44 protein-coding genes, 2 tRNA genes and 1 riboswitch (1 of these 47 running past the window's edge) are annotated in these 57,671 nt (G+C 42.2%); of the genes, 13 read left to right on the top strand and 33 right to left on the bottom strand.

Annotated features, from left to right (window positions below; all coding sequences use genetic code 11):
- The 9 genes from bamA to rpsB form a co-directional block, all read right to left on the bottom strand.
- Window positions 1-780 carry the start of an outer membrane protein assembly factor BamA gene (gene bamA / locus SALWKB2_RS00230; RefSeq protein WP_025329702.1) on the bottom strand. 1,596 nt of this gene lie to the left of the window's left edge, so the window shows 780 of its 2,376 coding nt (coding positions 1-780); its start codon is at window positions 778-780; its stop codon lies beyond the left edge, outside the window.
- A 3-nt stretch (window positions 781-783) separates the two neighbouring features.
- Window positions 784-2,124: an RIP metalloprotease RseP gene (gene rseP, locus SALWKB2_RS00225; RefSeq protein WP_025329701.1), complete on the bottom strand. Its 1,341-nt coding sequence runs from the start codon at window positions 2,122-2,124 to the stop codon at window positions 784-786.
- A gap of 14 nt (window positions 2,125-2,138) precedes the next feature.
- Window positions 2,139-3,341 (bottom strand): 1-deoxy-D-xylulose-5-phosphate reductoisomerase, encoded by a 1,203-nt coding sequence (ispC, locus tag SALWKB2_RS00220; RefSeq protein ID WP_025329700.1) that lies wholly within the window; start codon window positions 3,339-3,341, stop codon window positions 2,139-2,141.
- Window positions 3,342-3,348: 7 nt separating this feature from the next.
- A complete protein-coding gene (locus SALWKB2_RS00215) occupies window positions 3,349-4,158 on the bottom strand; it encodes a phosphatidate cytidylyltransferase (RefSeq protein ID WP_025329699.1) in 810 nt (269 codons plus the stop codon).
- An 8-nt stretch (window positions 4,159-4,166) separates the two neighbouring features.
- Window positions 4,167-4,916, bottom strand: a complete 750-nt coding sequence (locus SALWKB2_RS00210; RefSeq protein ID WP_025329698.1) for an isoprenyl transferase — start codon at window positions 4,914-4,916, stop codon at window positions 4,167-4,169.
- Window positions 4,917-4,944: 28 nt separating this feature from the next.
- A complete protein-coding gene (gene frr / locus SALWKB2_RS00205; protein ID WP_025329697.1) occupies window positions 4,945-5,502 on the bottom strand; it encodes a ribosome recycling factor in 558 nt (185 codons plus the stop codon).
- A 127-nt stretch (window positions 5,503-5,629) separates the two neighbouring features.
- Window positions 5,630-6,349, bottom strand: coding sequence for a UMP kinase (pyrH, locus tag SALWKB2_RS00200; RefSeq protein ID WP_025329696.1), 720 nt, complete (start codon window positions 6,347-6,349; stop codon window positions 5,630-5,632).
- A gap of 166 nt (window positions 6,350-6,515) precedes the next feature.
- Window positions 6,516-7,388: a translation elongation factor Ts gene (gene tsf, locus SALWKB2_RS00195; protein ID WP_025329695.1), complete on the bottom strand. Its 873-nt coding sequence runs from the start codon at window positions 7,386-7,388 to the stop codon at window positions 6,516-6,518.
- A 113-nt stretch (window positions 7,389-7,501) separates the two neighbouring features.
- Window positions 7,502-8,251 carry a 30S ribosomal protein S2 gene (gene rpsB, locus SALWKB2_RS00190; protein ID WP_025329694.1) on the bottom strand — a complete coding sequence of 250 codons (750 nt, stop codon included), beginning with the start codon at window positions 8,249-8,251 and terminating at the stop codon, window positions 7,502-7,504.
- 193 nt (window positions 8,252-8,444) lie between these two features.
- Between rpsB and SALWKB2_RS00185 the strand changes: the two genes are divergently transcribed.
- On the top strand, window positions 8,445-9,074 hold the full coding sequence (locus tag SALWKB2_RS00185; protein ID WP_038648562.1) for a 5-formyltetrahydrofolate cyclo-ligase: 630 nt from the start codon (window positions 8,445-8,447) through the stop codon (window positions 9,072-9,074).
- Window positions 9,075-9,924: 850 nt separating this feature from the next.
- Here SALWKB2_RS00185 and nfsB read toward each other — a convergent pair.
- The 3 genes from nfsB to SALWKB2_RS00170 all read right to left on the bottom strand — a co-directional run bounded on the left by nfsB (window position 9,925) and on the right by SALWKB2_RS00170 (window position 12,179).
- Window positions 9,925-10,569 carry an oxygen-insensitive NAD(P)H nitroreductase gene (gene nfsB, locus SALWKB2_RS00180; protein ID WP_025329692.1) on the bottom strand — a complete coding sequence of 215 codons (645 nt, stop codon included), beginning with the start codon at window positions 10,567-10,569 and terminating at the stop codon, window positions 9,925-9,927.
- A 319-nt stretch (window positions 10,570-10,888) separates the two neighbouring features.
- Complete coding sequence (locus SALWKB2_RS00175) at window positions 10,889-11,815, bottom strand: nuclease-related domain-containing protein (RefSeq protein WP_025329691.1); 927 nt, start codon at window positions 11,813-11,815, stop codon at window positions 10,889-10,891.
- Window positions 11,816-12,094: 279 nt separating this feature from the next.
- A tRNA-Leu gene (locus SALWKB2_RS00170) sits at window positions 12,095-12,179 on the bottom strand.
- 201 nt (window positions 12,180-12,380) lie between these two features.
- Here SALWKB2_RS00170 and SALWKB2_RS00165 point away from each other — a divergent pair.
- From SALWKB2_RS00165 to SALWKB2_RS00145, 5 genes are all read left to right on the top strand, one after another.
- A complete protein-coding gene (locus tag SALWKB2_RS00165; RefSeq protein WP_025329690.1) occupies window positions 12,381-13,031 on the top strand; it encodes an SCO family protein in 651 nt (216 codons plus the stop codon).
- Between the two features lie 109 nt (window positions 13,032-13,140).
- A complete protein-coding gene (gene hisG / locus SALWKB2_RS00160) occupies window positions 13,141-13,794 on the top strand; it encodes an ATP phosphoribosyltransferase (protein ID WP_025329689.1) in 654 nt (217 codons plus the stop codon).
- Window positions 13,795-13,819: 25 nt separating this feature from the next.
- Window positions 13,820-15,307: an NYN domain-containing protein gene (locus SALWKB2_RS12670; RefSeq protein ID WP_025329688.1), complete on the top strand. Its 1,488-nt coding sequence runs from the start codon at window positions 13,820-13,822 to the stop codon at window positions 15,305-15,307.
- Between the two features lie 48 nt (window positions 15,308-15,355).
- Complete coding sequence (gene hisD, locus SALWKB2_RS00150; RefSeq protein WP_025329687.1) at window positions 15,356-16,645, top strand: histidinol dehydrogenase; 1,290 nt, start codon at window positions 15,356-15,358, stop codon at window positions 16,643-16,645.
- Window positions 16,646-17,020: 375 nt separating this feature from the next.
- On the top strand, window positions 17,021-17,407 hold the full coding sequence (locus tag SALWKB2_RS00145; RefSeq protein ID WP_025329686.1) for a VOC family protein: 387 nt from the start codon (window positions 17,021-17,023) through the stop codon (window positions 17,405-17,407).
- Between the two features lie 657 nt (window positions 17,408-18,064).
- Here the strand turns inward: SALWKB2_RS00145 and purB are convergent.
- The 5 genes from purB to queF form a co-directional block, all read right to left on the bottom strand.
- Complete coding sequence (gene purB / locus SALWKB2_RS00140) at window positions 18,065-19,435, bottom strand: adenylosuccinate lyase (RefSeq protein WP_025329685.1); 1,371 nt, start codon at window positions 19,433-19,435, stop codon at window positions 18,065-18,067.
- A 59-nt stretch (window positions 19,436-19,494) separates the two neighbouring features.
- Window positions 19,495-20,316 (bottom strand): glycosyltransferase family A protein, encoded by an 822-nt coding sequence (locus tag SALWKB2_RS00135; protein WP_038648558.1) that lies wholly within the window; start codon window positions 20,314-20,316, stop codon window positions 19,495-19,497.
- A gap of 59 nt (window positions 20,317-20,375) precedes the next feature.
- Window positions 20,376-21,480 (bottom strand): peptide chain release factor 2 gene (prfB, locus tag SALWKB2_RS00130; protein WP_096766013.1). Its coding sequence is split into 2 segments (ribosomal slippage): window positions 20,376-21,398 and window positions 21,400-21,480, totalling 1,104 coding nucleotides; the frame shifts between segments, so codons are not numbered across the junction.
- A gap of 130 nt (window positions 21,481-21,610) precedes the next feature.
- On the bottom strand, window positions 21,611-22,270 hold the full coding sequence (locus tag SALWKB2_RS00125) for a 7-cyano-7-deazaguanine/7-aminomethyl-7-deazaguanine transporter (RefSeq protein WP_025329683.1): 660 nt from the start codon (window positions 22,268-22,270) through the stop codon (window positions 21,611-21,613).
- A 100-nt stretch (window positions 22,271-22,370) separates the two neighbouring features.
- Window positions 22,371-22,841, bottom strand: a complete 471-nt coding sequence (gene queF / locus SALWKB2_RS00120) for a preQ(1) synthase (protein WP_025329682.1) — start codon at window positions 22,839-22,841, stop codon at window positions 22,371-22,373.
- A 6-nt stretch (window positions 22,842-22,847) separates the two neighbouring features.
- Window positions 22,848-22,892: riboswitch (PreQ1 riboswitch) on the bottom strand.
- A 270-nt stretch (window positions 22,893-23,162) separates the two neighbouring features.
- On the opposite strand from queF, the gene aroG reads away from it, so the two are divergent.
- A complete protein-coding gene (aroG, locus tag SALWKB2_RS00115; protein ID WP_025329681.1) occupies window positions 23,163-24,218 on the top strand; it encodes a 3-deoxy-7-phosphoheptulonate synthase AroG in 1,056 nt (351 codons plus the stop codon).
- A gap of 62 nt (window positions 24,219-24,280) precedes the next feature.
- Here aroG and ftsX read toward each other — a convergent pair whose 3' ends face one another.
- Window positions 24,281-25,198: a permease-like cell division protein FtsX gene (gene ftsX, locus SALWKB2_RS00110; RefSeq protein ID WP_025329680.1), complete on the bottom strand. Its 918-nt coding sequence runs from the start codon at window positions 25,196-25,198 to the stop codon at window positions 24,281-24,283.
- A complete protein-coding gene (gene ftsE / locus SALWKB2_RS00105; RefSeq protein ID WP_025329679.1) occupies window positions 25,189-25,842 on the bottom strand; it encodes a cell division ATP-binding protein FtsE in 654 nt (217 codons plus the stop codon). Before ftsE ends, ftsX begins: the two co-directional genes overlap by 10 nt.
- 143 nt (window positions 25,843-25,985) lie before the next feature.
- Here ftsE and grxC point away from each other — a divergent pair, with 143 nt between their 5' ends.
- Window positions 25,986-26,243 (top strand): glutaredoxin 3, encoded by a 258-nt coding sequence (gene grxC, locus SALWKB2_RS00100; RefSeq protein ID WP_025329678.1) that lies wholly within the window; start codon window positions 25,986-25,988, stop codon window positions 26,241-26,243.
- Between the two features lie 86 nt (window positions 26,244-26,329).
- Window positions 26,330-26,794: a protein-export chaperone SecB gene (secB, locus tag SALWKB2_RS00095; protein ID WP_025329677.1), complete on the top strand. Its 465-nt coding sequence runs from the start codon at window positions 26,330-26,332 to the stop codon at window positions 26,792-26,794.
- Window positions 26,795-26,889: 95 nt separating this feature from the next.
- Here secB and SALWKB2_RS00090 read toward each other — a convergent pair whose 3' ends face one another.
- Window positions 26,890-28,182 (bottom strand): MFS transporter, encoded by a 1,293-nt coding sequence (locus SALWKB2_RS00090; RefSeq protein WP_025329676.1) that lies wholly within the window; start codon window positions 28,180-28,182, stop codon window positions 26,890-26,892.
- A 211-nt stretch (window positions 28,183-28,393) separates the two neighbouring features.
- Between SALWKB2_RS00090 and SALWKB2_RS00085 the strand changes: the two genes are divergently transcribed.
- Window positions 28,394-29,413 (top strand): sulfate ABC transporter substrate-binding protein, encoded by a 1,020-nt coding sequence (locus SALWKB2_RS00085; RefSeq protein WP_037392416.1) that lies wholly within the window; start codon window positions 28,394-28,396, stop codon window positions 29,411-29,413.
- Window positions 29,414-29,507: 94 nt separating this feature from the next.
- Here SALWKB2_RS00085 and cysI read toward each other — a convergent pair whose 3' ends face one another.
- Window positions 29,508-31,277 (bottom strand): assimilatory sulfite reductase (NADPH) hemoprotein subunit, encoded by a 1,770-nt coding sequence (gene cysI / locus SALWKB2_RS00080; protein ID WP_025329674.1) that lies wholly within the window; start codon window positions 31,275-31,277, stop codon window positions 29,508-29,510.
- 166 nt (window positions 31,278-31,443) lie between these two features.
- On the opposite strand from cysI, the gene SALWKB2_RS00075 reads away from it, so the two are divergent.
- Window positions 31,444-31,653: a DUF1653 domain-containing protein gene (locus tag SALWKB2_RS00075; RefSeq protein WP_306216267.1), complete on the top strand. Its 210-nt coding sequence runs from the start codon at window positions 31,444-31,446 to the stop codon at window positions 31,651-31,653.
- A gap of 80 nt (window positions 31,654-31,733) precedes the next feature.
- Here the strand turns inward: SALWKB2_RS00075 and mnmE are convergent, their stop codons facing one another.
- Both mnmE and SALWKB2_RS00065 read right to left on the bottom strand, forming a co-directional pair.
- Window positions 31,734-33,110: a tRNA uridine-5-carboxymethylaminomethyl(34) synthesis GTPase MnmE gene (mnmE, locus tag SALWKB2_RS00070; RefSeq protein WP_025329672.1), complete on the bottom strand. Its 1,377-nt coding sequence runs from the start codon at window positions 33,108-33,110 to the stop codon at window positions 31,734-31,736.
- Window positions 33,111-33,182: 72 nt separating this feature from the next.
- Window positions 33,183-33,509: an FKBP-type peptidyl-prolyl cis-trans isomerase gene (locus SALWKB2_RS00065; protein WP_025329671.1), complete on the bottom strand. Its 327-nt coding sequence runs from the start codon at window positions 33,507-33,509 to the stop codon at window positions 33,183-33,185.
- A 103-nt stretch (window positions 33,510-33,612) separates the two neighbouring features.
- Between SALWKB2_RS00065 and SALWKB2_RS00060 the strand changes: the two genes are divergently transcribed.
- A complete protein-coding gene (locus SALWKB2_RS00060; protein ID WP_025329670.1) occupies window positions 33,613-34,551 on the top strand; it encodes a D-2-hydroxyacid dehydrogenase in 939 nt (312 codons plus the stop codon).
- Between the two features lie 3 nt (window positions 34,552-34,554).
- Here the strand turns inward: SALWKB2_RS00060 and SALWKB2_RS00055 are convergent, their stop codons facing one another.
- The 10 genes from SALWKB2_RS00055 to SALWKB2_RS00010 form a co-directional block, all read right to left on the bottom strand.
- Window positions 34,555-35,742, bottom strand: a complete 1,188-nt coding sequence (locus SALWKB2_RS00055; protein ID WP_025329669.1) for a DUF2827 domain-containing protein — start codon at window positions 35,740-35,742, stop codon at window positions 34,555-34,557.
- A 77-nt stretch (window positions 35,743-35,819) separates the two neighbouring features.
- Window positions 35,820-36,950 carry a DUF2827 domain-containing protein gene (locus SALWKB2_RS00050; RefSeq protein ID WP_025329668.1) on the bottom strand — a complete coding sequence of 377 codons (1,131 nt, stop codon included), beginning with the start codon at window positions 36,948-36,950 and terminating at the stop codon, window positions 35,820-35,822.
- Window positions 36,951-36,953: 3 nt separating this feature from the next.
- The gene (locus tag SALWKB2_RS00045; RefSeq protein ID WP_025329667.1) at window positions 36,954-38,099 is read right to left on the bottom strand and encodes a DUF2827 domain-containing protein; all 1,146 of its coding nucleotides are present in this window, start codon (window positions 38,097-38,099) and stop codon (window positions 36,954-36,956) included.
- A 96-nt stretch (window positions 38,100-38,195) separates the two neighbouring features.
- Complete coding sequence (locus SALWKB2_RS00040) at window positions 38,196-48,974, bottom strand: ESPR-type extended signal peptide-containing protein (protein WP_025329666.1); 10,779 nt, start codon at window positions 48,972-48,974, stop codon at window positions 38,196-38,198.
- A 951-nt stretch (window positions 48,975-49,925) separates the two neighbouring features.
- Window positions 49,926-49,999, bottom strand: a tRNA-Gly gene (locus tag SALWKB2_RS00035).
- A gap of 876 nt (window positions 50,000-50,875) precedes the next feature.
- Complete coding sequence (purD, locus tag SALWKB2_RS00030; protein ID WP_025329665.1) at window positions 50,876-52,156, bottom strand: phosphoribosylamine--glycine ligase; 1,281 nt, start codon at window positions 52,154-52,156, stop codon at window positions 50,876-50,878.
- A 73-nt stretch (window positions 52,157-52,229) separates the two neighbouring features.
- Window positions 52,230-52,838, bottom strand: a complete 609-nt coding sequence (locus SALWKB2_RS00025; RefSeq protein WP_025329664.1) for an IMPACT family protein — start codon at window positions 52,836-52,838, stop codon at window positions 52,230-52,232.
- On the bottom strand, window positions 52,835-53,887 hold the full coding sequence (locus SALWKB2_RS00020; protein WP_025329663.1) for a threonine aldolase family protein: 1,053 nt from the start codon (window positions 53,885-53,887) through the stop codon (window positions 52,835-52,837). The genes SALWKB2_RS00025 and SALWKB2_RS00020 overlap by 4 nt, the downstream gene beginning before the upstream one ends.
- A 177-nt stretch (window positions 53,888-54,064) precedes the next feature.
- Window positions 54,065-55,009 (bottom strand): electron transfer flavoprotein subunit alpha/FixB family protein, encoded by a 945-nt coding sequence (locus SALWKB2_RS00015; RefSeq protein ID WP_025329662.1) that lies wholly within the window; start codon window positions 55,007-55,009, stop codon window positions 54,065-54,067.
- Between the two features lie 11 nt (window positions 55,010-55,020).
- Window positions 55,021-55,770 carry an electron transfer flavoprotein subunit beta/FixA family protein gene (locus tag SALWKB2_RS00010; RefSeq protein WP_025329661.1) on the bottom strand — a complete coding sequence of 250 codons (750 nt, stop codon included), beginning with the start codon at window positions 55,768-55,770 and terminating at the stop codon, window positions 55,021-55,023.
- A gap of 909 nt (window positions 55,771-56,679) precedes the next feature.
- Between SALWKB2_RS00010 and tsaA the strand changes: the two genes are divergently transcribed.
- Entirely contained in the window at window positions 56,680-57,399 is a 720-nt protein-coding gene (gene tsaA / locus SALWKB2_RS00005) for a tRNA (N6-threonylcarbamoyladenosine(37)-N6)-methyltransferase TrmO (RefSeq protein ID WP_025329660.1), read from the top strand.
- Window positions 57,400-57,671 lie beyond the last annotated feature (272 nt).

Raw genomic sequence — 57,671 nt, 5'->3', positions numbered from 1 at the left:
TGTGATGTTAATCATCTGAGCAGTTTTATCTTCACTGCTGTTTACTTTAACATCAGCAATACGGAAATTCAGATACCCATGATCCTGATAATAATTATTGATTTTATCCAGATCCTGCTGTAACTGGGTATCTGAATAACGATCATCTCTGGTTAACCAGCTTGTCCAGCTTTTCTGGCTTAATGACATCTGTTTACGCAAAGTATGGGCAGAATAGTGTTTATTACCACTAAAATTAATTGATTTGATGGTTGTCGTTGCACCTTCATCTATTTTCAGCTCAAGTGCAACACGATTACGTTCCAGTCTGGTAACCTTGGGAGTAATTTTTACCGCATTTTTACCACGCTGGCGATAGGCATCCTGCAAACCTATTATTGCCTGCTCCAATGTAGCCGGATTAAATACGCGTGATTGCCCCAGACCAAAACCACTCAGGTTTTTCTTAATATCATTATTATTGATGGATTTACCGCCAGTAACATCAAAGCTGCTGATAATTGGCCGTTCCACTACAGTTAACAGGACCTGATTACCCATGGTTTCAACCCGTACATCATCAAAAAAACCTGTCGCATACAGTTTTTTGATAATCTCTTCACCCTCCGTATCGGTAAAAGTATCACCGATTTTAACCGGAAGGTAACTGAAAACAGTTGTGGGAGCTGTACGCTGTAAACCCTCTACCCGAATGTCTTTTATGGTAAACGGTTCTACTGCTAAAGCCAGTGAAGACAGGCCCAGAGCCATTAAACTGACAGTAATCTGTTTTAATTTCATCATTCATCCAAACAAACGGGTAATATCATTGAAGAAAGCCACCAGCATTAACATTAACATGGCAGCAATACCAAAACGCAACCCCATTTCCTGTATACGCAAACTCAGGGGTCTGCCACGAATCCACTCGATGGCATAATACAGTAAATGCCCCCCGTCTAATACGGGAACGGGTAATAAATTGAGTACGCCAAGACTTACGCTGACCAGAGCCAGAAATTCTGTATAACTTTGCCAGCCCATAGCAGCAGTTTTGCCAGCCACATCTGCAATAGTCAATGGACCGGAAAGATAATGCAGTGACGCCTGACCAGTAAGTAATTTGGCAAACATGGAAAGAGTAAGTGTAATGTAATCCCACGTGCGTTGCATAGCCAATCGTGCAGATTCAAAAAAACCAGGCTGATAATGCTGGCGAATCTGGGCATCCCATGTTTTATCACGCATGGCACCTACACCAACCTGACCAATTATTGCTCCCTTTTCAAGCACTGATTCCGGTCGCAGGCTAGTTTGCAGAATCTGTCCGCTTCGCTGATAACTAATGTCAAGTTTTGCACCGGCACTGGCCCGGATACTGTCTACCCAATCCTGCCAGCCAGTAAGTTTGCGTCCGTTAATGGTTAATAAGATATCACCTGTACGCAGACCAGCTTTAGCTGCGACACTATCCGGTATAACCATACCTATCTGATTAATAACTTTGAAAGGTGCAATACCCAGATATCCAGTTTTGGCAACATTAGCAGCAGCATCGGTACCGGCAATATTCAGTTGCCGCTGCTGCGGTTGTCCGGCTGCATTGATAACATCAACCTGAACTTTGCCGCTATCCAGATTAAGCATAATTTTAGCCTGAGCATCCGTCCAGTCTGTGACAGCCTGTCCGTTAACGCTATTGATACGGTCGCCTTGCTGAAAACCTGCATCAGCAGCTACTGTAGCTGGCTCAACCATACCCACCCAAGGGCGAATTTGAGTAATACCGCCTATACTGAAACTTGCTGCATACAGCAGTACTGCTAATATCAAGTTGGTCAACGGGCCGGCAACAACGATTGCAATACGTTTAAGAGGATGCTGCTTATCAAAAGCATAAGGTAAATCAGCTTCACTGACATCTCCTTCACGGGTATCAACCATTTTGACATAACCCCCGAGAGGGATGGGTGCCAGACACCATTCGATATTGCCGCGTTTTAAACAAAAAAATGGTTTACCAAAACCAATACTAAAACGCAGTACTTTAACACCACACCAGCGAGCCACAATCAGATGGCCTAATTCGTGCAAACTTACCAGCAGTAAAATTGCTACAATAAAAGCAAATATGGTTAATAACATGGTTTATCCTGTTCTCATCCGGCAGACCGGCCAGCTATCCATGCACTAGCTACACTACGCACCCGTGTATCAAGTTGCAATAGTTCTTCTATAGAAGACGCAGTTTGCCCGCTAAAATATTGCAGACAGTTATCAACAACTGACGCTATATCAACAAACTGAATGTTTCTGTCCAGAAAGGCAGCTACGGCAACTTCATTAGCTGCATTCAGCACACATGAACTGGCCGGATGATTGCTGTGTAATACATCATAAGCCAGCTTCAGGCATGGAAAACGCACGAAATCCGGTGCCAAAAAGTGTAAACCACTTAAACTGGTAAAATCCAGCTGTTCAACCCCTGAATCAATTCTGTCTGGTAAGCCCAGACAATGTGCAATCGGAATACGCATATCCGGTTTACCCATTTGAGCCAGTACAGAACCATCCCGATAACGAACCATACTGTGTATCACACTTTGCGGATGAATAATCACTTCCAGCTGTTCAGCAGCAGCATTAAATAACCAGTGAGCCTCTATTAACTCAAGGCCCTTATTCATCATACTAGCTGAATCAACAGAAATTTTGCGACCCATCTGCCAGTTTGGATGGCATATTGCAGCCTCAGGGGTAATAGCCGCAAAATCTGCCAGTGCAGTATGCAGAAAAGGACCACCTGATGCCGTTAAAACCAGCGATGCTACGCCAGCATGCTCCAAATTTCCCTGATAATTATCAGGTAATGCCTGAAAAATAGCATTATGCTCACTATCTACAGGTAACAGCCGTGCACCGTACTGCTGAACAGTCTGCATAAATAAGGCACCGGCGACTACCAGAGTTTCTTTATTTGCCAGATAAATAGTCTTACCGGCTTTTGCTGCTGCTAATGTAGGTCTTAAGCCAGCGGCACCCACAATAGCAGCCATTACAGCATTAGTTTCACTATCCTGTGCAACATCACACAGGGCCTGCTCTCCAAATAAAACCTCTGTGGTAACAGCAGCCGTCTGTAATTGTACTCGCAGAACATCCGCCTGCGCAGCGGTAGCAACCACAGCGTAAACTGGACGAAAACGGATACACAGTTCTGCCAGACGATCAATTTTCTGGTGGGCGGTTAACGCAAAAACAGAAAACCGTTCAGGATGGCGCCCAATAACATCAAGAGTACTCTGGCCAATGCTGCCAGTCGCTCCCAGAATAGTTATAGATACAGGATTATAACCACTCATCAAAAAATCACTTTACACTAAAACAGGCTATCAAAGCGGCATAAACACTCAGTACAGCAATCAGGGAATCTATCCGATCAAACACACCACCATGTCCGGGTAAAAGCTGGCTGCTGTCTTTTACACCACCGGCACGCTTTAACCAACTTTCCAGCAAATCACCGCAGATACTGACTGCAGTCAGAACAAAAGCCAGACACAGGGTTTGCCACCAAGGCAGAATAAAGGGTAACCAGCCTTGCTGTTGCAGGACAATTGTATAGATAGCAACGCAAATAACAGCACCAATAGCACCTTCCCAGCTTTTATTCGGACTGATAGTTGGAGCCAGTTTACGTTTACCTACAGCCCTTCCGACAAAATAGGCAGCAATATCGGCAATCCACACTAACGCCATGATCGATAAAAGAGCACCGGCAGCTTTAGTATCCGGCCGCAAGGAAATTAACGCCTGCCAGAAAGGTACCATTAATAGCCAGCCAATCATGACACCAGACAAGTTGGCTTTGATCTTCCATTTAAATTTTAACCAGACTGGTACGATAATCAGCCAGAACAGCAAAACCATTATCTGTGTCCAGAGTGGTAATGCCGTCTGCTGATAATAAAAATAAAGACATCCACCGCCTACTGCGCTGACCAGCAGATAGAGGGCATTCTGTATGTTAGTGAAATGGGCAATACGGGCATATTCCCATAAAGCCAGTAAGGCAATCAGACCGCTAAATGCAGCCCATAAACTGTTGTTAGCCCCGAACAACATACCTATCATTAAGGGCAGTAAAACCAAAGCAGTAAGAATACGTTGTTTGAGCATAAATAAATTTAGAGTCGCTGTTGGGTAAGTGGCAACTGCTCCGAGGTTCTGCCAAACCGTCTCTCCCGTTCCTGATAGGAACGTATAGCATTAGCCAGCTGAGATTCATCAAAATCCGGCCACAGAACTGGCGTAAAATATAACTCGGTATAAGCCAGTTGCCATAGAAGAAAATTACTGATACGGGTTTCGCCGCCTGTACGGATAAATAAATCCGGTTCGGGAGCATAACCAAGTGACAGATATGGCAGGATGCTGGTTTCAGTCAGTTTGGTATCTCCGGCCTGAATAGCCTGATTAACCGCCTGCAAAATATCCCAGCGACCACCATAATCAGCAGCTATAGTCAGAGTTAGCCCGGTATTGGCTGCTGTCAATGCTTCTGCTTCTTCAATCCCGTGTACGATTTCTGCTGCAAAACGGCTGCGATCACCAATGACACGCAGACGCAGATTATTTTTATGCAATTTTTGTACCCGTTTTTGCAATGACTGCAAAAACAGCCCCATCAGAAAATTAACTTCGTCCAGAGGACGACGCCAGTTTTCAGTAGAAAAAGCAAAGACTGTCAGATACTCCACACCCATACGTGCGCAGTTTGCTGTCATTTCTTCCAGCATTTCCAGCCCTTTTTTATGCCCCATAATCCGTGGCATCAGACGTTTTTTAGCCCAACGTCCATTACCGTCCATAATAACGGCAATATGCCTCGGGATTTCGGTATGTTCGGGCACACTCTGAGTACTACTAGTAACCAAAATACATCCTTTACTGCAATTATATAGTTCAGATTGCCATCAGATCGGCTTCTTTAGTTGCCAGCATCTTATCAATTTCAGCAATGTATTTATCAGTAAGCTTCTGAATACCTTCTTCACCGCGACGAACTTCGTCTTCACTGATTTCTTTGTCTTTATGCAGACGTTTGAGGTCATTATTGGCATCACGTCGTATATTACGCACGACTACCCGACCATCTTCAGCTTCACCACGGACTACTTTAATCAGATCTTTGCGTCGCTCTTCGGTAAGCATTGGCATGGGTACGCGAATCAGATCACCCATTGCAGCCGGATTCAGGCCAAGATTTGAGTTACGAATAGCCTTTTCGATAACAGCAGCCATTTTACTTTCATAGGGTTTCACCCCGATGGTGCGGGCATCCAGCAAGGTTACACTGGCAACCTGACTAACAGATACCATGCTTCCGTAATATTCTACCTCAACCTGATCTAGTAAACCGGTATGAGCGCGCCCTGTACGAACTTTAGACAGATTATCGCGCAATACATCCAGTGATTTCTGCATTTTGGTTTCAGCAGTGCGTTGAATTTCGTTAATCATGAATATTCCTGTCTGGCCTGACAGCATTTATTTCAATTTTCTCAAATTTTTGCTGTCAGAAAATGGCAAACGCGCATACTAACGCAGTTATACGCGTCACCACAAGTTTAGTTAAGCAGTCTGATGTTTATACATGGACTAATGTACCTTCATCTTCACCCCAGATAACCCGTTTAAGTGCTCCCGGTTTGAAGATGCCGAATACCACAATATTCAGTTTCTGTTCACGACATAAAGCAAATGCTGTGGCATCCATTACTTTCAGATTCTGGCTAATCGCCTCATCAAAAGTAATTTGCTGATAACGTTTGGCTTCAGGATTGGTTTTAGGATCAGCAGTATAAACCCCATCAACATTGGTTGCCTTTAACATAATATCACAATTCATTTCTACTCCACGCAAACTTGCTGCGGTATCTGTAGTAAAAAACGGATTACCGGTTCCTGCTGCAAAAATCACCACCTTACCTTCTTCCAGATACTGGATGGCTTTTGGGCGTGCATAAGTTTCTGCTACCTGCTGCATACTTAGTGCTGACTGCACTCTGGCTTTAACCTGCTGACTTTCAAATGCTTCTTTCAGAGCCAGTGCATTCATCACCGTTGCCATCATGCCCATGTAATCGGCAGTAGCACGTTCCATGCCTTTGGCTGATTGCGCCATTCCGCGAAAGATGTTACCGCCGCCAATAACAATAGCCACTTCTACACCCATATCGACCACTTCTTTAACCTGTGCAGTGATTTGCATAATAGTATCGCGATTGATACCAAAAGCATCCGGCCCCATCAGGGACTCTCCGGATAATTTCAATAATACACGTTTGTATTTTGCTGGTTTGGTCATGATCATTCTTTCTGTCAGTTTGCTATTAGATGTTTAACAGCGATCGATAAATTTTAAAAAATGGGAACTTTTATTTCAGCTATCTCAACCTGAGTAAACAGATAACTCAAAAAAAAGCACCCTGATTCAGTAGCCTGAATCCAGAGTGCCCGTGGCATAAACAGCCTTATACTTTAGAAGCAGCGGCTACTTCAGCAGCATAATCCACTTCTTTTTTCTCAATACCTTCACCAACATGAAATGCAACAAAACGACTTACTTCAGCATTTTGTTCTTTCAGGAATTTTTCCACAGTCTGGTCAGGATTAATAACGAACTGCTGACCCAGCAGAGTTACTTCAGCCAGAAATTTCTGTACCCGGCCTTCAACCATTTTTTCAATGATATTTGCCGGTTTGCCGGAAGCTGCAGCCTGCTCTTCATAAATGTGGCGTTCTTTTGCCACAATTTCCGGGTTCACTTCAGCAGCAGAAACGCATTGTGGTTTGGATGCAGCAATGTGCATGGCTACCTGACGGATAGCCTGTGTATCGCCACCTTTGTGTTCTACCAGTACACCGATTTTGGTACCGTGCATATAAGTTACCAGACTATTATCAGTTTCAATCCGTTCAAACCGTCGTACAGTGATATTTTCACCCAGCTTAGCAATGACAGCTTTACGAGCTTCTTCAACAGTAACGCCATCATCTGTTTTGGCTTCTGCCAATGCTTCCAGTGTAGCAGGGTTGTGCACGGCAACAGCTTTAGCCACAGCCTGAGCAAATGCCATAAAGCTGGCATCTTTGGCAACGAAATCTGTTTCACAGTTAATTTCAGCAACTGCACCTACTTTGCCATCCACGTATTCAGCAACTACACCTTCTGCTGCAGTACGGCCAGCCAATTTACCAGCTTTTGCACCGGATTTAATGCGCAGAATTTCTTCGGCTTTTTCCATATTACCTTCGGCTTCTACCAAAGCTTTTTTGCATTCCATCATACCCAAACCGGTAGCAGCACGCAAATCACCTACCATTTTTGCAGTAATTGCAGCCATGTTTTACTCCTTAAACTTAATTATGCTCAGCCAGACAGATATCAGGCTGAAAAATTGTTTTAAAAAAAGGGGCACTAACGTCCCCTTCTTTTACAAAGATATGAGATAACTAATTATTCAGCAGCAGTTGCAGCCTGTTTCTCTTCTGCGGCCTGAGCAGCCTGAACCACTTCCTGTAAAGACTGAGCTTTACCTTCCAGAATGGCATCAGCAATACCACGGCAGTACAAACGAATTGCCTTAGCTGAGTCGTCATTACCCGGAATTACATATTTAACATCATCAGGGCTGTTATTGGTATCAACCACAGCGATAACTGGAATACCCAGTTTAGCTGCCTCTACCAAAGTACCTTTCTGATAACCGGTATCGATAACGAAAATCGCATCAGGCAGGCCTTTCATATCTTTAATACCGCCCAAAGAACGTTCCAGCTTAGCAACTTCACGCTGCATTTCCAATACTTCTTTTTTACCGTAACCGGCTTCAGTAGCATTTTCCAGCGCAACAGTTTTTTCTTCCAGACGTTTAATAGACTGTTTTACGGTTTTGTAGTTAGTCAGCATACCGCCCAACCAGCGATGATCAACGTAAGGAGCACCGGCGCGGGTAGCTTCTTCCTTAACGATATCACGTGCCTGACGTTTAGTACCTACGAACAGTACAGTTCCTTTATTGGCAGCCAGACGACGCACTACATCCTGAGCCTCTACAAACATCGGCAGGGTTTTTTCCAGATTGATGATATGGATTTTGTTACGCGCACCAAAAATGTACTCAGCCATTTTCGGATTCCAGTAACGTGTCTGATGACCAAAGTGTACGCCTGCTTCCAGCATCTGGCGCATAGTAATTTGTGACATAATAATCTATCCTTAAAAGGGTTAAAGCCTGACACTGCCACGCATAGAACTCTGTAACAGAGCACCCTTTCGCGTACAGTGCGAGCGTTGTTTATTTTTACCGAGGTAAAACACTCAGATGATACAGAAAAAAAGCAGTTACGGCAAGTATGCAGCTTTAGGGTATCCTGCCTGAGTATTAACAGGCCAAATTATGCAGATACATACAGATAAAAGACAACAGCGTGGTTTATTGCGCCGGCAGCGTCAGCAGTTAAAGGATGATATACGTCAGCATGCTACTACCCGAATTAACCGCCTACTCTATCCTCTGATCCGACGTGAAAAACGGATAGCCGTATACTGGGCAGTAGGCAGTGAATTATCACTGTGGTCATTTATTATTACTGCTCAGAAACGCGGAGCAACAGTTTATTTGCCTTATATTGCAGCCAGACAACGACAATTATGGTTTACTCCCTGCCCTATCCTCTCTCGTAAGCAAGCCACAGCCCGTTTTATGGCTCAGTACGGTTTAAAACAAAAGCGCGGTTTAATTCCTCAATTTCATGGTCAGCGCATTCGGGCTCGCTATTTACATACTCTGATTGTACCGTTGCTGGGAATCGATCAAAGAGGTAATCGTCTGGGACAGGGCGGGGGTTATTACGATGCCACACTTTCAGCATTACAATTCTGGCAACCGAAATTAATAGGGGCTGGTTTTGCCTGCCAGCGGTTACAAGAAATTCAAACTGAAAAGCATGATATCAAAATACCTTATTTTGTCTGTGAACAAGGTATTGTGCACTTTAAGCTGGGTATAAATAAATTATCTGCTTGAATATTTATACAGAAAATGGTTTTAGTATTTAAGACACTTTTAAAAGTATAAATAAGCGATAAATTTAATCTCAAAAATCTTAAATAGATTGTAAAAATAAAATATTATGCAAAAGTAATATTTTTAAATGAAGATATTGCGGGATACATTTATTTATTAGAGCTTGGCTTATGATTTACTGATGATATGCTAATTAAACCATCTAAAGATAGAAAATTTTTACTCGAAAGAATAGAAAATACGGTTTAGCTGGAATAAACGGTTATTTATCTGAATATAAACCAGTCTTATTAAATTTTATTTTTCAAGATAATTTATTCTATGATTTTTTATTTTAAAGATGATTTTATTATGCTTAAACCAGACAGGATAACTGTATTAATTATTAATAATATCAACACAATTCAAAGTAAGAATTAGAAACTGTAAACTATCAGTATCACCTTGGTTAATACAATACACTTTATCTGCTGATGCAAAATATACCATTTAGATTCAAGCGAAAGTTTTGACTATTATTTCGCAGAAATTTAAAAGAAAAAGATAAAAATTAAATGATTATTTTCTTTAAGCTTCAGCGTTATTAAACAATATTATTCAGCAAGTTTTCTCTTCGTTGTTATCATTTAGTAATCAGGAATTTAGCTGTCTCGTTATTTCTGAATAGATCCCATTTTAAACTAAATCAAATCAATTATAAGGTTAGCTAAGTCTTATATTCGAAGGTGCTACCGACAAATATATAATTCAGCACATAAGTACAATTTTCTTAGAAGGCAAAACAATAAAATACGGATATCAGTATATTTATTGTTTTGCCCGATAATCGGTAATAGTCTGGAACTAATAATTACAAGCGAGTAAATATCTGCTCTTCAGGCAGGCGTGATTTTGGCCGGGTAGCATTACTGTCATTAGCGGCACGATAGCCAAGACTGACTACCAGTACGCTTTTCAACCCCTGCTGTTGCAGACCAAGAATTTCATCCATTTTCTGATCATCAAAGCCTTCAATTGCTGTTGAATCGATACCAATAGCAGCTGCTGCAAATAATAACTGCCCCAATACAATATATAACTGTCTGCTTTCCCACTCAAGCTGGCTATGTGGTGTCGCGCTATTTTTATTAACATAAAAATGGCGACCTTTATCCATCATTTCCTTGATTTCACCTTCTTCGAAACGACCATCCTTTTCTTCCTGAGCCAGTACATTCTGTAAATGCTGCTCATCCAGGGGGGTTTTAGCACAGAATATTAAGGTATGTGATGAATCAGCTACCCGCGGATGATTCATTTCTACAATTGCCGGCATGATTTTGGCACGAGCATCGTCATTATCCACTACAAAAAAATGCCAAGGCTGTGAATTTACTGATGAAGGGCTGTTTCTGATAACTTCAAATAGTTGCGCCAATTGCTCTGCCGGAATTTTTTTTGTTTTATCATAATGTTTGGTCGTATAACGCTGTTTGGATATATCAGTAATATTCATTGTCTGGATTCCTGTTGTTTCTCAATAATTATTAAATAATTCAATTGATTATTTTAATTCAAAAATAATAATCATATTGATTAAATAGGTAAGGATACTCATAAAATATATATAACCACTATATATAATATACCGGCTATATAAATCAATTAGCTTACATTACTATATATTTGAATATGGTACTTCTGAAAAATTTTACCAATAGTATTTTATGTAAAAAATTGTTCAGTAAAATAATAATGTTCATGGTATACATTACTTTTAAACCAGTATATTTAGTGTATCTAACTTCTCAATAACATACTGAAATCATCACTATTCATTGTTGTTTAATTTTTTGCTGACACTGATAACAATATATTTTACCGCCAAATATATTTTTATGATTCCGGCAATAATCAACTACGCCTGATGAAATATTTTTATGACACATGGAGCAAAAATAATAAGTTGCTGAACTCAAATTTTCATTTTGTGGATGAGCTATATGAGCTGATTTAGTTATCAATTGATCAGATGACTTATTCAAACCAAAATAACTTGGCCAGTCATAACGTGCAGGTTGATGCAACTGCACCAGCTGACGGGCAAATTTTTGCATACTGGCAATTGGTGCCGTACGGATAAAACTTAAGATACCCGCGGGTTTGCTTAACTGCTGTACTTTTGTTTGCAATTGCTCATTTTTTATTACGCTGTCCAATCCAGAAACTGGATTTCGGGGGCGCCGGATACAGGCATCATTAGAGACGAGTATCAGGCTATATAATGACGGACGCAATTTTCTGCCAAAACGGCTGGGCAGCTGAATCTTATCTGAAAGTAATAAATTATTCAGCAGACTGATATGACGTCGGTTTTGTTCAAGAGGAGAAGACATTCCCTGTTCATTACCTTCATATATACGGGAAAACTCACCCTGCTCATTAATAATCAGGCTGCCAGTTATTCTTTTACTTTCACATACAAATATTTGCATATGACGATTAATCAGTAAATGGTCAATTTGTGCTACTTTTCCCTGATACTTTAATCTTAAATCATTAATAATTACCCATTCGGAATGATTGCCAAAATGAAACTGCAGCTGATAAGCAGATTCTGCTTCACCTTTGATTCCCGAACGGATTAACCGCAGATGATGTTCAATATGCTGACGCGTCTGCTGCGTTAGATCAGACCGTTGCAATAGCTGGTGGAGTATTTCTATGTCTTTTACTTTACTGTCAGCCTGCTTAAAAATCATTTTTAGAATTCAATTGCAATAATTAGTGATAGACGTCTGTCTGGGTCTGATATGGGGTTTTCTATGATTGTCCGGTAAATGATAAAACCACCGGAAACCAAAAGAGTCGTATTATATTTAATAATACGACTCACTAGCTATAATGATTATGCCAAATAAGCTATTATGTTTTTCTCATGATTTAGCTATCAAGTTTGATAAATTTCTGCATATCATTAGTCTGACAGGCTGTTAACTGCGAAAATAAAAAAACCGCTGTTATCAGCGGTTTTTAGAATCTGGTGCCCAGGGACGGACTCGAACCGTCACACCTTGCGGCGGGGGATTTTGAGTCCCCTGCGTCTACCAATTTCGCCACCTGGGCTAGCGAAGAAGACGCATTATAACGGATTTTCCATGGCTGTAAAGAATTTTTTTATGGTAAAAAATTTTTTTAACTGATTCTGAATAAAATATTGATTTTATTTTTGGATTTTTTTATATTTTACTTATTAATTTTAAAATTAAAAAATTTCTGAATTTTAAATATTTATTTAAAGTTCATTTTTGTATTATTATTAACTTTATGCTTAACATACAAAATTTTCTGGCTGTATTAACATCCGCGATTTTATTGGGTGCCTGCCAGCCTCAGTCGGCAGTTAACAATGCTCAGCCAGCAAGTGCTGATTCAGCCAAACCACTGCATCAGTATAATTTTGAAGGCAGTGATGTACGCGATGCCGGCTTGGGTGGTAAAGATTTTTCCTTGCTTGGTTCTGACGGTAAAACAGTACATCTGCGTGATTTTCAGGGTAAAATAGTAGTATTAGTGTTCGGTTATACCCATTGTCCGGATGTTTGCCCGACTAATCTGCTTGCTTATGCAGATGCAATAAATCAGCTAGGTGAGCAGGGAAAACAGGTACGGGTATTGTTTATTACGGTTGATCCGCTGCGTGATACACCACAGGTTATGGAGGCTTATGCTCCGGCATTTAATCCTGACTTTATTGGTTTAACTGTAGATAAACAACATCAGCAAGAGCTTAATAACGTTATTAATCAGTATAAAATTGCTGTACATAAAGTAGCAGGCAGTAGTTCCAGTGAATATTTAATGGATCACAGCACAGGAACATATTTAATTGATAAACAAGGCCGTACCGTAGTTTATGAACCACACAGCCAGACAGCGGCACAATTGGCTCATGACATAAAACAATTACTGGATTAAAATTATTTAATTATTATTTTTATAATTTCTGCAAACTTATTTTTCTGCAAAAATAATTTATCGCTTAATAAGTTTGCTTTTATGTATATTATTCAACACTGACAAAAAAATGACTGTACAATTAACCATAGCGTTATCTAAAGGTCGAATTTATGAAGAAACCTTGCCATTACTCGCTGCGGCAGGAATTAATGCTATTGAAGACCCGGAAGAGTCACGTAAACTGATTATTAATACTAACCATGACAATATCCGTTTAATCATTGTTCGGGCAACAGATGTGCCTACATATGTGCAATACGGAGCAGCTGATTTTGGAATCGCTGGAAAAGATGTTTTAATTGAACATGATGGTGACGGGTTATATCAACCTTTGGATTTGAATATTGCCCGTTGCAGAATGATGGTAGCCGTACGCAAAGGGTTTGACTACGCGGCAGCTTCACAACCCGGCTGCCGCTTACGCGTAGCCAGTAAATACCCTAATATTGCTGCTGAACATTTTGCCGGCAAAGGCGTACACATTGATTTAATTAAATTATATGGTTCAATGGAGCTGGCACCTCTGGTAGGGTTGGCTGATGCAATTGTTGATTTGGTTTCGACGGGTAATACGTTAAAGGCAAATAACCTAGAGGCTGTAGAGCATGTTGTAGATATTTCCAGCCGGCTGGTCGTAAATAAGGCGGCCTTAAAGCTGAAATATGCAGCTATACAACCAATTATTAATGTATTTACTAGTGCACGAAATCACGAAATTTAAATTTTTATTAACAGGAATTCTATAAATGACTACGGAAAATTCGGCCAAACTGGCAGTACTTATTGATGCTGATAATGCTTCAGCCAGTATTGTTGAATCTTTACTGGAAGAGATTGCCAAATACGGTATTGCCAGCGTTAAACGCATTTATGGCGACTGGAGCAGCGGCCTATCCAAATGGAAAGATGCACTGTTACCACACGCTATTACCCCTGTACAGCAATTTGCCTATACTAAGGGAAAAAATGCCACTGATATGGCTATGGTAATTGATGCCATGGATTTATTATACAGTAATACTTTTGACGGCTTCTGTATTGTATCCAGTGACAGTGATTTTACCCGTCTGGCTTCCCGTATTCGTGAAAATGGTCTGACTGTTTATGGTTTCGGGCAGAAAAAAACGCCTGAATCTTTCCGTAAAGCATGTGATAAATTTATTTATACTGAGAATTTACTTAGCCATACCACAGTAGATATGGGTGAAGATAAAGTCCAGACACCGATTTTCCGCAATAAACGCAAAACTCCGGCTGAGCTGAAACAGGATACTGCACTGATGAATCTGTTCCGCAATGCAGTAAAGGAGCATGCAGATGATGATGGCTGGACATCACTGGGCGTTATCGGTCAGTATATCAACAAGGTTAATTCCGATTTCGATGCACGTAATTATGGTTATACCAAACTTTCTTATCTGATCAGTGCCATCGATATTTTTGAAACTCAGATGCACGGCAATCATTTATGGCTGCGTCTGAAAAAACGCAATAGTAGCCTTGCGCCTAAAACAGAAAGCAAACCTTACACATCGGTTAGTGAGCCGACAGCTTTCCAGCAGAATAATGATGCGCCACTGGTTATTACCATTCCGGCAGTCAGCACAGCCATGCCGGCAGAAAAAGTAAGTGTAACCATTGAGCCGGAAGAAAAAAGCAAAGCTAAAGAACCGGTGCTGGTACAGATTGAAACCAGAGCTCCGGAATTCACCAGTTATGAAAAGGGCCGGGATGATCAGACTAAACGCGGCCGTGGCCGTCCCCGCAAGACGGTATTCGAAACGACGGTAACTCCTGCGGAAAGTAGTCGTGGTCGTGGTCGTCCGGCAAAATCCGGTTTCAATAACCGCTCATCCAAATCTGGTCGTTCTTCCGGTGAAACATCCAGCCAGCACCACTGGAACCGTCTGGTGCCGATGGTACAAAAGGCCATTGAAAGAACCTGTGATATTGAAGGCTGGGCGACAGTAAGCTCAGTTGCTCGCGAGCTGGTAACCAGCGATGGCGGCTTTAATGCTAAAGACTATGGTTTTGACAATGCCAATAATGCTATCTCGGCAATTAGCAGTGAGTGGGTAGACAGCCGTAAGGCCGGCCGTGGCTTACGGGTACGGGTAGTAAAACCTTATGATATTGAAGTAGATGGTAATACTATTCCGGCTCATGAACTGGCCGCTAAATCAAAAACACCGGTTATCGATGAAGATGATGATAATTTCGGCAATAATTTTTAATTAATGATATCAGGATCGGGCAGCTCAGGCTGCCCGTTATACATAGGCATGAAATATATTTCTACGCTGGATGCTGATTTTCAAGCCCAGCTAACTGCATTACAGGCATTCGAAACTGCACAGGATCCGCAAGTGGATGCAGCTGTGGCCGCTATTTGTACAGATGTGCAACAACGCGGTGATGCAGCTGTAATTAAATATACTAATCGTTTTGATCACACACAGGCTCAGTCTATGGCTGATCTGACATTAAGTCAGACAGATCTGGCCGCAGCATTTGCCCGTCTGCCGGCAGATGTGCAGACAGCTTTACAAACTGCTGCTAAACGGATTGAAAGCTATCACCAACACCAGAAACAGCAATCATGGCAATATGAAGATGAAAATGGTACTTTACTGGGGCAGCAAATTACTGCTCTGGACAGAGTAGGCATTTATGTACCTGGCGGTAAAGCGGCTTATCCAAGCTCAGTGATGATGAATGCCATGCCGGCACATGTAGCCGGTGTCGCTGAAATTGTGATGGTTGTACCGATGCCATATGGAGAGAGAAATGATATTGTTCTGGCGGCAGCTTATGTAGCCGGAGTCACTCAAGTCTTTACTATAGGTGGCGCTCAGGCCATAGCAGCTTTAGCTTATGGAACACAAAGTATTGCTCAGGTTGATAAAATTACCGGACCCGGCAATGCTTATGTTGCTGCAGCCAAAAGGCGGGTATTTGGTGTTGTTGGTATTGATATGGTTGCCGGCCCCAGTGAGATTCTGGTGATTGCTGATGGTACTACTCCGGCCAAATGGGTGGCTATGGATCTATTCAGTCAGGCAGAGCATGATGAAATTGCACAGGCTATACTGATTACAACCAATGCAGATTATGCTCAGGAAGTAGAAGCTCAGATGGAGGAGTTACTGGCACAGATGCCACGCAAGGATATCATTGAAGCTTCACTGACTAATCGCGGAGCCATTATTCAGGCTCAGAATCTGGATGAAGCATGTGATATTGCCAATTATCTGGCACCTGAGCATCTGGAGCTTTCTGTAGCTGACCCGCAAAAATGGGCACCGAAAATCCGGCATGCCGGTGCTATTTTTATGGGGCAATATACCAGTGAGAGTCTGGGAGATTATTGTGCCGGCCCTAATCACGTATTACCAACCAGCCGTACTGCTCGGTTTGCTTCCCCGCTGGGTGTATACGATTTTCAAAAGCGCAGCAGTCTGATTCAGGTTTCTGCTGAGGGTGCCCGACAGTTAGGACAAATTGCCAGCATTCTGGCACATGGTGAAGGCCTGACTGCACACGCAAGGTCTGCTGAACTGCGTATGGAATAAAGATTTTATTCACACGTGCCAATGCTTCAATAGCATTGGCATTTTTATTTATGCTGTGTGACTAACTACTTCATGCAGATTTTAATCTATTTCTGGAATCTGTGTTTAATCTGAACCCAGACAATTGAAAATACAAACTCTAATAATACGATAATAATTTAAATCAAATATCATAAAATTAAACAATTTGCTAATAAAAAACCTAAAAATATTTTGTATTTTTATATGCTGAATGTTTTCAGACTAAAATACTAAACGTCAATTTAAACAATTATTTGTAAGCGTCATTTTTCTCTATTGACACACTCTGGTAAGCTGGGCTTATACTGAATTTTGAATACATTACTATTCTAATTTTATAGTAAGGAGTTAATAATGCAGATTAAAAGACTGGATCATCTGGTATTAACTGTTAAAGATATTCAGGCCTCCTGCGATTTTTATGCTGATGTACTTGGCATGCAAGTAAGTACATTTGCAGATAATCGTACTGCTTTGCATTTTGGTCAGATGAAGATTAATTTACATCAGCAAGGACATGAGTTTGAACCTAAAGCGAAACACCCTACTCCCGGTTCTGCTGATTTGTGCTTTATTGTAGAACAGACTCTGGATGAAGTAATGGCTGTTTTACATCAGCATAATATTCCATTAGAACTAGAGCCAACTTCTCGTACCGGAGCTTGTGGAAAAATTACTTCGATTTATATTCGTGATCCGGATAATAATCTGATTGAATTATCGAATTATCCAAATCAATAAATTTACCCGGATAATTTAATGCGAATAAAAAATATACAAACCAAATAATGAAATACTTATTGAGTGTTAGGATAAAATAAATGACAATAAGATATAAAATAAATTAGTTATTTTAATTTATTTTGCCAGTAAGTTGTTAATTTTGAATAGAGTTTATTAAATTGCAATTAATTGCTAAATGAAATGCAATAGAAATAAACTAATGTCTATAGTATGAAGGTTTGATTAAATTTAAATTCCTCTTCTTTGAATATCATTAATCAAATGTTTGCTAAGGAATTATTTTTACAACGACAGAGTTGTCCGAATAATATTTATCAGTACATTTTAAGACATAACTAATAATGTGACTGACAGCTTGAGCTTAACTTGTTTAAGTTACATTTTTAATAATAGTAATAGCTAACAAATTATTTTTATTATTTTAAATCAAATATATTTTTGAATTTTATTATAGTATTGACTAATTATAATTCTATTCGTTAAAAGTTATTTGCATTAATCTGACTGAGCGGGCTAAGCTGTCTGTGATTATATTTTTTGAGCTATGCCATAATATATCTTGCATTTTTACAATAATATTTAAAAGTCAGTTTATTGAATTACTTTAAGATAAGGGGAAAGAATTTCGCTGCTTTCCCCTGTTAATCATTATATTCAGATTCGTTCTGCCAGCTCCTGAGCCTTGCCTACATATAATGCAGGAGTAAGCGCCAGTAACTGTGCTTTTGCCGTGTCTGGAATAGCCAGCTGATTTATAAATGTCTGCAAACTTTCAGGGGTAATTCCATGCTTACCACGGGTAAGTTCTTTAAGCTGTTCATACGGATTAGCAACTCCGTAGCGACGCATTACTGTCTGAATCGGCTCAGCCAGCAGCTCCCATGTTGTATCCAGATCTGCGGCAAATGCAGCAGAATTGATTTCCAGCTTATTCAGACCACGCAAATGCGCTGTCAGTCCCAATATAGTGTAACCGAAGCCCGTTCCCATATTACGCAATACAGTACTATCAGTTAAATCGCGCTGCCAGCGGGATACCGGCAGTTTTTCAGCAAGGAATCCCAGCACAGCATTGGCCATACCCAGATTACCTTCTGAATTTTCAAAATCAATCGGATTGACTTTGTGTGGCATGGTAGAAGAACCAACTTCTCCGGCTTTAACTTTCTGCCGGAAATAGCCAATAGAGATATAGCCCCAGATATCACGGTTAAAATCAATCAGAATAGTGTTTATACGACTAATCGTCTGGAAAAATTCCGCCATATAATCATGTGGTTCAATCTGAATAGTATAGGGGTTAAAGGTCAGCCCCAGATTATATTCGACAAAACGGCGGCAATGTCCTTCCCAGTCTATATCAGGATAGGCAACCAGATGAGCGTTGTAATTACCTACAGCACCATTGATTTTACCCAGAAACTGCTGTTGCCGAACTAATTCCATTTGTCTTTGCAGACGAGCCACGACATTGGCGATTTCTTTACCCAGTGTACTGGGAGTAGCCGGCTGCCCATGGGTGCGGCACATCATAGGCAAAGCAGCATGAGTATGCGCCAGATTGCGCAATACAGTTATCAGTTCATTAAGCTTAGGCAGCAGTACTTCATCACGTGCCTGTTTCAGCATCAGAGCATGTGAAAGATTATTGATATCCTCACTGGTACAGGAAAAATGAATGAATTCACTGACTTCCATAACTTCAGGCACATTGGCAAAACGCTGTTTCAGCCAGTATTCAATAGCTTTCACATCATGATTGGTTGTGGCTTCTATAGCTTTAACTGCTTCGGCATCTGCTATTGAAAATTCAGCAATAACACGATCAATTTCTGCAATGGTGGCCGGACTGAATGGCGGAACTTCACTGATTCCTGCTTCGGCTGCCAATGCTTTCAGCCAGCCAAGCTCAACCTGTACGCGAGCATGCATCAGACCATATTCAGAAAAAATCGGGCGCAAATCAGCCACAGACGATGCATAGCGCCCATCCAGCGGAGACAGCGCATATAACGGATTTATCATGTTTCTTCTACTTCCAGAGTTATCAAAAGACAATTTTCAGTTAATCCGATGCGACAGCATTAACCGGTTAAATCAGTAAAAAGCTGTAATGCCTGCTTTCCCGGTTTCGGATGATTCAGTATCTGACGCAAATCGAGTAAGCGATGCACAATAGTCTGAGTAACGGTATTGGCCTGCTGCATCGCATGCTCATCACAATCAGGACGAGCTTGCCCTGACAGCATCGAATCAAATAGTTTACGTACATACATACTGTCATGACCATAAAAATTGACACCGATGTCGGTCATGCCGGCTTTATCAAAAAGAGTAGCAACCATGCAGCTTTCTATTGTAGCCAGACCAAGAGCACCATCTTCCCCGCCCAGCTGCCGAAACAGTGAGTCAGCCGGAAAACCACCACAGGCGAGAAAATAGGCACGGTTAAAAACGGTATTGGTGGCGGTAATCATTTCAAACGTACGCCAGATCAGATCAAACTGTTCATGCTCGCGGTATTCTTCCGGAATATTGTATCCGGTTACCGGCAGGCGCAATAAACCACTCTGCGGGCGAAAGTGAAATACAGCACATGCTGCCTGTAAGGCATGAGGCTGATAGGCATCATCGGCATCCAGAAAAGCAATATGGCTGCTGGCAGACAATAATGCCCCCCAGTTACGCGCCAGCGCAGGTCCGCGATTAGATACCAGATATTCTGCACGAATTTTTTGCGGATAACGCTGCTGCCACTGCTGAATCAGGATGGCGGTATTATCGGTAGAGGCATCATCAATCAGCCACAGACAACCCAGCTCCGGCTGTGCCAGTACACTCTCTACAGCCCGCGCCAGTGTGTTTTCTGCGTTGTAGCAGGGAATAATGACATCAATACAACTCATGCTACATACCTTAAAAAATAAGGCTGCCTAAATGCATCAGACAGCCTCGTGACTGTTTCTTAAACACCCTGTTTCAGACTGGCTTCAATAAAGCCATCAAGGTCGCCATCCATAACTGCCTTGATATTGCCGACTTCATAGCCGGTACGTAAATCCTTGATTCGCGAAGAGTCGAATACATAAGAACGAATCTGATGCCCCCAGCCCACATCATCTTTACTGGCTTCCAGATTCTGCTTTTCTTCATTACGCCGGCGCATTTCCAGCTCGAACAATTTTGCCTTAAGCATATTCATTGCTTCTTCGCGGTTACGGTGCTGAGAACGGTCATTCTGGCACTGCACCACAATACCGGTTGGTTCATGGGTAATACGTACAGCTGAATCAGTTTTATTAATGTGCTGACCACCAGCTCCAGAAGCACGATAGGTATCAATACGCAAATCAGCCGGATTAATTTCAATTTCAAAGCTGTCATCAACTTCAGGATAGACAAATACCGATGCAAATGAAGTATGCCGTTTGTTATTTGAATCAAAAGGTGAATACCGTACCAGACGGTGAATACCGGTTTCAGTACGCAGCAATCCGTAGGCGTACTCTCCGTCCAGTTTGATAGTAGCACGATTCACACCGGCAATTTCGCCTTCATCTTCTTCAAGTATTTCTACTTTGAAGCCTTTGCGTTCGCCATAACGCACGTACATGCGCAACAGCATCCCAGCCCAGTCTTCCGCCTCTGTACCGCCGGCACCGGCAACAATATCTATGAAGCAGTTATTGACATCGGCAGGCTGATTAAACATACGTTTGAATTCCAGCTGTGCCAGTTCATCCTGTAAGGCGGTAATATCTGCCTGAACCGCTTCAAAACCGTCTGTATCATTTTCCTCCACAGCCATCTGCAGCAGCATCCGGTTATCTTCAATACCGCTGTGCAGATGATCCAGTGTGAGTACGATGCCCTCCAGCACTTTGCGTTCTTTACCGACTTCCTGAGCTTTTTTCGGATCGTTCCACAACTCAGGATCTTCTGACAGACCAATTACTTCTTCGAGGCGGTCTTTTTTGCCAGCGTAGTCAAAGATACCTCCGTAAATCGTGACTACGGGATGCCATATCATCCAGAATATTATTTAATTGATTAATCTGCTCCGCTTCCATGATGTTCTCTTAGCCATGTATTTGAAAATAGGCGCGTATTATAACAGAAGCCGGTGTGTCAATCAGGCCGCTTTTAAGCGGCCTGATGATAAAGAATAAATTGTAATCAGATGTTGATTGATAATTCTTTTTACCCGTTTACGGTACGTGGTGCCAAAGCAGTCAGTTTGTATAATAAATAGCGCAGTACGATGCCATAAGTAGGCAGGAAAAACAGTGCGGCAACGCTGATTTTGAACGCATAATCGGTCAGGGAAATCTGTAACCAGTTCTCGGCCATAAATGCATCCGGCGAATGGTAAAATGCAACAGCAAAAAACAGCAATGTATCTACAGCACTGCCTAAAACAGCAGAAGCACTGGGAGCAGGCCACCAGCGCCGGCACTGCCGCAGCCGGTTAAATACCAGAATATCCATCAGCTGACCGACCACATAGGCTGTAAAACTGGCCAGGGCAATGCGGGCAACAAATAAATCAAAATGGCTTAATGCCGCCCAGCCCATCCAGTGTCCGTCCTGAAACAGGACAGAAATGGCATAAGAAAACAGTAATGATGGCAGCATTACCCAGAAAATGATTCGGCGCGCCAGACCTGAACCAAAAATTCTTACCGTTAAATCAGTGGTAAGAAAAATAAACGGAAAGGTAAAAGCACCCCAGGTATTGTGTAATCCAAATAAAGTAAAAGGGAACTGTACCAGATAATTACTGGCTACGATTACCAGCATGTGCCAGAACGTCAGCCAGCGCAATGCCTTATAGCGTTGCGCATCAGAAAATTCATACATATTTATTCCTATCAGTCGTATCGGTAACTGCGCCAGGCAGTAAAACTGCCCAGATGATGTAAACCGGCAGCCTGAGATACTTGTGTCATTTTAAGAAGACTTATTTCACCTGAAACTGAAGTAATCGCTGTGCAGCCATATCGCTATAACGTGTATCAGGCTCACCATAATTGGCATACGGATGGATGGCGATACCGCCACGCGGTGTAAATTCACCATATACCTCAATGTATTTGGGCTGCATCAGGGCAATCAGGTCTTTCATGATGATATTGACACAATCTTCATGAAAATCACCATGATTGCGGAAACTGAACAGATACAGTTTTAACGATTTACTTTCTACCATACGCAAACGCGGTAAATAATTGATATAAATGGTAGCAAAGTCCGGCTGGCCGGTTTTCGGGCACAGACTGGTGAATTCAGGACAGATAAATTTAACGAAATAATCGTTATCAGGGTGTTGATTGTCGAAGGCTTCCAGCAGCTCCGGGGCATAATCACTACGGTATTCCGTATGCTGATTACCCAGCAGGCTCACCGTGCCCAGATTATTTTGCGCACGCATATATTTGATTTCCTAGTTTTTTTATGTGGGAGGTTTACGAACCACAGGGTGGGCGATTGTACCTGAAATTTGTCTGAAATCAAAACTATATCAGTACAATCCGCTCTATTCCGTAAAGACAATATAATGGTTATTATTAGTATATTATTCTGATAATTTATAAAAAATCATCATAAAAAATAATTAAATGTTATTTAAATCCGAATTTAAGCAATAATATATCTTTGCCAAAGTTTTGTCCTTGCTTTTTAAGCATATTCATTATAGCCTGATGGATAAATCACGAAAAATTTAAAATAATAGAGTCAGACAGGAATTACTATGAATCAGGTAGCATCCCGCCCAATTGATGATGTCAGAATTAAAGAAATTAAGGAACTGTTGCCACCCATTGCTCATTTATACGAATTGCCCATTACAGAGCAGGCCTCTGAGGTAGTACACAATACACGCCATGCTATTGCTGATCTGGTACATGGCAAGGATAAACGTCTACTGGTGATTATCGGTCCGTGTTCTATCCATGATCCGGCAGCTGCTATTGAATACGCTCAGCGTCTGAATGTATTACGTGAAAAATATGCACAAGAATTACTGATTGTTATGCGGGTTTACTTTGAAAAACCGCGTACTACGGTAGGCTGGAAAGGATTTATTAACGATCCGCATATTGATGGTTCCTATGATATTAACTATGGTTTGCGTCTGGCACGTAAACTGCTGCTGGAATTAAACAATATGGGGATGCCGGCAGCTACTGAATTTCTGGACATGATTACTCCGCAGTATTTTGCCGACCTGATTTCATGGGGAGCAATTGGTGCCCGTACAACCGAAAGTCAGGTACACCGTGAGCTGGCCTCAGGTTTAAGCTGTCCGGTAGGTTTCAAAAATGGTACTGACGGCAATCTGAAAATTGCTATTGATGCCATTGGTGCTTCCAGCCATCCGCATCATTTTCTTTCAGTGACCAAGGCCGGCCATTCAGCCATTGTACGCACCAGCGGCAATCCTGACTGCCACATCATTCTGCGTGGCGGTAAAGAGCCTAATTACAGCCATGAATATGTACAGGCGGCGGTAAATGAACTGAACAAAAATCAGGTTACTCCTAATCTGATGATCGATTGCAGCCATGCCAACAGCCGCAAGGATTACCGCCGGCAAATGGAGGTAGCACAGGATATTGCCGCACAGATTCAGGCAGGTGAACAGCACATTATGGGTGTAATGGTAGAAAGTAATCTGATGGCCGGACGACAGGATAACCCGGAAAATTACGGTCAGAGTATTACCGATGCCTGTATTGGCTGGGAAGAAACAGAAACTATGCTTGCCTTACTGGCACAGGCAGCGCAGGCACGTCAGCAAAAGTAAACAGTATCGACACTAATGAGTGGTTCCTTAAAATTATCCCCGCTATTTGCGGGGATAATTTTTTACCGTACTGATTTAAAGCTAAGCAAATGCTGACGCGTAGCCAGCCATGCGCCCAGCATACCCAATCCGCAGACTACCAGCATAATAGCCAGTATTTCCCATAGATTGAAAAAACGCCAGACAACATGCACGCCATACGGCTGCAAAATCGCACTAAGTAAAGGCTGGGTCTGATAGTTAAGCCAGTAACACAAACCAATGCTGATTGCCGCAGCCAGCAGGCTCTGCCAGATAGCCAGATACAGAAACGGCCGGCGGATAAATGATGCCGGAGCGCCCAGCAGTTTGGTAATTTCGATTTCTTCCCGATGGCTGAGAATTTGTAACCGGATAGTATTGTAAGCAACCAGAGCAAAAGCCAGACCCAGTGTAATGGCCAGAAACCACAACAACTGATGAATAAACTGATTAATCTGATACAGCGTCTGCATCCACTCAGCATCCATTTTTACGCTTTCAACCATAGGTAATTGCTCAAGCTGAGTCTGTAAGGCAGTCAGTTCTTCCGGCGAACCTGCCTGCGGTGTAACCGTGAATGCATCCGGCAGAGGGTTACTGTCAAGCATTGAAACCAAATCCTGATTACCCATGCTGCGCTGCAACTCTTCCAGCCCTTGCTGTTTACTCACAAATACTACTTTTTCAAGTTGTTTATTGGCCTTTAAGGCTTTTTCAACGGTATGATTATCATTGGCTGTGGCATTAATCTGCATATAAAGTGTCATAGTGGGCACTTCATTCATCTGCCCCAGTACCTGCTGACCGCTCTGTACACCCAGATACAGAGCCAGCGGTAAAGTCATGGCAATGGCCAGCATAAGTAAAATCAGCAGGGTTGCTACCGGCTGACGCAGTAATTGACGTAATGCCTTGCATGCTGCTTCTTTATGCAGAGAAATAAACTGGATCATGCGTATAACCTGCCTTCCTGTAAGCGGATAATACGGTGTCCATAGTCTGCCATTAATGTTTCATCATGTGCTGCCACCATAATCGTAGTACCGGCCTCATGAAATGTTTTAAACAATTCCATAATATCCAGTGCATAGGCTCTGTCCAGATTGGCAGACGGTTCATCTGCAATCAGCAGGCTGGGCTGATGTACCACAGCACGCGCAATACACAACCGCTGCTGCTCGCCGCCGGACAAAGTAATCGGATCAGCCAGTTCACGTCCGCTCAGACCAACTTTTTCAATCGCTATCCGCGCCCGCCGCTCAGCCTGTTTACGCTCATAACCGGTGATACGCAGAGGTAACATCACATTTTGCAACACATTGCGGTCAAATAATAATTTATGATCCTGAAAAACGATACCGATATGCTGACGCAAATAACCGAGCTGGTTATCATTTAATCGCCCCAAATCCTGATTATTCAGCCATACCTTGCCCTTAGTAGGTTTAACGATACCGCTGATCAGTTTAAGAATCGTTGACTTACCCGCACCGGAATGGCCTGCAATAAAAATCATTTCACCTTTGCTGATAGAAAAACTCAGGTTTTTCAGGGCAGTAAAACCGCCGGGATACGTTTTTGAAACCTGCTCAAAACGAATCATCTCTACATGTCCGTTTGTTATATGAATATTGATCAATTATACCGCAGCATACTGCCAAAGAAAGCCTGCACCTGTTCAGTATCTCCAGTTCGCGGTATGCTACCCTTTTCTAACTATATCTGTATGCAACCAAGGAAACTGCAATGCAACCGATTACCATGTATACCACCGGGGTATGCCCTTATTGCCAGATGGCCAAAGCATTACTCAAACAAAAAGGTGTAACCGATATCAATGAGATCCGGATTGATACGGATGCGCAAATCCGAGAGCAGATGATGCAGCGTACCGGCCGCCGGACTGTTCCGCAGATTTATATCGGTGAGGTACATGTCGGCGGCTTTGATGATTTGAATGCTTTGAATCAAGCAGGTAAACTAGACGCTCTGCTCGCAGGTTAAGCACGTACTATCTTTTTTCACTTTTCATCCGGTACAACCAGATGAAATCCGCAATATTAATTTTATTCCCTTGTTGAAAGAAAAGCATGAGCAAAAAAGAAAAAACACCAGAACAAACCTCACAACAACCGGTATTCAGTATTGAAAAAATTTATCTGAAAGATTTATCACTGGAAGTACCGCATGCGCCACAGATCTTTTTGGAAAGCGGAGAACCTCAAATTGAAATGCGTGTTACTTCTGCTTCTGAAAAACTGGAAGATGAATTTTATAATGTAACAGTAACTGTTACTGTTACTGCAAAAATGACTGAAGAACGTGTATTGTTTCTGAATGAAGTGGCACAAAGCGGTATCTTCCGCATTGCCAACATCCCGGATGAGGATGTAGAACTGCTGCTGGCTGTAGCTGCTCCGAATATTCTATTCCCTTATGCACGTGAAACTGTATCTAATACCATTACACGTTCCGGCTTCCCACCGGTAATGCTGGCTCCGATCAATTTCGAAGCTATGTATCAGGCTGAACAGGCTAACGCCGGCAATGCCTGATATAGAATTATAGACAAAAAGCTGCTTTATCCCGATGCAATATATACTTGCGGATAAAGCAGCTTTTTTATATCTGTTACGATGCAGCTACAGCATCACCGGTAACGACTTTGAAATACTCCGGCAGCCAGTATACCTACTACACATAAAGGCAGAATATAATACATTGCGCCAATCGGACTAAAACGGCTTAACCACTGCACCAGAGGCAAGGTTAAACCGCCGACAATAGCGTAAGCCACATTGTAGGAAAAAGAAATCCCTGTAAACCGTATAGCCGGCGGAAACATTCGTATCATGGCAGCTGAAACAATACCGGCCACACCAGCAGCCAACCCCAGCAACAGGTACAGAATAAAAATCAGGCTATCACTGTATTTGCCCAGTGCCGGATAAAATAACGCTGTCATTACACCTGTAAACACAATTCCGCCAATCAGTACCCGTCCGGTACCCAGCCGATCAGCCAGCAAACCATAAATCACACAGCCCAGCATTTGCATCACAATAGCCATACTCTGCATTTCAAATGCTTGCGTACTGGAAAATCCGAAACTACCGGTTAATAACTGCGGCATAGCCAGCAAAATCACCACAATACAGCCAGTCAGAAACCAGGTAAGCAGCATGCCGATAGATACAGCAGTTTTATGTTTAGAAACCAGAACTTTAACTGGCATTTCCGTTACCAGCTCCTTGCGTTGCTGCATTGCTTTGAAAACCGGCGTTTCATGCAAATAGCTGCGTAAATACAGAGTCAGCAGCCCAAACAGCCCGCCAATAATAAAAGGTATGCGCCATGCTCCGTTCAAAATAGCTTCACTACTGAAAAGTTTTGCCATACCCAGCGCAATCAGAGAGCCCAGTAATATTCCCAGCGACAACCCGCCTGTGAGAAAACCATTTGCCATACCAATACGTTTTTCAGGTACATGTTCAGACACAAAAGTCCAGGCTGCCGGAATTTCTCCGCCAATAGCCACACCCTGTATCATGCGTAATACTAATAGCAGTATAGGAGCTGCATAGCCGATAGTAGCAAAAGTAGGCATCAGACCCAGACACAACGTAGGTAAAGCCATCATCATAATAGACAAAGCAAACAAACGTTTGCGCCCGAACAAATCACCAAAATGCGCCATTACAATACCGCCCAGAGGACGAAACAGATAACCGGCAGCAAAAATTCCGTAAGTATTCAGCAGCGCCCAGAATGGATTTAAACCTGCCGGAAAAAACAGTTCAGACAGCACTTTGGCATAAAAAACATAAATGACAAAATCATAAAATTCCAGCGCCCCGCCAAAGGATGACAGCATCAGCGTACGCACATCTTCCCGTGTTAACAGCTTTTGTTCAGCTGCAACATCTGCATTCCGGCTCTTCATGTAACTTTCTCAATTAAACAGATAAAAAAATTAAAAGCGGTTTATAACAGCCTAAGCCAACTTTTTCAAATTCACAGCCCCCACTGCTTACATTCCATCTGATTATCAGACTGCTATCTTGCTTTTGGTTATAAAGAAACAAAAAAACAGTATTTCCGTACCCGCATCAGCATTGCTACATTAAAACATCGTCTAAAACCTATTTTCCGGCATGAATATATTCTGGCGCTACGGTCTGCTGGCAGCAATAATTGCAGGTCTGACATCTTGCGATAACAACTCCGGCAGCAGAGCAACTCTGCTGAATGCTTCCTACGATGCTACACGTGAATTGTATCAGCACTACAATACTGATTTTGAAAACTACTGGTATCAGCAAACCGGTCAGAAAGTGCATATCCGCCAGTCCAACGGAGGTTCCGGTAAACAGGCTATTGCTGTACAGAATGGTCTTAAAGCCGATGTGGTCACACTTGCACTGGCCGGAGACATCAATGCTCTGAACCGTGGCAAAAAAACATTACTGCAACCGGACTGGCAGCAGCGTTTACCCCATAACAGCACCCCCTATACCTCTACCATTGTTTTTCTGGTGCGTAAGGGCAATCCCAAACACATCCGCGACTGGGGAGATCTGATTCATAACAATGTTCAGATTATCACACCTAATCCTAAAACATCCGGTGGTGCACGCTGGAATTTTCTCGCTGCATGGGCTTGGGCGAAGCATCAGCCAAACGGTAGTGATGCCAGTGCTCAGGCATATCTGCAGGCTTTACTCCGGCATGTACCCATGATGGACACCGGAGCACGTGCCGCTACCATCACCTTTACCCACCGCCAGCTCGGCGATGTATTACTGGCATGGGAAAATGAAGCCAGACTGGCACTCAAGCAGTCTCCTGACGAATTTGAAATCGTCACACCGTCACTTTCAATTTTATGTGAACCGCCAGTAGCCGTTGTTGACAGTAATGTTCTTACCCCGGATAAACGCCGGCTGGCCACTGCCTATCTGCAATATTTGTATAGCGACAGTGCCCAGCGTCTGATAGCACAAAGTTATTTCAGACCGGTGAATCCAAAAATCATGGCAGAATACCGGCACCAGTTTCCCAGCCTGCAACTGGTGACCATTGATAAAGAATTTGGTGGCTGGAAAGAAGCTCAACAACGCTTTTTCAGCGATGGCGGTATATTTGATCAGATTTATGCCAATCAGCAGCCGTAATCTGACACCATAGATATAAAATAGTCCGGACCTGTTATCAAGTATCCGGACTATTTACTTAAATCACAGAAATTTCTCTTTTCTGATTAGTCGTTTACACTGAAACTTTATCTGCATCCCAGAAATCTACTGCGGCATCTACTACCGGTTTAACAATACCGGTACGAATAGCAAAATCACCAAAATCCTCAGCATTATTACGCTCCTGTGCCCAGCGCGCAATCCAATCCTGCAAGATAGCCAGCACTTCATCAACTGTAATATTCTCGCGGAACAAACGCGGAATACGCGTGCCAGCCCGGTTACCGCCAACGTACAGATTATAACGGCCGACTGCTTTGCCTATCAGCCCGATTTCGGCCAGTAACGCACGGCCGCAGTTATTCGGACAACCGGTTACCCGCAGAATAATATGCTCCTTAGACAAACCATATTGCGCCATAAGCGCATCGACCTGATCAATGAAACCGGATAAAAACCGTTCAGATTCAGCCATCGCCAGCGGACAGGTTGGAAAAGCCACACAGGCCATACTGTTTTTACGCTGTTCCGTGATTTCATCGTCAATGAGTTTATATTTACGGGCAATCCGTTCAATTTCATCCTTATCTTCAGCATGCACACCGGCAATAATCACATTCTGATTGGCTGTCAGGCGGAAATCGCCTTTATGAATTCTGGCTAATTCACGCATACCGGTTTTCAGCGGCCGGTCAGGATAGTCAAGTAAACGGCCGTTTTCAATAAATAAGGTCAGATGCCAGCGTTCGTCTTCCCCTTGTACCCAGCCAATGCGATCACCGCGTTCAGTGAGTCCATAAGAGCGACTGGCAGCAAATTTAAAACCCTGCCGGCGTTCAACCTCCTCCTTAAATACTTCTACGCCTACACGCTGCAAAGTGTAACGTGTACGTGCATTTTTGCGATCACTGCGATTACCCCAGTCGCGCTGAGTAGTAACCACAGCCTCAGCACAGCGTACAGCCTGCTCCACCGGAATAAAACCAAAATCCTTAGCAGTATTCGGGAACGTACGCTGATTACCATGATCAATAGACAGCCCGCCGCCTACCAGTACATTAAAACCAACAAGATGACCGCCCTCACCAATGGCGACAAAATTCAAATCATTGGCATGTAAATCCACATCATTCAGAGGCGGAATAACCAGAGCAGTTTTAAATTTACGTGGCAAATAAGTCTTACCGTTGATCGGTTCGACCGCATCATTACTCACGCCATCTGACAATGGTGCAGCCGGTTCTGAACTAAGCACCTTTTCACCATCCAGCCAGATATCAGCATAAGCATGTGTTCGCGGCAGTAAATGCTCAGAAATCTTACACGCCCACTCATAGGCTTCACGATGCAAGCTGCTTTCAATGGGGTTACTGGTGCACAACACATTACGATTAATATCACCGGCGGTAGCAATTGAATCCAGACCGAGCTGATGCAGCCACTGATGCATCGGTTTAATATCAGGTTTCAGCACGCCATGAAACTGAAATGTCTGGCGTGTAGTCAGACGAATACTGCCATAAAGTGTATGTGCAGTAGCAAATTCATCGATTCCCAGCCATTGTTTCGGTGTAATAATTCCGCCGGGTAGACGGCAGCGCATCATTACATTTTTCAACGGTTCCAGTCTGGCTGCCTGTCGCTGAGCGCGGACATCGCGGTCATCCTGCTCGTACATACCATGAAAACGAATCAGCTGAAAATCATCACCATTAAACCCGCCGGTAATCCCGTCATGTAAATCGGCAGCAATCTGCCCGTATAAATAATTACTTTCACCTTTCAGCCGTTCATTATCGGCCAATGGTGCATCTGGCATTTTGGCTCGCGGGTCATTATTCATTTACAGTATTCCTTAATATGGCATCTTGTTATAATTCATTCAAACCATTGTATAATTAATCGGCTTTCAGCCAAAAGAATACCGAGTTGTAATTAAAGAGATTTTAGTTATAACACCTCTGACAGCCGGCGCTCTCCGGCTGTATCTGACTATGCAGGAAATACCTATGCAACGAGGCATTTATCAGCACTATAAAGGCAGGCTTTATCAGGTTACCGGTACAGCACGCCACAGTGAAACCGAAGAAGAACTGGTTATTTACCAGTGCCTGTACGGCGATTATTCAACCTGGGTGCGTCCCAAAAGCGTGTTTAATGAAACCATAAGCGTTGACGGACAACCAGTGCCAAGATTTGCTTTAATACAGCCTCTTTAACCACTAAAACAAAAAAGCACTAACTATCCGTTAAAAGTGATAGTTAGTGCTTTCATTTAGTAGTAATAACTGTGTAAAATTTATTTACCGATACAAAAACGGCTGAATATCACGCCCAGCAAATCATCGGCACTGAATTCACCAGTAATCTCATTCAATGCATTCTGCGCCAGACGCAAATGCTCTGCAAACAATTCAATCTGATTTTCCTGACACATACTGGCATTTAACAGCTCCTCTTTGGCCTGTTCAAGTGCCTGAATGTGGCGTGTTCGTGCCAGAAAAAGCCCTTCACTCTCACCCTGCCAGCCTACCTGCTGCAATAAAGCCTGACGCAATAAGTCCAGCCCTTCACCGGTTCTGGCCGACAAAGCAATGACCTGACCGGCATCCGTGAATGTCCGCAATTTTCCCGTTTCACGTGAAACCCAGCTGGCTGCTTCTCCTGTTAAATCAATCTTGTTGTGTACTTCGATTTTGTGCAAACTGGCCGGTAACTGCGCCAGAATTGCCGCAGTAGTGGCATTGAGTCCTTCACGCTGGTCAATCAATATCAGCGCTACATCTGCCTGCTGTACAGCCTGCTGACTGCGCTCAATACCAATACGTTCAACCACATCTTCTGTTTCACGCAGACCGGCTGTATCAATAATATGGACAGGTACCCCGTCCAGAGTAATCTGTTCCCTTACTGTATCCCTGGTTGTACCGGCGATATCAGTAACAATGGCTATATCGTCGCCAGCCAATGCATTAAGCAAGCTTGATTTACCCACATTAGGCGCACCCACCAGTACCGCATTCATTCCTTCACGCAGCAGTGCGCCTTGCTGTGCATGCTGTAATACCTTGTCCAGACGGTCACGTAACTGCTTAAGCTTGCCGCTTGCATCTGCGGCCTGAAGAAAATCAATATCCTCCTCCGGAAAATCCAGAGTTGCCTCTACCAGCATACGCAAAGTAATCAGATCATCAACCAGCCGGTGAATTTCTTCAGAAAAAGCACCCTTCAAACTGCGTACCGCCATCCGTGCGGCCGACTGACTGGAAGCATCAATCAAATCAGCCACACTTTCAGCCTGCGCCAGATCCAGCTTATTATTTAAAAAGGCACGTTTAGTAAATTCACCTGGCTCTGCCAGCCGCGCACCCAGTTGCAGACAGCGCTGCAATAGCATCTGCAACACCACTGGTCCGCCATGCCCCTGCAACTCAATTACATCTTCACCGGTAAAGCTGGCCGGCTCTGCAAAATACAACAACAGACCATTATCAATAACCGCATCCTGCGCATCAACAAAATCGGTATACATCACTTTGCGCGGCACCGGTGTTTTTCCACCACTTAATTTTTGTGCCAGAGACAACAGATTTTTACCGGATAAACGTACTACGCCTACGCCACCACGTCCCGGAGCAGTCGCAATAGCAGCAATAGTCGGATTAGTTTCCATCATCAGAATCCCTGCTTATTAAAACAGTTCAGGCAGCCTGAAACAGCTGCCTGAGCAAAATCAGCGTGCAACAGCTTAATCATCAACCTGCAACAATTCCACATCAAAAATCAGTGTGGCATTAGGCGGAATCACACCACCCGCACCCCGGCTGCCATAAGCCATATGCGGCGGAATAGTCAGCTTGCGTTTGCCGCCTACCTTCATACCATTAAATCCTTCATCCCAGCCGGCAATAACCATACCCGCACCCAGAGTAAATGTTAACGGCTGCTGACGGGTAACACTGGAATCAAACACCGTACCGTCTTCCAGCATACCAGTATAATGTACCGTAATCTCCTTACCCTTTTGAGCTTCCGTACCCGTACCCTGCTGCAAATCTTCAATCACCAGATCCATATTCATTCATCCTTGATTAATAAATTAGCGTACACTGTAACACAGACACTCAACCCATGCATGTTATTGTCCATAGCAGGCTTTTCAATTAACAGGAGATAATATGACTACCAGCGAAATCGTTTTTCTGGACCGTGCAACCCTGCCCGAATATCCGTTTAACTTCAAATTTCCTCATCACATTACCAGCTATAGCCATACCAGCCCGGATGAAGTAGCCGACCGGATTGCTCAGGCAAATATTGTTATATCCAATAAAGTGCGAATTAATGCTGAAGCTATTCGCAATAGTCCACGATTACAATTAATTGCGGTGCCGGCTACCGGTCTGGATCACATTGACCGGCAGACGGCACAACAACACAATGTCGGTATTCGTAATGTTCGTGGTTATGGAAACGATACGGTTGCCGAACATGCCATGATGCTGATTCTGGCACTGATGCGCCAGTTACCTGCTTATCAGCGCGATGTCGCTGCCGGCTTATGGGAAAACAGCCCTTTTTTCTGCCATTTCGGTGCACCTATACATGATTTGAACGGCAAAACACTGGGAATTTTCGGGAAGGGCGGTATCGGACAGGCTTTAGCTGCACGGGCGCAGGCATTCGGAATGCATGTTCTCTGGGGAGAACACAAAAACGCCAGCAGTTGCCGGGATGGCTATACCCCATTTACCCAGCTATTACAACAAGCTGATGTGGTTTCCCTGCATTGCCCGCTGAATGAACAAACCCGCAATATGATTGATGAAGCGGAATTAAAAATGATGAAGCCACAAGCCGTACTGATTAATGTCGGACGAGGTGGTCTGGTTGCAGAACAGCCACTGGTTGCGGCTTTGAAATATGGTCAGTTAGGCGGAGCAGGCGTAGATGTACTTAGCGAAGAACCACCGGTACATGGCAATCCGTTACTACGTGCTCACCTGCCTAACCTGATTATTACCCCGCATATAGCATGGGGCAGCGAAGAAGCCATACAGCGTATCTGTAGCATGCTGGAGGATAATATCAATACGTTTATGCAGGAAAATGCATAGGTATTAGCGAATTGGTCTGGCCATCAGTTCTGTCAGCAAGGCAGAATAGCTGGCCACCAAATCAGTATTATTCGGCAGGAAACGGGCAATCTGCTGTCGCTGGTCATATACGTAATGAGCAGCATTATAGGCATGGTCACTCATGGCGGCAAACAACTGTTTAGCACCTTCTTCCACGTTATTACCCTGATAATAATAGCCCAGATCTGAAATCAGTTCAGCATTATGAATCAAAGGGTAGCCCTGCCAGCACACTTCAAGATAAAAGTAATTAAGCGGATTTTCCCACTGGTGCGATATCACTGCATCCGTATTGGTTGCCAGAAATGTAGGCGTATCATAACGACCCAGAAATACTGACTTGCGATTTTTCACAATATCCAGCTGATTCATCAGCGCAATGAATTCCATGGATTTCTGAGCCATCGGTAAAGTATTACAAACCTGAAGAATATTAATGGCTTCAGGTTCAGTACGATAGGCCATTTCAGCAATCAGAATCGGATACAGGCAGAATTTAACCACATCTATATTCGGTTCCATTATCGACAAACGCCAGCCCTTACGGGATGTCGGAACCTGCCATAAACCCTGAAAAGGCATAGCGGCGGTTTTCTGAATCAGAAATACCGGACTCCACACAAAGGGTACAACACGCGCGTCATGGCGACGGAATACTTCAAAATATGCCTGACTGCAGTTTGCAACCTGCGGAATCATCCAGATATCATCATAGCGCTGATTAATAAACAGATTGGCGCCACCCATATTACGGGAAAACAAAATCGATTCCATCATATGGATATATTCAAAACCGCAGCAATAAGAAATCAGGCGCACACCCCGATCTTTGATATAGGCCGTTTGCTCCGCGCTAATCTGCCCGCCCAGCTCGATCAATACATCTATCTGATCCTTGGCCTCAAGAAAGCTTTTGGTCGGCCATATCTCCAAATCCCATGGCAAGCTTGATGTAACCGGTACGTCAGTTGTGTTTACCAGTACTACAGAATCTACATTAGGACAATTCTTCAATGCATCAGCAAGAAAAACAGCATTCTGTTTAATACCATTATTCCACAGAGTCTCCTTAGGATGACTCAGACCAATAGTAATCCCGATACGCAAGCGTGTGGGTGCAGCATCCTGACCATGGCTGGTAATTAAATTTGGATTATTAGATAAGTTCATAATTTCAATCGAAATGTTTTATTGCTGGCTGGTTTTATGCATACATTATACTAAAGAGTTGGCAAATTTAGTGTAATCTATGCCTTAAATAAAGATTCCAATGCCTCTGTATAACAGCGCACATTGTTTTCTGCTTCCGGATCAAGTGTTGCCAAAAAGGCTTTTGCACGTTCACGGTAACCGGCAAGAATTTCATCATGCATTTTATATGCTTCTGCCAGTTTCTGCCCGCCTTCTTCGCAATCAAATTCATGATAACGGTATCCGCAATCGCCAATCAGATGCGAATTGTGGATTAGCGGGTAACCGCCATACAAAGCTTCATAATAAAGATAGTTTTGTGCATTTTCCCACTGATGGCAGACAATTGCGTCACAATAGCGCGATACAACCTGCCAGATCGGATAACGGCCTTCAAACGATGTCAGACCGTGACGAATAATATTCAGACTCTGGGCAAACAGATTAAAAGCATTCTGCTCTTTCAGATTCATGGTATTACAGGCATAGATATGCTCAATAAAATCCGGATTCAGCCGATGTGCATTTTCGCAGACCAGCATAGGTATATAACTGGTTTTTACCATACACATATTTGGCTCAAACAAACCAATACGCCAGCGTCTGCGGCCGGGCTGATACTCAAATTTTTCACCTTCCGGCAGTTTTTCACAAGCCTTATTCAGAATAACCGGACTCCACAAATGCGGCATAATTCTTACCGGAGTACGGAAAGTACTGGCAAAATAGGGCATACAGGTTTTCTCGTACTCAGGTAATGTCCATACCTCATCATACGGGGCACCTGTAATCAGTAATGCAGATGGCTTATCAAACAGCATGCGTTCAATATCAATTACATAGTCATTACCTACCCGCATACTGACTACTCTGCCGCCCTGAGCCTTGAAACTTATCATCCATTCCTTGGCTAGCTGAGCGCTCATTTCAATCATGACGTCCAGCTCGTTCAGAGCACTGGCCATGTCAATTACCGGTACTGGTGAATCCTTCAGAAAATTCATCGCATCCTGCATATCACCGTCACCGGAACCGGCAACCAGTACTACATTACTGACAACCGGTGATTTCTGTAACAGCATTGCCAGAAACAGACAATTCTGAAATATGCCGTTTTCCCAAAGCGACTGTGCTCCTTTACGCACATAAATCGAAACACCTACACGAAGTGAAGACACCGACGACATGAGTTAATTCCTTAATAATTCTGGACGATCAGCACACAGATTAGACAACAGCTGCACATGAGCGGCGATATTGGCTTCAGTGAGAGGTGAAGTAGCTTTAAATAATGCCTGAGAAGCCTGACGCTGACTGCCCAGATTTTCTTCATGATGCTGCCAGGCAAAAATTAACTGTCTGCCCGCCTCTGCAGCATTAAAATCCGGATAATAATAGCCGGCACCAAACTCTTTTAACCATGGTGAATTATGAATCAAAGGATAATCACCATACAGTGCATCCAGATACAAATAATTCTGATCATTGCACCATTGATGCGAAACCACTGCATTAGCATGCTGTGCCATAAAACCGGCAATATCATGGCGGCCATAAAAACAGGCTTTATGATCTTTTACCAGATTCAGTGAGTTGGCCAGATACAGCATCGTCAGATGATCTTTCATGTGCAGCGTATTGAGCACATGCATCATACCTATTGACTGTGGCTCTGCCCGGTAGGCCTCATCACAGGCCAGCATCGGAATGGATGAAGTTTTCACAACTGAAATATTGGGCTCGAAAATAGCCACATTCAACGGTGTTTTAACACCATCCTGCAGATTGCCGCGCCAGCCAAAATAGAAACCGTGCTCACTAATTTCCTGTTTGCGGCGGGATATAAACATCGGATCCCACAGATAGGGCGTAACATGTACCGGACAACGATACATTGTCCGCAACATCGGAATATAGTCCTTATCTTTAGGTAAAACCCATACTTCATCAGAACGATCTACGGGCGGAAAACTGGTTGGTTTTTCAAAAACATTGAATTCTGCCAGACCTACATAAGGCTGACCAACACAATAAAATACCACTTTTTTACCACGTGCCCGCTGCAAAGCCAGCCATTGCGGATTTAATGCACCGGCCAGTTCTATAATGACATCAAAAGCATCTTCAGCTTCCTGTTCCGACAACAGTCGCAAGTCAAACAGACTTAAATCAATTTGTTCGGCCATTCCCGGCTGCCCGCCCACATTAATCAGATCGACTGATTTAACAAACGGGATAGCCTTCAGGCTCTGAACCAAAAATATAATATTCTGACTCATACCATTTTCCCAGATATTCTGGTTGGCATGAGTAATAACAGAGATACCGATGCGCATATTAATCCGTATTTTAGTAAAAATGTAATTACTGATAAACAAATAAGACTTCCGGACTTCCACGGGAAGACCAGAAGTCTGCTTAATCAGGTTTTCTTACCACTTAAAGCCAAGTACAGAATTAACTGCGACCTCTTTACCTGTTGTGGAAACACCTGCACCCCATGTTATTTTGCCGTTTTTACTTGCTGCCTTATAGTTTACACCAATAGCACCATAGCCACGATATGCACCGACACCAACACCAACGGTCTGTTCACCACCATTCAGGGAAGGCAGATAAGCACCGGACAAGGCCATGGCCATTGCCGTTCCTGAATATGCACGGCGCTCAACACGGTGAACATTATCATTTATCTGGTTAACATATTCATTTATTCTGCTAACCTGATTATCAACACCTTTAAGCTGAGCCACGTTTACTGCATCAGTATCAGCCGTACCTGCTGCAACTCCGGTTATCTGACGATATATATCTTTCGATGCATCACCTACAGATACCGCACCTTCCGTACTCTTCGTTGCCCGGATCGCTGCTGCCTGCTGTGACGTTGCCGTTACCGGAATATAGCTTTCTATTCCGGCTGCCGTATTCGCTACTGAACCCGCACCAAGTGCTACGCCTCCGGTCTGTGTTACCTTAGCCTGACTACCCAGTGCCACAGCATTGGCTGACGGAGCACTTGCAGAATCACCGATTGCAACTGCCGATGTTCCGCTGGCCATAGCTGCTCCGCCTACTGCGATAGAATCAGCACCCTGTGCAACTGAGGTTGCTTTTGCAGAATTACTTTTCACAAACTTAGTACCGTAATTCCTCAAATTTGCCAGTGCATCATCTACATTATCTGCCGATACCACACCTCCTGTCGGTGTAATACTATCGTATTTTGGCGGCTCAATACTGTTTGCACTCGGCTGGTAGGAAGTACCCAGACTAGACGCTGCGGTAGAAATCTGATTGGCTATACCTGTACTGATTGCCGTTGACAGACTGGCCAGTTCAGCATCTGAAACATTCCCCGTCGGCAGAGCATCTACTTTAGTTGACAGAGTACTCAGGCTGCTTTGTACCGTCCACAACTGACCGGCATTAACCGCATCAAGAGAACCTTGAGCTATATTACCGGCTGCAATATTGGTAATCCGCTGTGCAGTACCATTATAACCAGCATCATAAAACCCTGTATTGTGACCTGTACCATCATCTTTCCATTGCAATGCATTTTTGGTCAGATTAGCTACGTTAGTAATAACATTACTTGTTGATAATTCATCCAGAGTTTTGTTTAATGAATTCACTATATCCGATGTAGATGTTGACAGAGCAGACAGATCGGTTTGCACTGTGTAAAGCTGTCCGCCGGTTACTGCTTCATGCGAACCCGCTGCAATCTCACCATCTTTCACGTTATAGATCTTACCTAAACCTGGATCACGGGTCAGATTGTTTGGTCTTCCTGCATCAAATCCGCCTTTATCATCATTCCATTTCAGTACTTTCTCTTTCAGATCTGTCACATCGTTCTGAGTTGTACTTGCAACAGTTGATAAGCTGCTCAGACTGCTGCTGGTGATGTTTGTCAGCTGTTGCAGATTGTCTGTTGCCGTACTCAGGCTGTGTGACAGACTTTCATAGCCGGTAGACAGGGAGCTGCTTATAGTGCTGATTCCATTAATAACAGTGGATGAAACTACTGTCGACAGACTGCTCAGCCCTGTTGATGTTGAGCCGGACAGACTGAATAGCTGACCACCATTTACTGCATCTGTAGAATCAGCTGCTATTCTGCCTGCTGCTACATTGGTAATCCGCTGCGCTATACCATTATGGCCGGCATCATAAGCAGTCAGTGTGCTGTTCCACTGCAATGCATTCTGCTGCAAGGTAGTCAGATTCTGATTCGTACTGTTCAGACTGGCTGTCAGATTGTTCAGACCGGTAGTCGTAGACTCTGACAAACTGCTCAGACCGGTGCTGACACTGTTCAGTCCTGTATGAGTTTCTGTGGACAGTGACTCCAGACTTCTATTTACATTATCCAGAGAAGATGAGGTAACACTGCTCAGGCTGCTCAGACCAGTACTGATGCTGCCCAGACCTGTCTGAGTCAGCGTTGACAGTCTGAACATCTGCGTACCGTTAATAACATCAGATGAAGTTGCACTGATATCTCCGGCAGCTATACCAGTCAGTTTCTGCTCTTTATCTTCGCGTCTTGCATCAAAATCACCGCTTACCCGGTTTCTTTGCAATGCATCTTTCTGCAGATTGCCTACATTAATATTAGTTTTATCCAGACTGGTTGACAGACTAGTCACATTTTTATTCACAGTGTTCAGATTATCACCAGTAATAGTAGACAAACTGCTTAACTGATCGTTGGTTACTGTGCTCAGACTGGTTGACAGACTGTTCAGCCCTGTTGATGTTGAACCTGACAGGTTAAAGAACTGGCTGCCGTTCACTGCATCAGTAGAATCAACTGCTATTCTGCCTGCCGCAACGTTAGTAATTTTCTGTACAGTATTACTTCTACCGGCATCATACGCAGTGCCATTCCACTGCAATGCATTCTGCTGCAAGGTAGTCAGATTCTGATTCGTACTGTTCAGACTGGCTGTCAGATTGTTCAGACCGGTAGTCGTAGACTCTGACAAACTGCTCAGACCGGTGCTGACACTGTTCAGTCCTGTATGAGTTTCTGTGGACAGTGACTCCAGACTTCTATTTACATTATTCAGAGCAGATGAGGTAACACTGCTCAGGCTGCTCAGACCAGTACTGCTGCTGCTCAGACCTGTCTGAGTCAGCGTTGACAGACTGTACATCTGCGCACCGTTAACCGCATCACTTGATGTAGGGCTGATGTCCCCGCCGGCTATTCCGGTCAGTGTCTGCGCACGACCGCCACGGGTTGCATCATAGGCACTAATTGTACTGTTCCATTGCAATGCATCTTTCTGCAGATTGCCTACATTAGTATTAGTATCATTCAGACTGGATGACAGACTGGACACGTTTTGATTCACAGTGTTCAGATTATCACCAATAATAGTAGACAGACTGCCTAACTGATTGTCGGTTACTTTACTCAGATTGGTTGACAGACTGCTCAGTCCTGTTGATGCTGAGCTGGACAGACTGAATAGCTGACCACCGTTTACTGCATCTGTAGAATCCAATGCTATATTGCCTGCTGCTACATTGGTAATCCGCTGCGCCGTACCATTATGACCGGCATCATAAGCAGTCAGTGTGCTGTTCCACTGCAATGCATTCTGCTGCAAGGTAGTCAGATTCTGATTCGCACTGCTCAGACTGGCTGACAGATTGTTCAGACCGGTAGTCGCAGACTCTGACAAACTGCTCAGACCGGTGCTGACACTGTTCAGTCCTGCTACAGTTACCGTAGACAGACTATACAGCTGTCCGCCGTTAACCGCTTCTGTGGATACTGCACTCACTGCTCCTGCTGCCACACCACTCAGAACTTTGGCACTGCCGTTTCGGCTGGCATCATAAACACCTTTGTCTGCGTTCCACTGCAAGGCATTAGTCTGCAATGCGGATACGCTGCTGCTGGTATCTTTCAGACCTTTGTCCAGAGCCTGCAGGCTGTTAGCTGTAGAAGTAGTCAGTGTGTCCAGACTGGTGCTAATGCTCTGTATACTGCCTGAAGTACTGGATGACAGCTGAGTCAGTCCATCGTTGGTGCTCTTCAAACTGTCTTTCAGATTTTTCAGGTCTGTGTTTGTTGCTGTGGACAGTGAACCTAAACCTAAATTGGTTTTATTCAGATTTTCAGTCAGTTTATTGACACTGTCAGCAGTACCGGTTGACAAACTGTACATCTGTGCACCGTTAACTGCATCGGTAGAATTTGCCGCTATCGAACCTGCTGCTACCTGTGTAATCTTCTGAGCATTACCGGTACCATGATCAGCCTTGTAATTACCGTTTACTTTATCCCATTGCAGTGCATCAGTCTGCAATGCAGTAACCTTTTCAGTAACAGTATTCAGTCCGGTTGACAAACTGGATACGTTTTGATTCACAGTGCTCAGACTATTACTAATAATAGTAGACAGACTGTTTAACTGATTGTTGGTTACTGTGCTCAGACTGGTTGACAGATTGTTCAGCCCTGTTGATGCTGAGCCGGACAGTTGGAAGAACTGGCTGCCATTAATAGCATCGCTTGAATCCGGCGCTACATTACCGGCAGCTACGTTGGTAATTCTTTGTGCATTACCAGTTCCATGATTTGCACTATACGCACCGGCTTCTTCATTCCATTGCAGTGCATTCTGCTTGAGTGTATTTACACCCTTGTTAACAGTATTTAATGAATTAGTTAATTCTTCAGCAGATTCTGCAATATTTGAAGTCAGGTTATTCAGATTATTATCAAATTCTGTAGACAGCTTATTGATACTATTGTCTATACTGTCAGACTGAGCGCTCAGGCTTGTATTTATACCGTCAGCCAGATTCGACACAGTAGTTGAATTACCAGTGGACAAGCTGTCTAAACTTAGCGAAGTACTAGTGGAAAATTCATTGAAATTGTTCGAAATATCTTTTGATAACGTATTATATTGACTAGAAAGTGAAGCAGAGGAACTATCTACTGAATCTTGTATTGTACTTAAACTTAAATTCATTGAGGAGGCTACGTTGACCAGGTTATCTTTAGACACCGTGGACAGGCTAAACAGTTGAGCACCAGTAATAGCATCTGACGAATTTAATTCTACCCGACCATCGGCAACCTGAGTAATTTTTGCCGGTTTGCCAGTTACAGAACTTGCATCATATGCAGAAATACTCTTGTTCCATTGTAACGCATTCTGTTGTAATTTACTTACTTCTCCATCAATACTGGCAACACTGCTAGAAAGGCTTCCAACACCTTTATCAATTAAACTGTTTAATGTAGTTGAAAAACTATCAAAACTAGTACTGAAACTATAACTCAGTGCATCCAAATGGCTGCCGGTTGTATATAACTGATCGCCGGTAATGGCATCGGTTGAACCGGCATATACATCACCTTTACCAGCATTCTTGATAAAATTTTTATCATTTTCTTTGCCATGGCTGGCATCATATGAACCATCTTTCCACTGTAATGCATTTTCACTGAGAACAGCGAGATCACTGTCAGCCGAGCTTAGTACTGAAGAGGTAATTGAAGAGAGACTTGTAATATCACTTTCAATGTGGTCTCTGCTCTGCTCCAGAGCAGACAAATTGGAAGTGGTTAAATTATTCAGTGAGTCAGATAAACTACTGATACCAGAACTCAAACTATCAGATACACCTGTCAGTTTGCTTTCCAGAACGGTAATATTACTTTGGGTACCGAATAGCTGTGCACCCGTTACCGCGTCTGATGAATCTTCTTTCAGACTACCTGCTGCCACATGAGTAATGATGTTTTTATCATCTTTTGTACCATGATGGGCATTATAAGCACTATCTTTCCATTGCAAAGCATTATCCTGCAAATTGGAAATACCAGTATTAATACTGTTCAGATCGGTTTCAGTAGTTGTAGACAAACTTGACAGACTGCCAGCAGTTTTTTCAAGTTTTTCAGTTAAAGCAGCTATATTTTTATCAAAAATATCATGGGAACTGGTTAAACGGGTTACACCGTCATCTACTTCTTTTTTCAGATCACTGATAGCTACATTAGTATTATAGAGCTGATTACCTGTGACTGCATCTTTTGATCCTTTTGCAAGCAGACCATCGGCAACATTGGTAATATTTTTCTTTTCACTTTCAGCACCATAGCCGGCATTATAGGCATTGCCTTTCCACTGCAATGCATTCTGTTTCAGATCTGAAATACCATCATTTATATTACCCAGAGCTAGTGCAGCTGATGAAGACAGACTTTCAAGACCGGAAAAAGAAGAATTGCCCAGAGCTGTAGATAAGCTGTTTAAACTGTTTTGAGTTGCACTTTGATAATCTTTTACTTTATCGTCAAATGATGTAGAAAGCGAATTTAGCTTCGTATTAGTAGTAAACAACTGAGCACCAACTACTGCATCATGTGAATTTTTCTGCAAATCACCTTTTGCTACATTAGTAATGGCTCCTTTACTATTTTCAACAGAGGCATCATAAGCACTACCGTTCCATAGTAATGCATTTTGCTTTATCTTTGAAAGACTGGTATTAATATTATTTAAACCGGAATTAATACTTGTAGAGAAAGAATCTTTCCGGGTAATCAGGTCTTTTTCCCAGTCAGATGAATATTGATCCACGATAGAAGAAATGGAACCGGATAATTTCTGCAGACTGGTACTAAGACCGTCAGATAAAGTTTTAATACTGGTATTGGTTCTGGCTAACTGATCACCTATTACTGCATCGGTTGATTTATCATATAAGTTACCCTGATCCACATTGGTGATTTTGTTTTTACCGCCTACCTGACCATGACTGGCATCATAAGAACTACCGTTCCATTGCAGCGCAGTCTGTTTCAAGTCTTCAATACCAGAATCTACTGACTGTATATTAGAATTTATATCACTGCCCAGTTTATTGATACCTGTAGCAATAGAATTGCCCAGAATAGTCTTTTGATTATTCAGATTATCGTTAATGCTATTGGATTTCTTATCCAGATCATTAACTGATGATGTACTCAGCGTTGCGATATTAGATTTAGTTGTAAATAACTGTTTACCGGTTACAGCATCCGTTGAACCGGAAACCAATCTGCCCTCAGCAACATTGGTAATTTTTTCCGCTCCAGCAGACGTATTATGACTGGCATCATAAGCTCCGGCTTTGTCATTCCATAGTAACAGATTCTGTTTTAATCCCGCTATTTCCTGATTAACTCCATTCAGACCATTCGTAATTTCACTTTCCAGTTTTTTGATTGAATCTGCAGATAAGCCTTGTAAGTCTGCATATACTTTATTAATACTTTTATCTCTGGAAGTAATGAAACGGCTGACCTGACTACCTGTTAATGCATCAGTTGAACCCGGGGCAAGATTACCATCAAGAGCAGAAACGTTGGTAATTTTCTGATTTCCTTTAATATCATGGGTAGCACTGTATCCATTATCTTTGTCCCACAGTAAAGCATTACTCTGCAAAGAACTGATACTTGTATTAATACCATTTACCAAGTCCGTCCTTGTTTTTTCGGTATTTTCAGAGTACTGATCTAACGAGTTGGAAAATGCTTTAAATCCGGCATTAGTTGAAGTAATTAAGCTACTCAGAGAAAAATTCGTTGAAGACAGCTGCTTTCCAACAACAGCATCTGTTGAGGCACTATTCAGCGCAGCTTCAGCCACACCGGTAATTTTCTGTTTTATTTCAGCACGTTCAGCATTAAATTTGTTTCCGTCAAGCGTCAACATCTGTTGCTGTAATAATGAGATACTCTTATTAATCCCATCAACAGAACTCAGCGCATTTGTCGAAAGTGTACTTACTTTGTCAGTTATAGCAGTATCCAGATTATAATACTGTCCGCCGGTTACCGCATCGGTTGAATCCGGACTGGTAATATTGCCTTCAAGAACATTAGTAATTTTCTGCCTGCCATCTGTAGTACTATCTGTATTACCATGCTTTGCACTGTAAGCTTTAGCAATATCGTCCCATTGCAGTGCATTAGCCTGCAGAGAAGAAACTTTATCTCTGTTTACATTCAGACTTGCTGATAAGTCACTCAGGCTCGCACTAACTGACACAGATATTGAACCGGATAAGCTGCTGAAATTAGTGTTAACAGCAGTGGACAGACTGTCAATCCTGGAATTGGTGGTATATAACTGACCACCATTAACCATATCCATTGAATTCTGACTCAGGTCTGCCGGAGCAACACCGGTTATTTTTTGAGCCAGATTATCACGCGTGGCATGGAACATCTCATCTGCGCCGTATAATATTGTACTTTCCTGCAAATTACTGATTGCAGTAGAGGCAGAAGAAGATAATACCTGCAGATTATTACTTAAAGTTTGTAAACTATTAGTAGTGACTGTTGATAATGATTCCAGTTTTCCATTTATTATACCGGATAAAGTACTAAGACTACTGCTGGCTGAAGTCGAAATACTGCTGCGCTGTTCAGAAAGAGTATTCCATCCGGCAGAAATAGATGAAGACAGATTTATCAGTTTAGTATTTGTAGTATATAGTTGTCCTCCGGTTATTGCATCGTCAGAATTTTCACTTATATCACCTGCTTCTGCATTACTGATTTTTTGCGGAGTCTTGTTAGTATCTTCCTGATATTTACCTGCGGTTGCATTAAACAAAAGAGCATTACGTGTTATGCGGCTCAAACCTGTTGAAATAGAAGTAGTCAGAGTATCCAGCTTAGTATTAGTGTCCGATATTTGCAAATCTGTATCTAATGCCAGTTTATCAATCTGAATATCATTATTGGTAGTACTAGTCTTCACATCATTAGTTACTTTAGTAACTAATGAGTTAACTTCACTTAATTGTCCGCCGGTTACAGCATCTGAGGAACTTGCACTTTCTGCATCACCTCTGGCAACACCGGTTATTTTTGTTTCATCTTTAGATTTAAAAGTTTTACTTTTATCAGGTTCTTCAGTCCACTCAAGTATAACCGATCTTAAATTGCTGATATCTTTAGAAAGAGACTGATTAAAATCAGTCATCTGAGCATCTATTTTCGGTGCTTTATCACTTGTAGTCGATGAAACTTCATCAGCTCCGGAGTTAAGTTTAGTAACACCATCGCTTATACTTGATGATAACAGACTGATCTGAGAATTAGTTTTGTTTAAAAGACCACCATTAATCAAATATGTAGATCCGTCAGTAACTACAGAATCATCTGCTTCCACATTGATTATTTTATTTTGAGTTCTCCCATCATCAGAACCAACATTATAAAAACCTCCGAGATTATCATCTTTCTTATACTGTAAAGTATTCTGCTGTAATAACTTGATACCGTCAGAAGTTGACAGACTTAAATCAGCAATATTTTTATCCAGTCTGTTGAGTTGTCCATTCTCTCCTAATGCCGTCACCGAGAGAGAATTGATCTTTGAATTCAGATCCGTTAGTTTACTATCTACTGAAGTTGAAAGGGTATCGATTGAATTGCCAACAGAAACCAGATTATTATTAAAAGTTTCTGATTCGGTATTCAAACTGCTTAAGGCATAAGAATGTAAACTCTTCAACTGAGCAACATTGACTGCATCAGTATAGTCAGAACCGGCGGCTACACCTGTTATCTGCCGGGTAATGTTCTTATCATCAGAGGTATTAGAGGTATTTCCTACTGCTACTGCACCGGTAGTGCTTTTCCATGTATTTGCACCAGTAACCTTGCTTTGCCATGCGCTATCAGCAGATGCATTTTCATTCGGATTGTAACCGGCAACATTTCCTGCAGTATTTGCAAAAGAATCTTTACCCAGAGCAACAGCTCCGGCTTCTGTAGCTTTGGCACTGTTACCAATAGCAATCGCACTTTCACCACTGACATAGGTACTGTTACCCAGAGCAATAGCATTATCAGCAGTAACAATAGTATTATTACCAATTACCGTAGCGCCGTTACCGGGAAGCGGTTTAGTTGCATTGGCAACACCAATCTGATTACTATTACCAATTACATGAACACCATCAAGGGCTTCATAAATTTTATTTTTGTTACCAAATAATGATGTATTGGCGGCAGAAATACCACCAGTATCTGTTGTACCGGTATTTTTATTACCTATAGAAAGTGTGCGGTTACCGGTGATTATGGTATTACCGCCGGACTTACCACTCTGAGTACCGTCTACAGCGGCATAAGTAGAGGCGGTTTCAGAATTGCCTATAGCAATTGACCCTTCACCTGAAACTTTATTACCTGAACCAATACTGATACTTTCTTTCCCGTCTGCAAAGCTGTCATTACCAATAGCAACTGCAGAATCCACAGAAGCCTGAGCATTAACCCCTACAGCAACAGTACCATCGGCTACAGCATTTGACTGTAAACCGAAAGCAACACTTCCAACTCCTGCAGAGTTAGCTACAGAACCTAATGCGACACCGGATACTCCTGCAGCCTGAGAAGAAACACCTATAGCGTTAGATGCCCGACCCGAAGCATATGCTGCTACGCCAAATGCCTGAGCTCCACCGGCCGTAGCAGTAGCATTAGCATTAAATGCTAAGGATTGATTTCCTGTAGTATAAGCATTACAGCCATAAGCAAAAGAACCTATACCAAAAGCCTTTATATATGTGATCGTGTAGCCACCAGTAAGTCGGTTCTGGTATCCAGAACCAGGTGTAAGCTTACCATCCTGATCTTTACCCTGTGTTACTTGCCCTGTACCACTAGCTTGTGTCCAGCTTTCAACCCGTTCGGTTGTACCATAAGGGTTGTAAGAAGTTTTATTATCTGAAAACGCTGTATTCTTTGCAAAGCGTAAATACTCTTCTAAAGCAGAAATAGATTTTGATGCAGCCGCTGAATTACCCTGAGTACTACCCCGGCCGCTTACATTATCAGCACCGCAATAGTCAAAGTCATCACCCTCAATAGCTGTAGTGTTGACATTTTGATAACCATCATAGGCAGAGTTAATGGTAGCTCCCCCCATTAAAGAGTGAGTCCCTGAGCCTGCATAGCTATTAGGTGCCAGTAAAGCAAAATTAACTAGAGATGTCAGTAAACCAGCTTTGAACGCATTACTACAAATTTTACCCAATACAGGCGATTCATTATTTCCACAGGAAACAGTATTTGCCTTAGTTTTACTTTTAGCTAATTCAGAAGCAGCCACCCATGTCTGCGTGGATTCATTCCATATCGCACGATATATTTTATTCAATTGGTTAACTCCTAATTTTTTAAAATCATGCGTTTATCAAAAAACCAAAAAAAATTTAAAAAACGTTAAAATTAAAGTTAAATTATTAAGTAATATAACATAAATATTTGTATAAATGTGGTAAAACAAACAGGCGTTTCAAAGAAGATTATTTGAAGCTGAATAAAATATTTTTAAAAATTTTTTTTATAAAAACAGTAGATTATATATAATCTTTTTATAAAATTTTGCGATTATAAGGGATAAATACTATTTATTTACCTATTATTAAATGTATTATAAAAGCCACAACAGGATATTAAAATAAATTTTACTTATTGATAATTCTTGTAAATAAGATTGGAGCATTATTGCTTAATTTGTTTAGAAAAATAAGATAAAAAGCTTAAATTAAATTTTGACAGATTTTGTATCATTTATCAGTATTTTTGCAGATACTGAATATTCTATTGGTATTTTATGAAATTATTTAACTACATAATGTAGAATTATAGCGGTATATCTGAATTTTAAATATTCCGTTTATATTTTCTGTAATAGTAAGAATCAAATTTATTAAAAATAATAAAAATTTACATTAAAATTATGAATAATAAATCAGTAAGTATTAATAGCAGTAGTTTAGAAGTTTAAATTATATATCCAATTTGTTCGTATCTCTATAGGCATAAAAAACTATAAATGCAGACAAATAAAAGTGTCAATTTTATAAATTGTGTATAAGTCTGTGGATATCATTTAACAGATAAAATAAATATCAGTTACAAAAATTGCCATTTTGTAAATCGAAACTGATTATGGAAGCATGACTATTACAAATCAAACAAAAATAATATCCCGAACAAAAAAAAGTAATTAAAAAATTCAGTTTTTCAAACTATAAGCTTTAAAAACTAAACTGTTAATAAGTATTTTATTTATCTTAATTAGTTAAAATAACAGTTAGTCTACTGGAGCGGATAACGGGATTCGAACCCGCCCGAACTGCTTGGGAAGCAGTTATGCTACCACTACATCATATCCGCCCAAAAAACGCTTATTGTAAGTAGGTAATGTTACCGAGAAGTTATTTTATTTATTATAATCTTATTAGTACCAAACAACCAGATATCACTTCTATCCGGTTTAGAAATTCAGGATTAAGTACAGCTATACTTAGCACTGCATATTCAATATCCGGTTAATTTACTGAGAATTGCAATAAATTATTTTCTCTGGCTGTTAAATTTTTGCCTGATTTAAAATTTACTGATTACTGATAGTTAACATCTTTGCCGGGAAAAATTTCAGCATATTTTTAAACAAAATAGATGATAAACAAGCCGGAATACAAAAACAGTTATTTTTAGCCGGAAACCCGGTGACTGTGGATAAATACTGGATAAATGACTATGTGCAGACACTATAGTATTGATGACGTTTATCCTTTTCTATCATGTCTGTTATTAATAATTGATATCTGAATAAGTCATATTCAATTTTGATTATAATTGCTGATAATACACAGTTAATAAAGAATATTCTGATGCTTAAATCCTCTTATTGAAACCAGTTCAAATTTTCCGCATAAAACAGTTTTATACTGATTCCTCAAAATCATTAATGAATATGCCGATTTATTTTAACTGTTGAGGATGTAATCAATCTACAGACAGCCTTATCCATAACATCATTTTTATATTTATCCACAGAATCAATTCAGTTACAGTTTTATATTCTTATCATTTGCCTGTGCTAAGCTAAAATTGAATATCACCATAATCAAAATTTATCTTAATAATTTGATAGTACATACTATTTGTCTGGTTTAGCCAAAAAATTATGTATTCTGCTCAGCCAGACCAAACAGAATACATAATTAGAATATCTGTTGATAAACGGATAAAATATAAAAATCAGACTTAGTTATCCACAGCTTTTAATGCTTTTGCACCAATATCATGCCGGTATTGCATACCGGCAAATTTTATCGATTCCAGAGCAGTATAAGCTTTGGTTTGTGCAGTTTTGATATCTGCACCTAATCCGACTACACATAATACCCGTCCGCCATGAGTAACCAGTTCATGCCGGGAATTAAACGCTGTACCGGCATGGAAAACTTTTCCGGTTTGATTAGCCTCGGTAATCCCGGAAATTACATCTCCCTTACGCGGATCCTGTGGATAACCAGCCGCCGCCAGTACCACACCAACAGCAGCCTGATCTCGCCATTCAGCGGTCACCGTATCAAGCCGGCTGTCCAGAGCAGCTTCTATCAGCTCCACCAGATCACTTTGTAACCGGCACATAATCGGCTGAGTTTCCGGATCACCAAACCGGCAGTTAAATTCTATAGTATACGGTGCTCCGCTATCATCTATCATCAAACCGGCATACAGAAAGCCGCGATAAGGATGGCCGTCAGCCTGCATTCCCTTTACTACAGGAAGAATAATTTCATCCATTACCCGCTGATGTACAGCTTCAGTCACTACCGGTGCAGGAGAATAAGCACCCATTCCGCCGGTATTCGGGCCTTTATCGAAATCAAGCAGGCGTTTGTGATCCTGACTGGTAGCCATGGGTAAAACATGCTCACCATCCACCATAACAATAAAGCTGGCTTCTTCTCCCTGTAAAAAATCTTCGATTACCACCCGGCTACCGGCAGCACCCATAGTATTATCCCGCAACATATCATCTACAGCCTGATGAGCTTCGGCCAGTGTCATGGCAACAATCACTCCCTTACCGGCTGCCAGACCATCAGCCTTGATAACAATTGGTGCGCCTTTCTGACTAATATACTGATGAGCAGCTTCAGCATCAGTAAAAGTCTGATAGGCAGCTGTGGGGATACCCGTTCTGGACATAAACGCCTTAGCAAAATCTTTAGAGCTTTCCAGCTGAGCACAATATTGACTCGGACCAAAAACAGCCAGACCAGCGGCAGTAAAATCATCCACAATACCGGCTGCCAGTGGTGCTTCCGGTCCGACTACTGTAAATGCTATTTGCTGTTCACGACAGAAGGCAATCAACTGCTGATGATCAGATACAGCAAGGTTGAGCAGCTTTGGTTCTGTTGCAGTACCGGTATTACCCGGAGCAACATAAACCGTATTTACTTTGGGAGACTGTGCTAAACGCCAGGCCAAAGCGTGTTCCCTTCCACCGCTGCCGATAACCAGTAATTTCATATACCCCTTCTCCAAAATAAGGTGTGTATGCAGCCAGCCGGCTGCATTTTATAGCATTAACTAGTAATAATATTCAGTTATCCAGTTTAACATCAATCATCCGTAGCTTGCGTAAAGATGACAGCCCGCTTTCCAACTGAGCAAGCGGCAGGCGGACAGTCAGACAACACTGCTGCTGCAGATCCTGCTGTATTATCTGTGCCTGCTGCTGCCGGCACCAGCGCATTGCTTCACTCAAATGAGCATAATCACAATAAAGCCATAATTGCCGGCATACATCCAGACAAATTTTATCAGCAGTTTCTATCGCTGCCGCAGTAGCAGATTTATAAGCATGGATCAGCCCGGGCACTCCCAACAAAGTACCACCAAAATAACGTACCACTATCACTACAACGTCAGTGATATTTGCAGAATCAATCTGTCCGAGAATCGGCCTGCCGGCACTCCCGGCAGGTTCTCCATCATCATTGGCACGATAACGGTTACCATCTACGCCCAGACGCCATGCAAAACAGCAATGACGTGCCTTGTGATGCTGTTCCCGCAAAGTTTGCACATACTGGCGAATTTCTGATTCATCCTGCACCGGATAGGCAAAGGCCAGAAAACGGCTGCCCTTATCTTTAAATTCAGCCTGCGCCGGTGCTGCCAGCGTTGTGTATTGATAAATTGTACTCATTTTTCTGCAACAGCCTGCCTGATAGCGGCCGCAAATGCATCAACTTGCTCAGTTGTGGTATCAAAACTGGTCATCCAGCGTACCTCTCCTTTGCTTTCATCCCAGTCATAAAAATGAAACTGCTGATGCAAACGGGCACGAGCATTAGCAGGTAATATTGCAAATATAGCATTTGCCTGAACTTTTTGAGTAACCGATACCTGCTCAATTGCGGTCAGTGATGCAGCCAGCCGCTTTGCCATCAGATTACTGCCGGCGGCCAGATCCAGCCACAGATCGTCTTCCAGCCATGCCAGAAATTGTGCTGAAATAAAACGCATTTTTGCGCCAAGCTGAGCATTAATTTTACGCAGATACGGCATAGCAGCATGAGTATCTGCGCGCATACTGATGATACATTCGCCCTGCAACATACCATTTTTAGTACCGCCCAGATTAAGCATATCCACACCCGTATCGGTAATCATGGTTCTGGCATCAGTATTTTCCGCTACCAGTGCATTCGCCAGCCGTGCTCCATCCAGATAAAGCTGCATATTATGTTTATGACAATATTCGGCCAGATCACGGATTTCAGCCACACTATAACAAGTGCCCAGCTCAGTAGTCTGGCTGATATACACAACTGCCGGCTGAGCACGATGTTCCATTCCAAAACCCCAGGCTTGCCGGGCTACCAGCTGTGGGGTTAATTTACCATCATCAGTAGCAACCGTCAGGAGCTTTACTCCGGCCAGATGTTCAGGCGCCACTCCTTCATCACACTGAATATGTGCGCTCTCCGCACAAATCACCGCACCCCAGCGCGGCAACAATGCCTGTAAAGCGGTAACATTGGCTCCGGTTCCGTTAAATACCGGAAAAGCTTCAGCCTGCTCACCAAATAACTGTTTGATTTTCTGTTGTAGAGTAAGCGTATACACATCAGCACCATAAGCAGGCTGATGTCCGCCATTAGCAATTGCCAGTGCCTCGATGATTTTCGGGTGAACACCTGAATAATTATCTGATGCAAAAGCATAACTCTGATTATCATGTAATCGGTTCATCGTTTTAAGCTGAATTTTTTATAAAAGACATCATAAAATTTGCCTGAATACTGAGTATATTCAGGCAGTTTACCGGCAATCAGTTACAGCAAACCGGATACTTTCTACCCGTTTGTTTTAAGGCTAAACTGTTGAATAATGTTTCACGTGAAACATTATTCAACAACCATCAGCAATTTAATGTCCGAGAGCCTTCAACTGTTCAAGCAGTTCTGGAACAGCAGTATTTAAATCAGCAACCAGCGCATAATCAGCTACGTTAAAAATCGGAGCATCAGCATCTTTATTAATAGCCACAATAACTTTACTGTCTTTCATTCCGGCCAGATGCTGAATGGCTCCTGAAATACCAATAGCAATATATAACTCCGGTGCGACTACCTTCCCTGTCTGCCCTACCTGATAATCGTTCGGAGCATAACCGGCATCCACAGCCGCGCGTGAAGCACCGATAGCTGCATTCAGGGTATCGGCAAGCGGGTTGAGAAGTGCAGCAAAATTTTCAGCACTGCCCAAACCACGTCCGCCACTGACTACCACTTTAGCAGTAGTCAGCTCAGGATGATCTGATTTGGTCAGTTTACGTTCAATAAAACGGCTTAATTCAGGCACAGGAACAGCGGCAACAGATTCAATTGCCGCTTGCCCGCCAGCAGATTCTGCCAGAGCAAATGCGGTAGTCCGGATTGTCAGCAACTGTTTCGATTGTTCACTACGCACTGTTTGCAAAGCATTTCCGGCATAAATCGGGTGAACAAATGTCTGACTGTCGATAATGGCAACAACATCAGAAACAGGAGCACAATCAAGTAAAGCCGCAACACGCGGTAACAAATTTTTACCGAAACAAGTAGCTGCTGCAATAATATAATCATATGAATCAGCAAGTTGCACTACCAGTGGAGCTACTGCTTCCGCCAATACCTGAACATAGTCAGGAGCATCAGCCAGTAATACTTTTCGTACCCCGCTAATTTGCTGTGCCTGGGCAGCGATACCGGCTACATTGTGCCCGGCTATCAGAATATCAATTTCCCCCAGTTGCTGTGCCGCAGATACAGCATGCAAAGTAGCCTCATCCAGACAGGATTGCTGATACTCAGCAATAATCAATACAGACATTAATATCTCCTTTAAATGACTTTTGCTTCGTGATGCAATCTGTCTACCAGCTCGGCCACATTTCCAACCCGGATGCCGGCAGCCCGCTCAGCCGGTTCAGTTACCTTTAACTGTACTAACCGCGGGCTGATATCCACACCCAGCTCAGCTACTGTTTTTTTCTCAAGCGGTTTCTTTTTTGCCTGCATAATATTCGGCAGCTTGATATAGCGAGGTTCATTCAGCCGCAAATCAGTACTGATTACAGCAGGTAATTTCAGCGCCAGCTGTTCCTGTCCGCCGTCAATTTCACGGGTAACCAGCACTTCATCTGCTTTAAGCTCTATTTTGCTGGCAAAAGTACCCTGAGCAAACTGCATTAAAGCGGCAAGCATTTGTGCCGTCTGATTGGCATCATCATCAATTGCCTGCTTACCCAGCAACAATAACTGCGGCTGCTCGGTTTCGGCCACGGCTTTTAATAACTTAGCCACGGCCAGCGGCTCGAGCTTTTCATCTGTTTCAACATGAATGGCACGATCAGCACCCATTGCCAGAGCTGTACGCAAGGTTTCTTCACACTGTTTTACACCTAAAGATACCACCACCACCTCAGTGGCTTTACCGGCCTCCTTTAAACGTACAGCTTCTTCCACAGCTATTTCATCAAACGGATTCATCGACATTTTCACATTGCCAATATCCACATCTGATTCATCAGGTTTAACACGTACTTTCACGTTGTAATCGACAACACGCTTTACCGCTACCAATATTTTCATCTGAACCACCCTTAGATTAATCATAACCGGCAATCATCAGTGATTACCGGTATTCTGATTGCAGATTAACCACCGCAATACAGATAAATCAGCTAATCAGTGTAATTTAATTGCTACTATCAATTTATACTTAACCGGATATAGTAACAGAAATACAGATAAACTGCCGACACTCAGTTGGAAATATCATTTTGCTGTTTAAATATTATTTGTGGATAACTTTATCCGGCCGGTTTTAAAATCACTGTGTACAATAATTTTTAATTCTGTAAAAAATAATCAACAGCTATAAACAGATCAATTCAGCCTAATTTCGGGTATGAAATAAAACCATTGCAACTTAAAATCCGCAATTCAACACAATTATTTTTTATAATATTAAAATCATATAGTTAACCACTCCCCTACTCTGTTATATTTATCCACAGGTAGGTCTTCAGGCTACGAGTCCGGAATACCGGGTTAATAATTTATTCTGGTTGAAAACATGAATCAGACATTTCCATACAAGATTAAAATCCACAGAAATTCACTTATCACTAAAAATTAAATTATCCACAATCATAATGGTCTGTTTATTGTTATTAATAATATTTTTAATTAGAAAATATACTTTTAAACAGCTAATAAATCAGTAATATTGCCAGATAAACAAGCTGTTTCGAATTTATACGGAAATCAGTATAAAACTGTAAATAATAAAAACATATTTATCAACAACTTAAATGATAATATTATGATTCCGTGCATAACTTAAGTAATCGGATATCAAATGAAACTCATTTAATGATTAATTTAAGCAATAATAAAAACAATAAATTAATTATTTTATCCACAATTTATATACAGAGAAATATACTAATTACCGTACAATATACTTGTTTTGATTAATCATATTTTGTACGTTTTATGCCCGCATCTTCTGAAAATTCCGGTCCGCACTGGACAATTCGCCCGATTGGTTACATTAATTCTCCCTATAAACAAAAATTCGGAGTTGCCCGGCAGCCAGGACTGGTACCGGCAGCTCAGGCATATATCGATTTATCCACAGAATTTACTGCTGAATGTGTACGCGGTTTAAGTGATTATGAATATATCTGGGTTCAGTTTATTTTTCATGCCACCATTAAAGACGGCTGGCAACCTCTGATCAGACCGCCAAAATTAGGAGGTAAAGAAAAAAAAGGGGTTTTTGCAACTCGCAGTCCGCACCGACCTAATCATTTAGGTTTATCACTGGTAAAACTAGAGCGAATTGAATGTAATAAACAGATTCGATTGTATGTAAGCGGTGTGGATTTTCTCGATCAGACACCGGTAATTGATATCAAACCCTATATTCCGTTTGTTGAGGCTAAACCTTATGCACATAGCAGTTTTGCACATGAACGCGAATTACTGACAGTTCACTGGTCACAGCATGCATTAAATCAAATGCAATTTTTTTCATTAGATTTTGAATATTTTCAATTAGTTAATCAAAGTCTAGCCCAGGATCCGCGACCGGTGCATCAGCACCATACAGACAAAGTTTTTGTTATGCATCTGGGTAATTTTGATGTTTTATTTCAATTCAGAGATAAAACTGTTGAAGTAACCGGATTACGTGAACATGTCGGAATTTAAAATTATTATTCAAATAAAAATATAAATAATAAATGGATGAAGACAAAGACGAAGCCATACATCCTGTGGAAAAGTGAAAATAATATTAAAAAATCATCTATTTAATTGTAGATAACTTATTATTTGCGGATGAGTATGATTTGTGGATTATGTGGATAACTTTTCTGCTGATGATACTTTCTGTGGATAATTGGCAGAAATAAATTCTGATAGCGATAATTTATCCACTGTTTGGCAAAATTCATTACTTTTACTAGTTAAATTCGTTACCA

It is taken from the genome of Snodgrassella alvi wkB2, assembly GCF_000600005.1.
Lineage (GTDB): Bacteria > Pseudomonadota > Gammaproteobacteria > Burkholderiales > Neisseriaceae > Snodgrassella > Snodgrassella alvi.
The sequence above is the reverse complement of the archived record's forward strand: the minus strand, read 5'-3'. Positions and strand labels throughout refer to the sequence as shown.

Coding starts and splice junctions, on each gene's coding strand:
- purB (WP_025329685.1), bottom strand. CDS start 19,435: ATGATAAATCCGTTATATGCGCTGTCTCCGCTGGATGGGCGCTATGCA.
- frr (WP_025329697.1), bottom strand. CDS start 5,502: ATGATTAACGAAATTCAACGCACTGCTGAAACCAAAATGCAGAAATCA.
- rpsB (WP_025329694.1), bottom strand. CDS start 8,251: ATGTCACAAATTACTATGCGCCAGATGCTGGAAGCAGGCGTACACTTT.
- mnmE (WP_025329672.1), bottom strand. CDS start 33,110: ATGATGGAAACTAATCCGACTATTGCTGCTATTGCGACTGCTCCGGGA.
- SALWKB2_RS00060 (WP_025329670.1), top strand. CDS start 33,613: ATGACTACCAGCGAAATCGTTTTTCTGGACCGTGCAACCCTGCCCGAA.
- ftsE (WP_025329679.1), bottom strand. CDS start 25,842: ATGATTCGTTTTGAGCAGGTTTCAAAAACGTATCCCGGCGGTTTTACT.
- SALWKB2_RS00025 (WP_025329664.1), bottom strand. CDS start 52,838: ATGAGTACAATTTATCAATACACAACGCTGGCAGCACCGGCGCAGGCT.
- SALWKB2_RS00010 (WP_025329661.1), bottom strand. CDS start 55,770: ATGAAAATATTGGTAGCGGTAAAGCGTGTTGTCGATTACAACGTGAAA.
- rseP (WP_025329701.1), bottom strand. CDS start 2,124: ATGTTATTAACCATATTTGCTTTTATTGTAGCAATTTTACTGCTGGTA.
- queF (WP_025329682.1), bottom strand. CDS start 22,841: ATGCGTGCGCAAAATAATCTGGGCACGGTGAGCCTGCTGGGTAATCAG.
- grxC (WP_025329678.1), top strand. CDS start 25,986: ATGCAACCGATTACCATGTATACCACCGGGGTATGCCCTTATTGCCAG.
- SALWKB2_RS12670 (WP_025329688.1), top strand. CDS start 13,820: ATGACTACGGAAAATTCGGCCAAACTGGCAGTACTTATTGATGCTGAT.
- ispC (WP_025329700.1), bottom strand. CDS start 3,341: ATGAGTGGTTATAATCCTGTATCTATAACTATTCTGGGAGCGACTGGC.
- secB (WP_025329677.1), top strand. CDS start 26,330: ATGAGCAAAAAAGAAAAAACACCAGAACAAACCTCACAACAACCGGTA.
- nfsB (WP_025329692.1), bottom strand. CDS start 10,569: ATGAATATTACTGATATATCCAAACAGCGTTATACGACCAAACATTAT.
- aroG (WP_025329681.1), top strand. CDS start 23,163: ATGAATCAGGTAGCATCCCGCCCAATTGATGATGTCAGAATTAAAGAA.
- cysI (WP_025329674.1), bottom strand. CDS start 31,277: ATGAATAATGACCCGCGAGCCAAAATGCCAGATGCACCATTGGCCGAT.
- SALWKB2_RS00125 (WP_025329683.1), bottom strand. CDS start 22,270: ATGTATGAATTTTCTGATGCGCAACGCTATAAGGCATTGCGCTGGCTG.
- tsaA (WP_025329660.1), top strand. CDS start 56,680: ATGCCCGCATCTTCTGAAAATTCCGGTCCGCACTGGACAATTCGCCCG.
- SALWKB2_RS00145 (WP_025329686.1), top strand. CDS start 17,021: ATGCAGATTAAAAGACTGGATCATCTGGTATTAACTGTTAAAGATATT.
- pyrH (WP_025329696.1), bottom strand. CDS start 6,349: ATGACCAAACCAGCAAAATACAAACGTGTATTATTGAAATTATCCGGA.
- SALWKB2_RS00090 (WP_025329676.1), bottom strand. CDS start 28,182: ATGAAGAGCCGGAATGCAGATGTTGCAGCTGAACAAAAGCTGTTAACA.
- SALWKB2_RS00065 (WP_025329671.1), bottom strand. CDS start 33,509: ATGGATCTGGTGATTGAAGATTTGCAGCAGGGTACGGGTACGGAAGCT.
- SALWKB2_RS00185 (WP_038648562.1), top strand. CDS start 8,445: ATGCAGATACATACAGATAAAAGACAACAGCGTGGTTTATTGCGCCGG.
- SALWKB2_RS00015 (WP_025329662.1), bottom strand. CDS start 55,009: ATGTCTGTATTGATTATTGCTGAGTATCAGCAATCCTGTCTGGATGAG.
- SALWKB2_RS00135 (WP_038648558.1), bottom strand. CDS start 20,316: ATGAGTTGTATTGATGTCATTATTCCCTGCTACAACGCAGAAAACACA.
- SALWKB2_RS00045 (WP_025329667.1), bottom strand. CDS start 38,099: ATGCGCATCGGTATCTCTGTTATTACTCATGCCAACCAGAATATCTGG.
- SALWKB2_RS00050 (WP_025329668.1), bottom strand. CDS start 36,950: ATGTCGTCGGTGTCTTCACTTCGTGTAGGTGTTTCGATTTATGTGCGT.
- hisG (WP_025329689.1), top strand. CDS start 13,141: ATGACTGTACAATTAACCATAGCGTTATCTAAAGGTCGAATTTATGAA.
- purD (WP_025329665.1), bottom strand. CDS start 52,156: ATGAAATTACTGGTTATCGGCAGCGGTGGAAGGGAACACGCTTTGGCC.
- SALWKB2_RS00175 (WP_025329691.1), bottom strand. CDS start 11,815: ATGATTTTTAAGCAGGCTGACAGTAAAGTAAAAGACATAGAAATACTC.
- hisD (WP_025329687.1), top strand. CDS start 15,356: ATGAAATATATTTCTACGCTGGATGCTGATTTTCAAGCCCAGCTAACT.
- SALWKB2_RS00165 (WP_025329690.1), top strand. CDS start 12,381: ATGCTTAACATACAAAATTTTCTGGCTGTATTAACATCCGCGATTTTA.
- tsf (WP_025329695.1), bottom strand. CDS start 7,388: ATGGCTGCAATTACTGCAAAAATGGTAGGTGATTTGCGTGCTGCTACC.
- SALWKB2_RS00215 (WP_025329699.1), bottom strand. CDS start 4,158: ATGCTCAAACAACGTATTCTTACTGCTTTGGTTTTACTGCCCTTAATG.
- SALWKB2_RS00055 (WP_025329669.1), bottom strand. CDS start 35,742: ATGAACTTATCTAATAATCCAAATTTAATTACCAGCCATGGTCAGGAT.
- SALWKB2_RS00020 (WP_025329663.1), bottom strand. CDS start 53,887: ATGAACCGATTACATGATAATCAGAGTTATGCTTTTGCATCAGATAAT.
- SALWKB2_RS00075 (WP_306216267.1), top strand. CDS start 31,444: ATGCAACGAGGCATTTATCAGCACTATAAAGGCAGGCTTTATCAGGTT.
- SALWKB2_RS00085 (WP_037392416.1), top strand. CDS start 28,394: ATGAATATATTCTGGCGCTACGGTCTGCTGGCAGCAATAATTGCAGGT.